Annotated in this window: 53 protein-coding genes and 3 pseudogenes (1 of these 56 running past the window's edge); 28 read left to right on the top strand and 28 right to left on the bottom strand. The window is 61.3% G+C overall.

What is annotated here, in order from left to right; translation table 11 throughout:
- The 12 genes from trbL to AC07X9_RS23635 form a co-directional block, all read right to left on the bottom strand.
- A partial coding sequence (gene trbL, locus AC07X9_RS23580) for a P-type conjugative transfer protein TrbL (RefSeq protein WP_495198005.1) occupies window positions 1-1,644 on the bottom strand: 1,644 nt, incomplete at its 3' end.
- 10 nt (window positions 1,645-1,654) lie between these two features.
- Window positions 1,655-1,897 (bottom strand): EexN family lipoprotein, encoded by a 243-nt coding sequence (locus tag AC07X9_RS23585; protein WP_019053956.1) that lies wholly within the window; start codon window positions 1,895-1,897, stop codon window positions 1,655-1,657.
- A gap of 9 nt (window positions 1,898-1,906) precedes the next feature.
- On the bottom strand, window positions 1,907-2,662 hold the full coding sequence (gene trbJ / locus AC07X9_RS23590) for a P-type conjugative transfer protein TrbJ (RefSeq protein WP_022675885.1): 756 nt from the start codon (window positions 2,660-2,662) through the stop codon (window positions 1,907-1,909).
- 25 nt (window positions 2,663-2,687) lie between these two features.
- Window positions 2,688-4,055: a TrbI/VirB10 family protein gene (locus AC07X9_RS23595; protein ID WP_026149855.1), complete on the bottom strand. Its 1,368-nt coding sequence runs from the start codon at window positions 4,053-4,055 to the stop codon at window positions 2,688-2,690.
- Between the two features lie 12 nt (window positions 4,056-4,067).
- The gene (locus tag AC07X9_RS23600; protein WP_019053953.1) at window positions 4,068-4,841 is read right to left on the bottom strand and encodes a conjugal transfer lipoprotein TrbH; all 774 of its coding nucleotides are present in this window, start codon (window positions 4,839-4,841) and stop codon (window positions 4,068-4,070) included.
- A gap of 2 nt (window positions 4,842-4,843) precedes the next feature.
- Window positions 4,844-5,827 carry a P-type conjugative transfer protein TrbG gene (trbG, locus tag AC07X9_RS23605; RefSeq protein WP_006964392.1) on the bottom strand — a complete coding sequence of 328 codons (984 nt, stop codon included), beginning with the start codon at window positions 5,825-5,827 and terminating at the stop codon, window positions 4,844-4,846.
- Between the two features lie 17 nt (window positions 5,828-5,844).
- Window positions 5,845-6,666 (bottom strand): VirB8/TrbF family protein, encoded by an 822-nt coding sequence (locus AC07X9_RS23610; protein ID WP_369596833.1) that lies wholly within the window; start codon window positions 6,664-6,666, stop codon window positions 5,845-5,847.
- On the bottom strand, window positions 6,551-9,130 hold the full coding sequence (locus tag AC07X9_RS23615; RefSeq protein WP_006964396.1) for a VirB4 family type IV secretion/conjugal transfer ATPase: 2,580 nt from the start codon (window positions 9,128-9,130) through the stop codon (window positions 6,551-6,553). Before AC07X9_RS23615 ends, AC07X9_RS23610 begins: the two co-directional genes overlap by 116 nt.
- A complete protein-coding gene (locus AC07X9_RS23620) occupies window positions 9,127-9,459 on the bottom strand; it encodes a conjugal transfer protein TrbD (RefSeq protein ID WP_026149854.1) in 333 nt (110 codons plus the stop codon). Before AC07X9_RS23620 ends, AC07X9_RS23615 begins: the two co-directional genes overlap by 4 nt.
- Before the next feature lie 18 nt (window positions 9,460-9,477).
- Window positions 9,478-9,858, bottom strand: a complete 381-nt coding sequence (locus AC07X9_RS23625; RefSeq protein WP_006964400.1) for a TrbC/VirB2 family protein — start codon at window positions 9,856-9,858, stop codon at window positions 9,478-9,480.
- Window positions 9,859-9,871: 13 nt separating this feature from the next.
- Complete coding sequence (trbB, locus tag AC07X9_RS23630) at window positions 9,872-10,837, bottom strand: P-type conjugative transfer ATPase TrbB (protein ID WP_026149853.1); 966 nt, start codon at window positions 10,835-10,837, stop codon at window positions 9,872-9,874.
- A gap of 106 nt (window positions 10,838-10,943) precedes the next feature.
- Complete coding sequence (locus tag AC07X9_RS23635) at window positions 10,944-11,345, bottom strand: helix-turn-helix domain-containing protein (protein WP_019053950.1); 402 nt, start codon at window positions 11,343-11,345, stop codon at window positions 10,944-10,946.
- A 513-nt stretch (window positions 11,346-11,858) separates the two neighbouring features.
- Between AC07X9_RS23635 and AC07X9_RS23640 the strand changes: the two genes are divergently transcribed.
- The 9 genes from AC07X9_RS23640 (at window position 11,859) to AC07X9_RS23680 (ending at window position 17,640) form a co-directional block, all read left to right on the top strand.
- Window positions 11,859-12,098: a hypothetical protein gene (locus AC07X9_RS23640; protein WP_019053948.1), complete on the top strand. Its 240-nt coding sequence runs from the start codon at window positions 11,859-11,861 to the stop codon at window positions 12,096-12,098.
- Between the two features lie 178 nt (window positions 12,099-12,276).
- Window positions 12,277-13,044, top strand: a complete 768-nt coding sequence (locus AC07X9_RS23645; RefSeq protein ID WP_006954207.1) for a GntR family transcriptional regulator — start codon at window positions 12,277-12,279, stop codon at window positions 13,042-13,044.
- A 339-nt stretch (window positions 13,045-13,383) separates the two neighbouring features.
- Window positions 13,384-13,797, top strand: a complete 414-nt coding sequence (locus AC07X9_RS23650; RefSeq protein ID WP_006954205.1) for an antirestriction protein — start codon at window positions 13,384-13,386, stop codon at window positions 13,795-13,797.
- Between the two features lie 104 nt (window positions 13,798-13,901).
- Window positions 13,902-14,165, top strand: coding sequence for a hypothetical protein (locus AC07X9_RS23655; protein ID WP_006954203.1), 264 nt, complete (start codon window positions 13,902-13,904; stop codon window positions 14,163-14,165).
- 105 nt (window positions 14,166-14,270) lie between these two features.
- Window positions 14,271-14,600, top strand: a complete 330-nt coding sequence (gene kleE / locus AC07X9_RS23660; RefSeq protein WP_086485393.1) for a KleE stable inheritance protein — start codon at window positions 14,271-14,273, stop codon at window positions 14,598-14,600.
- Window positions 14,593-14,892: a TrfB-related DNA-binding protein gene (locus AC07X9_RS23665; RefSeq protein WP_019053944.1), complete on the top strand. Its 300-nt coding sequence runs from the start codon at window positions 14,593-14,595 to the stop codon at window positions 14,890-14,892. Before kleE ends, AC07X9_RS23665 begins: the two co-directional genes overlap by 8 nt.
- Complete coding sequence (locus tag AC07X9_RS23670; RefSeq protein WP_006954197.1) at window positions 14,889-15,635, top strand: ParA family protein; 747 nt, start codon at window positions 14,889-14,891, stop codon at window positions 15,633-15,635. Before AC07X9_RS23665 ends, AC07X9_RS23670 begins: the two co-directional genes overlap by 4 nt.
- Before the next feature lie 2 nt (window positions 15,636-15,637).
- Complete coding sequence (locus AC07X9_RS23675) at window positions 15,638-16,660, top strand: ParB/RepB/Spo0J family partition protein (RefSeq protein WP_044663212.1); 1,023 nt, start codon at window positions 15,638-15,640, stop codon at window positions 16,658-16,660.
- A gap of 347 nt (window positions 16,661-17,007) precedes the next feature.
- Window positions 17,008-17,640 carry an IncP plasmid survival protein KfrC family protein gene (locus AC07X9_RS23680; protein ID WP_044663213.1) on the top strand — a complete coding sequence of 211 codons (633 nt, stop codon included), beginning with the start codon at window positions 17,008-17,010 and terminating at the stop codon, window positions 17,638-17,640.
- 34 nt (window positions 17,641-17,674) lie between these two features.
- Here AC07X9_RS23680 and traM read toward each other — a convergent pair whose 3' ends face one another.
- From traM to AC07X9_RS23695, 3 genes are read right to left on the bottom strand one after another with little or no spacing between them, the layout of a single operon-like run.
- Window positions 17,675-18,115, bottom strand: coding sequence for a conjugal transfer transcriptional regulator TraM (traM, locus tag AC07X9_RS23685; RefSeq protein WP_019053940.1), 441 nt, complete (start codon window positions 18,113-18,115; stop codon window positions 17,675-17,677).
- The gene (locus AC07X9_RS23690; protein WP_006954191.1) at window positions 18,115-18,840 is read right to left on the bottom strand and encodes a nucleotide-binding protein; all 726 of its coding nucleotides are present in this window, start codon (window positions 18,838-18,840) and stop codon (window positions 18,115-18,117) included. The genes traM and AC07X9_RS23690 overlap by 1 nt, the downstream gene beginning before the upstream one ends.
- A complete protein-coding gene (locus AC07X9_RS23695) occupies window positions 18,837-19,217 on the bottom strand; it encodes a TraK family protein (RefSeq protein WP_158636722.1) in 381 nt (126 codons plus the stop codon). Before AC07X9_RS23695 ends, AC07X9_RS23690 begins: the two co-directional genes overlap by 4 nt.
- A gap of 320 nt (window positions 19,218-19,537) precedes the next feature.
- Between AC07X9_RS23695 and AC07X9_RS23700 the strand changes: the two genes are divergently transcribed.
- Genes AC07X9_RS23700 through AC07X9_RS23730 form a run of 7 tightly spaced genes read left to right on the top strand, consistent with a single transcriptional unit; the run spans window position 19,538 to window position 30,514 of the window.
- Window positions 19,538-19,924, top strand: coding sequence for a plasmid mobilization protein (locus AC07X9_RS23700; protein ID WP_086485394.1), 387 nt, complete (start codon window positions 19,538-19,540; stop codon window positions 19,922-19,924).
- Window positions 19,925-19,939: 15 nt separating this feature from the next.
- On the top strand, window positions 19,940-22,258 hold the full coding sequence (gene traI, locus AC07X9_RS23705) for a TraI/MobA(P) family conjugative relaxase (protein ID WP_086485395.1): 2,319 nt from the start codon (window positions 19,940-19,942) through the stop codon (window positions 22,256-22,258).
- Between the two features lie 21 nt (window positions 22,259-22,279).
- A complete protein-coding gene (locus AC07X9_RS23710) occupies window positions 22,280-24,172 on the top strand; it encodes a type IV secretory system conjugative DNA transfer family protein (protein ID WP_086485396.1) in 1,893 nt (630 codons plus the stop codon).
- Entirely contained in the window at window positions 24,169-24,702 is a 534-nt protein-coding gene (gene traF, locus AC07X9_RS23715) for a conjugative transfer signal peptidase TraF (RefSeq protein ID WP_054944722.1), read from the top strand. Before AC07X9_RS23710 ends, traF begins: the two co-directional genes overlap by 4 nt.
- A 4-nt stretch (window positions 24,703-24,706) precedes the next feature.
- Window positions 24,707-26,887 carry a DNA topoisomerase 3 gene (locus AC07X9_RS23720; protein ID WP_086485397.1) on the top strand — a complete coding sequence of 727 codons (2,181 nt, stop codon included), beginning with the start codon at window positions 24,707-24,709 and terminating at the stop codon, window positions 26,885-26,887.
- Window positions 26,884-27,135 (top strand): conjugal transfer protein, encoded by a 252-nt coding sequence (locus AC07X9_RS23725; protein ID WP_054944723.1) that lies wholly within the window; start codon window positions 26,884-26,886, stop codon window positions 27,133-27,135. The genes AC07X9_RS23720 and AC07X9_RS23725 overlap by 4 nt, the downstream gene beginning before the upstream one ends.
- 19 nt (window positions 27,136-27,154) lie before the next feature.
- On the top strand, window positions 27,155-30,514 hold the full coding sequence (locus AC07X9_RS23730; RefSeq protein ID WP_086485398.1) for a zincin-like metallopeptidase domain-containing protein: 3,360 nt from the start codon (window positions 27,155-27,157) through the stop codon (window positions 30,512-30,514).
- A gap of 1 nt (window position 30,515) precedes the next feature.
- On the opposite strand, the gene AC07X9_RS23735 is transcribed toward AC07X9_RS23730, so the two are convergent.
- Window positions 30,516-30,917 carry a hypothetical protein gene (locus AC07X9_RS23735; RefSeq protein WP_044663218.1) on the bottom strand — a complete coding sequence of 134 codons (402 nt, stop codon included), beginning with the start codon at window positions 30,915-30,917 and terminating at the stop codon, window positions 30,516-30,518.
- A 53-nt stretch (window positions 30,918-30,970) separates the two neighbouring features.
- Between AC07X9_RS23735 and AC07X9_RS23740 the strand changes: the two genes are divergently transcribed.
- Both AC07X9_RS23740 and AC07X9_RS23745 read left to right on the top strand, forming a co-directional pair.
- Entirely contained in the window at window positions 30,971-31,189 is a 219-nt protein-coding gene (locus tag AC07X9_RS23740) for a helix-turn-helix domain-containing protein (protein WP_226998764.1), read from the top strand.
- A 146-nt stretch (window positions 31,190-31,335) separates the two neighbouring features.
- The gene (locus AC07X9_RS23745; RefSeq protein ID WP_172668332.1) at window positions 31,336-31,485 is read left to right on the top strand and encodes a hypothetical protein; all 150 of its coding nucleotides are present in this window, start codon (window positions 31,336-31,338) and stop codon (window positions 31,483-31,485) included.
- A gap of 10 nt (window positions 31,486-31,495) precedes the next feature.
- Here the strand turns inward: AC07X9_RS23745 and AC07X9_RS23750 are convergent, their stop codons facing one another.
- From AC07X9_RS23750 to AC07X9_RS23760, 3 genes are all read right to left on the bottom strand, one after another.
- The gene (locus tag AC07X9_RS23750) at window positions 31,496-31,660 is read right to left on the bottom strand and encodes a hypothetical protein (RefSeq protein WP_021223002.1); all 165 of its coding nucleotides are present in this window, start codon (window positions 31,658-31,660) and stop codon (window positions 31,496-31,498) included.
- Between the two features lie 217 nt (window positions 31,661-31,877).
- A complete protein-coding gene (locus AC07X9_RS23755; RefSeq protein WP_006954176.1) occupies window positions 31,878-32,582 on the bottom strand; it encodes a DNA adenine methylase in 705 nt (234 codons plus the stop codon).
- A 148-nt stretch (window positions 32,583-32,730) separates the two neighbouring features.
- Window positions 32,731-33,807, bottom strand: a complete 1,077-nt coding sequence (locus AC07X9_RS23760) for a hypothetical protein (protein ID WP_044663217.1) — start codon at window positions 33,805-33,807, stop codon at window positions 32,731-32,733.
- A gap of 239 nt (window positions 33,808-34,046) precedes the next feature.
- Between AC07X9_RS23760 and istA the strand changes: the two genes are divergently transcribed.
- The 3 genes from istA to AC07X9_RS23775 all read left to right on the top strand — a co-directional run bounded on the left by istA (window position 34,047) and on the right by AC07X9_RS23775 (window position 38,730).
- Window positions 34,047-35,561, top strand: coding sequence for an IS21 family transposase (gene istA, locus AC07X9_RS23765; protein ID WP_021238707.1), 1,515 nt, complete (start codon window positions 34,047-34,049; stop codon window positions 35,559-35,561).
- Window positions 35,548-36,276, top strand: a complete 729-nt coding sequence (gene istB, locus AC07X9_RS23770; protein WP_031304487.1) for an IS21-like element helper ATPase IstB — start codon at window positions 35,548-35,550, stop codon at window positions 36,274-36,276. Before istA ends, istB (AC07X9_RS23770) begins: the two co-directional genes overlap by 14 nt.
- Before the next feature lie 252 nt (window positions 36,277-36,528).
- Window positions 36,529-38,730, top strand: a complete 2,202-nt coding sequence (locus AC07X9_RS23775; RefSeq protein WP_036527622.1) for a family 1 glycosylhydrolase — start codon at window positions 36,529-36,531, stop codon at window positions 38,728-38,730.
- Between the two features lie 53 nt (window positions 38,731-38,783).
- Here the strand turns inward: AC07X9_RS23775 and AC07X9_RS23780 are convergent, their stop codons facing one another.
- The 5 genes and pseudogenes from AC07X9_RS23780 to AC07X9_RS23800 form a co-directional block, all read right to left on the bottom strand.
- Window positions 38,784-40,205, bottom strand: coding sequence for a PHP domain-containing protein (locus AC07X9_RS23780; protein WP_140159546.1), 1,422 nt, complete (start codon window positions 40,203-40,205; stop codon window positions 38,784-38,786).
- A 28-nt stretch (window positions 40,206-40,233) separates the two neighbouring features.
- Entirely contained in the window at window positions 40,234-40,998 is a 765-nt protein-coding gene (locus tag AC07X9_RS23785) for an IS6 family transposase (RefSeq protein WP_006949122.1), read from the bottom strand.
- A 304-nt stretch (window positions 40,999-41,302) separates the two neighbouring features.
- Window positions 41,303-42,742, bottom strand: coding sequence for a CehA/McbA family metallohydrolase domain-containing protein (locus AC07X9_RS23790; RefSeq protein WP_217884235.1), 1,440 nt, complete (start codon window positions 42,740-42,742; stop codon window positions 41,303-41,305).
- Between the two features lie 162 nt (window positions 42,743-42,904).
- Window positions 42,905-43,165, bottom strand: a pseudogene (locus tag AC07X9_RS23795) (DDE-type integrase/transposase/recombinase); the annotation flags it as partial.
- A 218-nt stretch (window positions 43,166-43,383) separates the two neighbouring features.
- The gene (locus AC07X9_RS23800) at window positions 43,384-45,606 is read right to left on the bottom strand and encodes a TonB-dependent receptor (RefSeq protein WP_086485402.1); all 2,223 of its coding nucleotides are present in this window, start codon (window positions 45,604-45,606) and stop codon (window positions 43,384-43,386) included.
- A gap of 433 nt (window positions 45,607-46,039) precedes the next feature.
- Here AC07X9_RS23800 and AC07X9_RS23805 point away from each other — a divergent pair, with 433 nt between their 5' ends.
- Window positions 46,040-46,534, top strand: coding sequence for a TetR family transcriptional regulator (locus AC07X9_RS23805; protein ID WP_006949668.1), 495 nt, complete (start codon window positions 46,040-46,042; stop codon window positions 46,532-46,534).
- A gap of 54 nt (window positions 46,535-46,588) precedes the next feature.
- Here AC07X9_RS23805 and istB (AC07X9_RS23810) read toward each other — a convergent pair whose 3' ends face one another.
- Window positions 46,589-47,434 (bottom strand): IS21-like element helper ATPase IstB, encoded by an 846-nt coding sequence (gene istB, locus AC07X9_RS23810; protein ID WP_006949666.1) that lies wholly within the window; start codon window positions 47,432-47,434, stop codon window positions 46,589-46,591.
- Window positions 47,431-48,546, bottom strand: a complete 1,116-nt coding sequence (locus AC07X9_RS23815; RefSeq protein WP_010409293.1) for a DDE-type integrase/transposase/recombinase — start codon at window positions 48,544-48,546, stop codon at window positions 47,431-47,433. The genes istB (AC07X9_RS23810) and AC07X9_RS23815 overlap by 4 nt, the downstream gene beginning before the upstream one ends.
- Here AC07X9_RS23815 and AC07X9_RS23820 point away from each other — a divergent pair.
- The 4 genes and pseudogenes from AC07X9_RS23820 to AC07X9_RS23835 all read left to right on the top strand — a co-directional run.
- The gene (locus AC07X9_RS23820; protein WP_086485403.1) at window positions 48,545-49,150 is read left to right on the top strand and encodes a recombinase family protein; all 606 of its coding nucleotides are present in this window, start codon (window positions 48,545-48,547) and stop codon (window positions 49,148-49,150) included. The genes AC07X9_RS23815 and AC07X9_RS23820 overlap by 2 nt on opposite strands.
- Entirely contained in the window at window positions 49,147-49,704 is a 558-nt protein-coding gene (locus AC07X9_RS23825) for a hypothetical protein (protein WP_004213004.1), read from the top strand. The genes AC07X9_RS23820 and AC07X9_RS23825 overlap by 4 nt, the downstream gene beginning before the upstream one ends.
- Window positions 49,705-50,232: 528 nt before the next feature.
- Complete coding sequence (locus AC07X9_RS23830; protein WP_066282962.1) at window positions 50,233-50,814, top strand: UPF0149 family protein; 582 nt, start codon at window positions 50,233-50,235, stop codon at window positions 50,812-50,814.
- 42 nt (window positions 50,815-50,856) lie between these two features.
- Window positions 50,857-51,117: pseudogene (locus tag AC07X9_RS23835) on the top strand (transposase); the annotation flags it as partial.
- Window positions 51,118-51,302: 185 nt separating this feature from the next.
- On the opposite strand, the pseudogene AC07X9_RS23840 reads toward AC07X9_RS23835, so the two are convergent.
- A pseudogene (locus AC07X9_RS23840) lies at window positions 51,303-51,618 on the bottom strand (hypothetical protein); the annotation flags it as partial.
- A gap of 533 nt (window positions 51,619-52,151) precedes the next feature.
- Window positions 52,152-52,892 carry an IS21-like element helper ATPase IstB gene (istB, locus tag AC07X9_RS23845; protein ID WP_062093922.1) on the bottom strand — a complete coding sequence of 247 codons (741 nt, stop codon included), beginning with the start codon at window positions 52,890-52,892 and terminating at the stop codon, window positions 52,152-52,154.
- 137 nt (window positions 52,893-53,029) lie between these two features.
- On the opposite strand from istB (AC07X9_RS23845), the gene AC07X9_RS23850 reads away from it, so the two are divergent.
- Both AC07X9_RS23850 and AC07X9_RS23855 read left to right on the top strand, forming a co-directional pair.
- A complete protein-coding gene (locus AC07X9_RS23850) occupies window positions 53,030-55,939 on the top strand; it encodes a Tn3 family transposase (RefSeq protein WP_062093919.1) in 2,910 nt (969 codons plus the stop codon).
- 142 nt (window positions 55,940-56,081) lie between these two features.
- Window positions 56,082-56,780, top strand: the 5' portion of a protein-coding gene (locus AC07X9_RS23855; protein ID WP_086485392.1) for a recombinase family protein. It continues 168 nt past the right edge of the window; the window shows 699 of its 867 coding nt (coding positions 1-699); the start codon lies at window positions 56,082-56,084; the stop codon falls past the right edge of the window.

Genomic DNA, 56,780 nt, shown 5'->3' on the forward strand with positions numbered 1-56,780 from the left:
GGCGGCCGAAATGGTATCGCCCGCGAATTGCGCCGTGGGGGGTGGCGATGAATCGGACGAGCTGGCGGGACTGCCCGCGCCGGTCGCGGGAGCGAGCGTTTCACTTCCCGACGATGCCGAGGCGGCCGACGCGCGGATATTGGCCGCCAGTCGGCCGCCCACCGTATTTCCCACCCGCTCTTTCAAAGCGCCCACCGCCATACCAGCGGCAGCGCCGCCGAGGATGCTTGCGGTTTTCGCCGCACGGCTAAGGCCGGTGCGTTGCGTGCCGCCAGTGTCGCCACTTTCGGGCGCGCCTTCACCTTGCGAGCTGGCGGAGCTGGCCTCCCCCTCCCCCGCAGGCGAGCCACCGGCAGCGCCGCCGCCGTTGCCGTCTTCACGATCGGCCGCCTCGCTACCCGCAGCGGCGCTTGCAGCCGTGCCACCGCCCGCGCTGGCGGCTTCCGAGCCGCCTTGAAGGCCGCTGTTGTCATTGGCCGGGGGGGAACCGCCATCGCCGCCCATAGCGACGCTAAGGGGCGTGCCGCCGCCCCCACCGCCACCGCCGCCGCCGTTATCGCCGCCTCCCGGCATGTCGCCCGCCGACGAAAGCGGTTGCCCGCCTCCCATGCCGGTTTGGCCGCCTTCACCACCGCTCCCACCAGCGGCAGCGAAGGCGGCCTTGATCGCGCTGGCTCCACCCGCAGCGTTCATCGCGCCAGCAGCGATCATAGCTCCACCCGTGGCCGCCGCCCCAGCGGCCATCCCGGCAGCACCCAGCGCGGCCCCTGCCCCAAAGGCTCCGATACCGCCCGCCGCGTGGATCGAGCCGCCGCTTATAACGCCCCCGACCATCGCGGGAACCTTGTTTACGAGCGCCAGAAGGACGACCGCGAAGACAAGCATGGTCCCTAAATCTTGGAGAGACGAACCCTCGCCCGTTGCGGCATAATATTGGTCAAGGAAGGTTTTGCCGACGCCGACGATAAGAACCATCGTCATCAGGGACGCGCCCACCGCGACCACCGTTTTGAAATAGTTCAGCGCAATATCGCTGGTCCACCGCGCGCCGCCGAAGCCCAAAAAGATAACCCCGGCATAGGCGAGGACATAGCCGGAGGCCAACAGCAGCAGCATATTCACGCCGACGAGAGCCAAAACAATCAGGATGCCCAGCGAAACCAAGATAGAAAGAGCGGAATCGACCGGAGTTAGGACGCTGGACGCTTCGACAGCTTGGCGGAAAATGTCGAAACCAATGTCCACAATACCCGATGGCGCGAGATTGTTAGGCAGGCCGGATGCCTGCGCACCCAACGAGCGCAGCCCTTCAATGATCGCCAAGCCGATCGCCGGGCCGTTGATGAGCAGCCACCAGAAGAAGCCGCAGAAGATGGCGAAGCGAATTGCTTCCGAAGCAAATTCGCCAAGATCGGCGCGGCGCAACGCCATTACCCCGAACGTCCAAATGAGGCTGACCGCCGCTAGTGTGCCGAATAGAATTGTCGCGTGCGTTGTGAAGACGCTCGCCCACGCCGCCGCCATGCTCTTATATTTGTTCAGAACATTATCGAGCATACCTTGCGATTGCGCATAGGCGGGAGTCGCGGCGAGCGTGAGCGCCACCCCCAAGGCGGACAGGTGTAGGCGAGCCAGAGCCTTCATAGTGCTATCCTCAATTCTGATAGGTTCCGATCGGCGTCGGCTTGGTTTCGTGCGCTAGTGCGCTGCCCGCTTCTTGGCACTCCGCGTCGGTTTCGACGCCGGATTTGCATCGGGCGACCTTCTCGCGGGCTTCGTCTAGGTGTTGAGAGTAATAGAGCATCGTTTTCGGTTCGGACTCGGACTTGCCGCAGGCCGCGAGAAGAAGTGTAGCGGTGCAGCAGGACGCGGCGATAAGTTGACGCAATTTCGGCATGGGCTTTCCTTAATTCTGATAGGTTCCGATCGGCGTCGGTTTGGTTTTCCGCATTGCGGCCGATGCCTCTGTTGCCGCAGCATCGCGATCGAGCTGATATTGCGATTGAGCCGTCAGCGCGGCGCTTTGCGCGAGCAGGACGCCGCGAATTTTCTGCAACTCACTGGCTTGTTGGGCCGCAAATTGATTGGCGTAGGACAGGGCTTGCATTTGCCCGCTCGCACCCGTGGCATTGGCCTGCAACTGGTCGAGGCGCTGGCCGTCAGACGCAAGCGTTGTCATGGCGCTGTTGATGCCGTTCATAGCGTCGGCATTTGCGGCCATCTGGCTTGTCGTGCGGGCGCGAGTAGCGGACAGAGCCGCCGCGCGCTGCGCCGCCGTGCAGTTCCCGAACGTGCAAGCATTGGTCTGATAGTAAGACGGATTTTTGAATTGATTCATGTAGGTGTTCACGTCGCCAGCTTGACGAGCGAACGAGCTGATTTGATTGACCTGCCCTTGGAGGCTGTCGATCGTTTGCGTAGCCTGCTGCCAGAGCTGGACCGGCGCGCCGACCGTGTTCTGAATCATATTTTGGTATTGCTGTAGCTGCGTCTGATACTGCTGGATTTGCTTCGCCACCGTGGCGACGTTTTGCAGCGCGGAAACGGTTGTCTGGCGGACGTTCGCAACGTCGATAACCGAGATTTGCGCATTGGCGGACGGGGCCGCCAGCGCGAGAGTGATCGCCAAAGAAATTTTAGCGGCTAAAATTCGAGACTTCATTTTGCTTGCTCCCTTTCATCTGGCGTCAATAATCGAATGAGCGGTAAGGCTTTGAAAATGTGAGGTCTTTCACGACGACCACATTGAAGCGGAAGCCGGGCCGGATAATCAGCGTGGGCGATATGTTCAGATTGCGCTCAATCATCATCGCCGTGGTCTGTCCGAGCTGCTGGCCGAGAGCTTGGCTAAGGGCTTGGCTGGCGGACATGGTGCCATTGGCGTTGAGGCCGGTTTGCGGCTGACTAAGGGTTACGCCAGCGGTCACACCAGACATGAGCAGAGCGGAGCCGAAGATACGGAACCAATGCGCGTTCACTTGGTCATGGAACCCGGCATAGCCCGCGCTGTCTGACCCCGGCATAGCGCCAAGGTCGATCGCCTTGCCGTCAGGAAAGATGATCCGTTGCCACGCGATGAGCGCGCGCGTCTGCCCAAAGACCGGGTTGGAATCATACGCGCCGACAAGGCGGGAGCCTTGCGGGATCAGGAGATAGCGGCCCGTCGCGGTATCGAACACGTTTTGGGAAACTTGCGCGACAATCTGCCCCGGTATTTGCGAGTTGATGCCGGAGATCAGCGTGCCGGGAATTACGAAGCCCGCGCGGAGCTGGTAGCGGGAGGGCGCTTCTACTTGGCTGTTCGAGGCCCAGCGATTGCCACCCGCATTGTTGGCGAACTGGCCATAGTTGGCAGGCGGGCGGGCATTGGCGGCACCCTGCCCGGCTCCGGCTCCTCCCCCGGCCACTTGGTTTGACAGGGCCGTAAGGGTGGCAATGTCGGAGGCCGAGGGCTGGCGGCCCTGCGCCATTGCAGCGGCCATTTGCTGTTGCAGGGCGACGAGCTGGGTTGCCGGATCAGCGCCGCCACTCATGCCGCCAGCGCCAGAGGATGCCCCATTGCGGCCGTCCTGCCATTTCAGGGCGGTAGGAGAGCGCACGGCGCTGCCAAATTGGGCAAGGCGTGCTTCGCGTATCGCTTCCATGCGTGCCCGGCGCAGATCGGCCGCCGTGGGGCCGTTGGGTTGCGCTGGCGAGGCGGTGACGGTTGGCGGCGCATTGGGATCGACCGGCGCGACCGGGATGCCATCGGCAGGCGGCAGCGGGGGCGCGTTCGCCATCACTTCCGCAGCACCGCTTGGAGCGGTCCCCGCAACCTTGTTCGCAACATCGGCCGAGCTTTGACCGACAGCCGGTTGAACCTTGGTCGCCGCATTGTCCGAGGAGCGATCAATCATAATCGACACCACGATGGCGATGAACAGCGCCACAATGCCGAGGACGATCAGCAGCGGCGCATTATTGACCCTGCGAACTCCCGTCACCAAGCGCCCGCTGTTCCCGTCCGCTGCACCGCCCGGCGAGGCTTCCGGCGACATGCTATCAGCATCAGACATAAACCTACCCCCTTACCCGGCCTTGACGACGCCACAGCGCGCGGCACGGATGCCCTTGCACTTGGCGCGCGCCGTCGCGCTGGATTGAAACTGTCCGAATTGGATGCCGTGAGAGCGTCCGTTTTGGACAAAGCGCGGCGTCACGCTCGCCCACGAAGGGCGAAGGCGCGCCGTCGCGCGCCAATAGGCGCGTGCTGCGCTTTCGGAGGAGAAGCCCGTCAGGCTGACAGACCACGTTCCGGCCTCTGTTCCATTGCCGCCGAAGCCGGGTTGCGTGCTGGCGACGGGCGACGGAACGGGAGGAGGTGCGGCAGGCGCTACGGGCCGGTTCGCCCGTTCGATCAGCTCCGGCGTTGCGCCGGTCAGATCGAGCGCCCACCCGGCAGACGGGTAGATACCCTTTTCATCCACGCCATAGATGCGGGAGAAAGTTTGCGCGCCGACCCGCAGCGTCACGCGGTAGGAATCGGCAATTGGCTGATCGACGTAATAGCGCAACGGCGTGGCCGCAGGATCGGGCTTCACGCCCTTGCCCGCCTCAATCACCGCATAGCCTGCTTGGCGCATCGAGGAGCGCAAGCCGTCACCATAGGCCCCGCCCCCGGTAGTCGGGATCAGCACCCGGCTAATCGCAGGCGGGTAGAGTTTCACCAGCTCCGCCACGGAATCGTCAACGAGGGCTTGGGCCTGATCGGGAGGAGCCGGAACGGCGAAGCTGTCCCGGTGCGAAACGCCCGCGCAGCTCGTAAGCAGGAAAGCCACTGATACAAAAATCGCACCGCGCACGATCAGCCCCCCCTTGTGATGGTGACGCGCTCTTGGCGCTTGCCGACACCGGAGATGAGGACCGCTTGGTCAAAAATCTGATCGACAATGTAGCGGCCATCTTGGAGCCGGTAATTGACGATGGAGGTATCAGCCGCCTTGGAGACGCTGCCCCCGGCCCGGACGATCAGCAGCGATGGCGCTTCCGTCTGCTCCATCGCGTGCGGCATTTCGATGATGGTTTTGACGCCATCATTGTAAACCCGGACGGGCTTCCAGCGTGCGCGGCCGTCAACGCTATAGTGGAAATCGAGATTGGAGAGATATTCGCTCCCTCCCCTGCCCGTCCCGCGCGCGCCATCGGGCACCGCCATCGTGTTTTCGGCGCGCGCCGTGTCCGATCGAGCGCGGAAAGCGGCCCATTTGGCTTGCGCTTCATCGGGATAGGTGAACGCCACCCGCGACATGAATTGCGTCCGGTGCGACACCAACCGGATATGGTAGGTGCGGCGATCGGTCGTCACGATCAGCGTTGTATTCAAGTTCGCATCGAGCGGCTTGATGATAAGATGCTGGGTTTCGTTCGGCCCGGAATTGGAAACGGCCGGTTCGATCAGCCAGCGGGCGCTATCGCCCACGTTGACCGAATTGATGTTCTCGCCCGGCTGCAACTGCACATCGCAGATTTGCAGCACAGCACAGACCACGGAGGGTTCGGAGGTGCCGAAGGCGAACAATACCGCGCCTTCGGTGCCCGGCACCGGCTTGATGCCTTCGGCGCTTTCCGCCTGCCAGCGCCGCGCGATCGACAGACCCTCGCGCTGGGTGCGCGTCAGGTTCGGATTGCGCGGGCTGATATAGGCATTGGGATCTACTTGCGCCCCTCCCCCGGCAGGCATGGGCGCGTTCGCGGGCGGCATGTCGTCGGGAAGCGGCGGGCCGTCCTGCGCGGACGCGATCGAAGGCAGCGCCGCGAGGGCGGCGGCGAAATAGGCGATCTTCTTCATGTTGATTGTCCCTCCCATCAGAGTGTGCGCGACCAAGAGAAATCTTGGACGAACACGCCCAAGGGGTTTTGCTTAATTTGTTCCTCCGTGGTGGCCGAGCTGGGCGGCGCAACGCGGATCGTGACGAGCGCGCGCATTTTCGCCGGAGGCTGGATAGGCTGGCCTTGCCGATCGCGCTCCGTCTCGGTCCAATCGACCTGCCAAGAGGTCTTGGTTTGCTGAATTACCGAGGCGATTTCGACCGACACGGTTTCCCGCGCCGCGCGGGCGAAAGGCGTATTGTCGGGATTGCCGTTGAGATAGTCGGTCATCTTTGCCAACGCCGGATCGTTCGGCGCGAGCATCCCATAGACCCGGAAAATGGCTTGCTTTTGGAGTTCAACGTCAGCCGTCACCATGCGGGCCGACTGGATGAAGGAGCCGACTTGCGCTTGCACCACGCGCGCATCGACCGGCGAAGCCACATCGGCCCGCTGGGTCGCTATCGCGTCCCCCAGCGAGTCCACGCGGACCACGTAAGGGATGAATTTCGATTGACTGCCAATCGCTATGATGCCGCCGACAGCGGCGAGGACGATCAGCATCGAAAGGATTGCCATAGTCTGCCACAAGCGCCGCGAGGCAGCGATGCCGCCCACATGCTCATTCCATTGCCGCCGCGCGTTCAGGTAGGGGTTGGGATCAACCGGGGCGCTTTCCGCAGCTCGCCGCCCCCGCAGCTTGTCAAACAGACTCATGCAGCTTCTCCGAGGTATAGGGGGCCGCCGCCGCGCGGCCGATATTGATGGTGGATTCGACGCCACGGATGGCCAGCCACTCGTTGACCCATGCCGGGCCATAGGCCGCTTCAAGGGCCTTAATGGTGGCGATGGATTCCTTGTCGGTCGCGCCGACGAAGGACAGGGCCACGGGGCCTAGCGCCAGCTCAAAGAGCCGCCGCCCCTGTTCCGAGAGATAGTAATATTGGCGCTTGGGGATGGCCGTCGCCAAGATTTCAATCTGGCGTGTATTGAGGCCCATGCGTCTGTAGAGTTGGGCGGTATCGTCATCGCGCGCATAGACGTTCGGCAGGAAAATCTTGGTCGCGGTGGACTCCACGATAACGTCAAGGATGCCCGAATTTGCGGCGTCAGACAGGCTTTGCGTTGCCATGAGAACAAGGCAGTTGGACTTGCGCAGCACCCGGAGCCATTCGCGGATTTTGGCCCGGAAGGCGGGATGCCCCAGCATAATCCATGCTTCATCAAGGATGATCGCGGCAGGCTGGCCCTTCAAAGATCGCTCGATACGCCGGAAAAGATAGAGGAGGACCGGCAGCGCGTATTTTTCACCGAGGTTCATCAGCTCCTCGACTTCAAACACGGTAAATTCCGACAGGCTCAGGCCGTCATGTTCCGCATCGAGAAGATGGCCCATAGAGCCGTCCACCGTGTAGGTGCGGATCGCCTCGCGCACCGTTTCATCCTGAATCGTGACCACAAATTCAGAGAGGGTTTTGCCCCCGCTGGCGTGCATGTTGACGATGGCGTTGCCGATTTCGTTGCGTTGCGCGGGCGTGGTCGCCACGCCGTTGAGGGCTAGGATTGTGTCGATCCAATCCATTGCCCATGCGCGATCGGACTTGGTTTCGAGGAATTGGAGCGGGCAGAAGGCGAGTTTTTCGTCATCCCCGGCGACAGTGAAATGCGCCCCGCCCACCGCCTTCGCCAGCGGGTAGAGCGACAGGCCCTTGTCGAACGCGAAAATGGACATGCCGGGATAGCGGCGGAGCTGGGCGGCGAGCAGGCCGAGCAGCGTTGACTTGCCTGCGCCCGTGGGGCCGAAGATGAAGCTATGCCCCACGTCGCGGACGTGGAGATTGAGCCGGAACGGCGTGGAGCCGTTGGTGACGCCAGACATGAGCGGGGGCGAGCTGGGCGGATACATCGGGCACGGCGCATGATCGAGGCCGGTCCATATCGAGCTGGTCGGCATCAGGTCGGCTAGGTTCATGGTGTTGATGATCGGGCGGCGGACGTTTTCGACGCCATGCCCCGGCAGCGTGCCCAAGAACGCCTCTAGGTTGTTCACCGTCTCGATACGGGCCGCGAAACCGAGTGCGTTGATAGCCTTTTCAAGCTGGCGCGCGGCCTGTTCTACCTTATCGCGGCTTTCGTCCGTCAGGACGACGACGCCGGTATAGTATCCTTGTGCAATAAGGCCGGAGTTGACTTCCTCCAGCGCATTATCGGCATCGGCCACCATCGAAAGGGCGTCCTGATCTATCTTGCCGCTGTTGGTCTGGAAAACCTGATCGAAGAAGCCGCGAACCTTTTGCCGCCACTTTTTGCGGAAATCCTCAAGGTGTTTCACAGCTTCATGGAGGTCCATAAATATGAACCGCGTGGACCAGCGATATTCAATCGGCAGCTCGCCCAGCGCCGAGAGGATGCCCGGCGTCGATTCCATCGGGAAACCTTCGATCGCTACCGTCTGGACGAACTTGTTGCCGATGCGCGGGATTACGCCCGTCCACATTTCGACACCGCCGATGATGGAATCGAGATACATCGGGTTCGAGGGCAGCACGACCGGCTGATTTTTGCCGGTGACGCAGAATTGCAGCCACCGCAAAAAGTCGTCGTGCGTCACGGTCGAGCCGTCCTCATTTTCGACCTTGTGAGCGCGAAGGCGGGTCAGCTTCACGGCCGAGGACAGACGGCTTTCAAATGTGGTGATTTCGCGCTTGAAGCGTTCAACCAGGTCGGCCGTGCGTTGCTTGTTGTTCGGCCGCTCCCGATCGTCGTCAAACATCAGCTCGACAAACTTTTGCTCCGCTATGACCGGAGGGAAATAGGTCGCGGTAATGACGAAATAGCCCTCATACATGGTGCCGAGGGACTGGAATAATTCGCGCCTTTCCTGATCTATGGCGTCCGTCACCGGGTCAGGAAAATGCGACAGACCCGCAGCCGAGTAGGCGGCAGCAGGGCGGCGCGGCGCGTCAACGTGGATCATCCAGCCATTGCCCAGCCCGGCGAGAGCTTGGTTGATCCGAAAGCTGACCATATCGCGCTGGCGGTCGGTGGAGCTGGCGTTATCGTCGCCCTCATAAATCCACGCGGCCATGAACGAGCCGTTCTTGCCGACGATTACGCCATCATCGACCATCGCCCCATAGTTGAGCAGATCGGCAAGCCCTTCATCCTTGGAGCGATACCGGGCCAGCTTGCGTTCGGCCGCGTTGGCGAAGGACGCAAAGGCGAGGACCGCGAGCAGGGCCGCCCCGAAGATCGCTATGACGACAGCGATTGTCTGGATCATTTTTTCTTCCCCGGTTGCCGGTAGCGGCGGAATTGCAGGCGGCCGTTCTTGCGGAAGGGCGTGGAGTGAGCCGGGTAGTAGGGGCGATAGGTGCGGTGCCGCATGTAAACGAACCGCATCAGCGGGTCCGATTTCGCCATGAGACGACAGGCCCACACGCCTGCAAACCAGATCAGCAGGCCAGCGGCCCACGCCTTCAAGGAATTGATGGCCGGAACGATCAGCGCCATCGACGCTAGGCCCGTGAGCATGACCAGCTCGCGGTCCCCACCCAAAAACAGATTGTTGCGGACGCCAGAGCGGCGAATAGGCACTGATCGCAGAGCCATGTTGACCGGCCCTCCCCTTTAGCCTGCCAGCGCGGGCGAAGCGGTGCCGGTAATCACCGCACCGCCGCCCGTGATGGAGGACAGGACCGAGTTAGCGCCGACGAGCATCGAGGCGACGAGGACGATCAGCAACAGCGTTCGCACAAAGCCGTTGAGATCGCCGCCGAAGATCAGGACACCACCGGCAACGACGATGCCGACGAGGGCGAAGGTATAACCGACGGTGCCGGTCATCGACTGGCGCACCTTGGTCAGATAGGATTCGTAAGGCAGGCCGCCCGTGGTATCCGAGGCCCAAGCCGCGTGAGGCCAGAGCAGGAGCATGACGAGCGCCAGCCCCAGCATACCCCATATGAGCGCCTTACGGCGGGCGGCGGCGTCATTCCAAAACAACGTCATATGTCATGCTCCTTCACAGTTTGCGCAAAATGTATTTCCCATCCACGAAGCCCCCGACTTCCAGCAGGCTTTCAATGCGGCGACCCTCTGGCGTGCGCGCGATGTGGACGATCAAATGCACCGCATCACCAATCAGCGGCTCAATCGGCCGTGGTGAATCGGGGTGCATACTGATGAGCATTTGGAGCCTGCTAAGGCCCGCTTCGGCGTTGTTGGCGTGCAGCGTGGCCGCTCCGCCCTCGTGGCCGGTGTTCCACGCCATGAGCAGGTCGAGGGCTTCCGGGCCGCGCACCTCGCCCACTAGGATACGATCGGGCCGCATCCGCAGCGTGGTTTTGAGCAGCGCCGTCATGGTGATTTGCGGGGACGTGTGGAACTGGACGTAGTTTTCAGCGGCGCATTGAATCTCGCCGGTATCTTCAATGATTACGAGCCGTTCGGTCGGGTCCGCGTCCACCATCCCGTTGATAATGGCATTCACTAGCGTTGTTTTGCCGCTGCCGGTGCCGCCAATCACCAGAATGTTGCGGTGCGCGCGGATAGCCTCATGGATGAGGCTGCATTGCTCCGCCGTCATAATCCCGCCCTCCACATATTGTTCGAGGGTAAAGATCGCCACGGCGCGTTTTCGGATGGCGAAGGTCGGCGCGGGCACGACCGGGGGCATCTGTCCGGCGAAGCGCGAGCCATCTATAGGAAACTCGCCTTCCAGAACCGGGGAGGCCCGCGTCACTTCCTTGTTATGATAGCCAGCGACCGCCTTGATGATCGCCTCGGCCCGGCTTGGGGCGACCTTACCGATGCAGATCATGCGTTCGCCAAGGCGTTCCAGCCATAGCTTGCCATCGGCGTTCAGGATCAGCTCAACGGTCTTGGGGTCGGCAAGCGCATCCAACATAAGCGGTTGCATGGAGCGGCGAAGCATCTCCTTCGCACGCTCTTTTACCGTATCTTGAGCGGGTTCCCCCTTGGCCTCCATGAAGCACCGTCCCTGCCAAAACAAAATGGACGCAAGGGATATACCGGAATTTTCATGGAGGCAACCAGAACGATTGCAAAGAATTAGGTTCAGATTGGGGGGATTGTCAGGACCGACGCAACTTAGCGTGGGCAGCCTTGTGCCATTGTGCTATCTGAAACGCTTGATGATCCGTGACGATAGCGGAAACGCGCTTATAACCGGGAGGAAGCCCCAGCTTTTTATCTTCTTTTGATAAGGTATCGGCTAGGCTGGCGTCCCAGCCATCGGTGCCGATAGGCGGCGGTTCCAGTAGCGCGACGAGCGGGACTTCCAGAGCATTTGCGATGGCGGCGATTGTTTCGAGCGACGGGTTTCCCTTACCGGCTGTAACGTCAGATACGAAGGACACAGACAGCCCCGCGTTCTCCGCGAGGTCTTTTTTCTTGAGCCGTCTTAAGGCCAAGAAGCGGTTAATGTTAATCGCGAGAACCTTCCGATACACAGGTTCGGTTTCTTTCTTCCGCAAGGGGGTTGGTTTTAGCCGCTAAAATTCCGGGTAGCTGCGGAGGATATGCCGGAGCGCGCGAGAAAGGAAGCGGTATGACGCCGAATATGATTGTTTATAGCATCATTTTTGGACGAGCCGGGCCGAGCGCGCGAGCGCGCATAACGGGTGGCAGCGAACGGATTGAAAGAAGAAAGTGACGCGCGAGAGACAAGATCAGGCTTCCGCGTAATTCTCTTTGGCGTCCATTCCGTAAATGCTCGCAGGATCGAGCGCAGGCCCCAAGATGCTAATTGCCGATCAGATCGCGGCGACCAATTTTGAAAATTACGGCTGTAGCGCGTAGCTCGATAATGTAAGGCTATAGCTTCGATTCTTTCAGTTGGTAGGCCCAAGAAGCCACTCGTTGATGCTCTTGAACTGCGGACTTCGACGTAAACGCAGACCGCTTTTCTATATATGTCTTTCAGTCGCCAGCATATTTTTTCAGCACTGAATTGCCAGAACCTTTAATGTCCTTTAAGCCGGGGCATTATGGCGAATCATACGCAACTCAAACCCTCCACGCTGTCCCAGCGCAAACGCGCCAAGGCACAGAGCGAGCAGGGCTTTAAGCGCATGAGTTTGGCCTTGTCCCCTAAAGCCGTCGAGATCGTGGAGAGGGTGAAAGCCAGCAAGGGATTCACGTCCCGCGAGGCTGCAATCAACGCGATCCTAGAGCGGATCGGGGACGATATGTTTCTGCAACAGGAGTTTCTGGCCGTGAGTGGATAAGAAAATGCCCGGCTCGAAGCCGGGCACCCTCAAAACCGCTTAGTGGGACAGTGCGCCAACACTGAACCTACAGACAATTTCCCACTTAGCGGTTTTCGGACTTCGGTTCAAGGGCGCTTGATTCGCGCAACGGGATTTTTTTGCCTGTCTCCCGGCCCTTCGCAAAGGAGGGACGACGATGAGTGACACCAGAAGAAAAGGGCCGCTGGCGATCGGGGAGCTGACCCAGCAGCTTTTCGGCCGAGCCTATGGCGACCGTAGCCGGGGCGGGAAGCACATCACCAAGGCCCGCGTGCGCGGCGGCAGCAAGGAAGCCGGGAGCGACGTAGAAAAGGGCTTCCTCGCGGCGCGAGACACCAAGACGCGCAAGGGATGCTGGCGTGCGATCAATCTGGCGTTTGAAAAGGGCCGCGCCCTGCGCGCGGAGCTGCGGCGCGAGCCGCGCGAGATAACGCAGTTCGAGCACTATTGCATGAGCATCACCAATTCCACGATCCGGGTGTATCAAGCCCTGTTGCGGATGGAGGAGCGTTTCAGGGGCAACGTGGTGCCCAGCTATGAAATGATAGCCGAATGGGCGACCGTCTCTAGGGCCACCGTCGCAAGGGCCTTGAACGCCCTTACCAGCATCGGCTTGCTGGCGCGCCTGCGGCGCTACGTCCACACCGTCACAGAGGACGGGGCGCGATCAGAGCAGACCTCCAATGCCTATCGGGTGGAATTGCCGAGGATGCTTCTCGAATTGCTCGACCGGCGCAAGCGCCCTGCCCCGGTGCCCGACGACGAGGCCCAGCGCCTACAGGACCGGCTTGAAGATGAGGCTTGGATGCTCTCCCGGTTGAGCAAGGCCGATTACATACGGGAGACGACGACATGCAAGGCCACAGCGGAGGCCCTAATCAGCCTATGGAACGGCATTTGCGCCCGTGATGGCGTTGTTGCCTAGCCGTGAGTCTCATAATGGTTCTGAACCTCCCCTTGAGTTTATTTATCTAAGGTGATGCGGAGTTGCGCTAGTCGCGCAACACTTAATTGAGACTGTTTGAACACCAAAAAGGGGGTAAGGCTCCGATTTGGGGAGCTGACATGCGTGTCCATTCGGGGCGCGGATAGCGGCACTCTGTAAAACTGCGGGGCAGCGACCAAATATGCCTTGCGATGGAGGCCATTTTAGCGGCTAAAAGATTTTCATGGCGGGCGAGCGTAACTTGACAGCAACCGGGAAACTTCCAATATATCGGATATGGCCGGGCTATGGTGCCAAGGTCGAAACCGGAGAAGTCCGATGAGCAACAGAGAGAGAATTGCCGCCGTGCTGGTTGGCGAAGAAGACCGGATTATGTGCCTGCCCCGGCTGTTCGGGCTGGCGCGCATGATCGAGGTCGAGGCCGTCACCTATGGCTATATGTCCAAGCTATCCGCCGACTACACGGGCGCATATTGGCATTTCTACACCCTATCGAACGGCGGGTTCTACATGGCCCCCGGCGATCAGCCCCAATATCGTCTGGAATGGGACGGCAACGGCTTCTCTGGCGACGTTTCGGCCGACGCGGCGGGCCTTATAGCCACCCTGTTCATGCTGGGGCATATGCACGAAAAATACGGCGAGGATCAATTTGCCCAGCTCTATGCGTGGGCATCTGCCTATGCCGCCCAACATTCGGAAGCGGGGCCGATCGGTGCCGCGCTCGACTAGCGCCACAGGGGGGCAGCGTGCCCCCCTTCCCTTCCCTGCCTATCGGGCATATTCCTCATTCGGCCGCCATGAGGAGCAACGCCAGCGAAGGAACAGACGCGCGCATGATTGATGTTCGGCCAGATTGCCTATTGCCCGCCGATCAGGGGTGGCAGCAGCCGACGCCGGATGAGGTAAGGGCGGTCCTCAAAGCAGCGGACATGACAGGGGGCAGCGCGTCCAAGTTTCTAGGCTTGAGCAATACCCGCGTTATTCGGCGCTGGACGGGCGGCGACGATCAGATTCCCTATTCGGCATGGGCGCTGTTGTGCGCGGCTGCGGGCTTGGGAAATATTTGGGAACACCAGAACGACGATTTTAGCGGCTAAAATTATTGCCGTTCAGACTTTACGGGGGCTTGACACGGTTCGGGATGCTGTCATTATATCGGTTGTGACCGGGCAACCCGCCAAGGTCGAAACCGGAGTATTCCGATGAAGGCGAAAATTCCCCCGCTGCCCGCACGTTTTGCGGTCATGCGGCTTCCCAATCCTCCACCCGCATGGAAGGGCAACCGCGTGGATTACGTCATTGCGGCCGTCTGGACGTTCGGAGTCCTGATCTGGACCGTCGCGCGCTTCATCATCCCGCTTGTCGTATTCTGGCAGTTCTGCCGGATGCTCTGGTATTGGAACACGCCGGATGTTCATGCCGGTTGGCAGTTCCTCGCCTATTATGCGGTCTATATCGCCCTCTACATCTTCCTTGGCGTCTATGAGCCGAAGCTATACCGCGAGAAGAATCGCGGCAGGCGCAATGGATAAACGCTTGAGCGCGTCGGCCTTTGAGCAAGCTGCTGGACGGCTCAATATCGCGGCGCGTCCGCTCGACATGGCGCGCGCCGTTCTGGTGGACGGCGAGGCCCAATCGGCCGTGGCGAAGCGCGAAGGCGTGTCCCGCAATGCCGTTTGTCTGGCGGTCAACCGGATTTGGAACGCGCATAGCGAGGTTCCCGAAGGTTTCGAGCGTGTGACGGCGATTTTACCGAAACATAAAGCCTTCCTTGTGCGGCAATGGCAGCGCGAGGCGGTGGAAAGATTGGACGCCAAACGATGAAAACACTTGTCATAGCGAACCAGAAAGGCGGCGTTGGTAAAACTTCAACGACCGTTCATCTTGCCTATTACTTCAAAGAACAGGGGTTGAAGGTCGCAGTTATTGACTTGGACACCCAAGGAAATGCCAGCTTCACCCTTGGCGAATATGATAGCGGAGCCTTGGCGAGCGGCCTTTTCGATGCCGTGTCACAATTCGACCTGGCTAACGCCGAGGGGATTGCTGTCTTTTCCGCCGACGCGCGGTTGGCCGATCTTGAGAAACTAGATCTCGGTGCGGCTGCTGGCGCGTTCAAGCGCAGTCTGGCCGTGATCGAGGCGGAAGGCTTTGACGTGTGCCTGATAGATACCCCCCCTTCCCTTGGGGTCCGAATGGCAGCGGCGTTGCTATCGGCCGACTTTGCGGCCTCGCCCATCGAGCTTGAAGCCTACAGTTTGCAGGGCATTGAGAAGATGGTGACGACGATCGCCAATATCCGGCGCGCGAACCCGGCGCTGCAATTCCTTGGCATGATACCGAGCAAGGTTGATGGCCGGAATCCCCGGCACGGGCAGCACCTTGACGAGTTGACCCGTGCTTATCCCCAGTTGGTCATTCCGACGCCGATCGGAAACCGGAGCAGCGTTGCGGACGCGCTGGCGTCGGGCTTGCCGGTTTGGTCGATCAAACGGACTTCGGCGCGGAAAGCGGCGCAGGAAATGCGAGCGATGGCCCGCCACATTCAAGAAAAGATGGAGATTTGACGATGGCCGACAACACCGAGGACAAGAAGGCGGGCAAATCGTCCACCAAGGCCACGCAGAAGCCCGCGCAGAACGCCGGGCTAGGGTTGGAGGGGTTGGGCGACCTTTCGAGCCTCCTAGCCTCTCCTGCGGCCCCGGAGGGCGGTTCTGGCGCTCCGCTCGAATTGGAGCTGGCGCTGATTGACGAAGACCCGCACCAGCCCCGCAAGCAGTTTGACGAAAATTCGCTGGCGGAAATGGCCGAGACGATCAGGGCGCGCGGCGTGAAGACGCCTATTTCCGTTCGGCCCAACCCCAAGGTGGAGGGGCGCTATCTCATCAACCACGGCGCGCGCCGCTATCGCGCGTCCCTGTTGGCCGAGAAAGTGACAATTCCGGGCTTCATCGACCCTGATTATACCGAGGCCGATCAGGTCATTGAGAATTTGCAGCGTGACGCTCTCACGGCCCGCGAGATTGCCGACTACATCGGCCGCGAGCTGGCCAACGGGAAAAAGAAGGGCGAGATTGCCAAGGCCATCGGGAAATCCCCGGCCTTTGTCACCCAGCACGCGGCATTGCTCGATTTGCCGGAGCCGATCGCCAAGGCGTTCCAGAGCGGGCGTTGCAAGGACGTGACGTTGATCTATGACCTTGTGGGCCTCCACAAGAAGCATAGCGAGGGCGTGGCGCGCTGGCTGGCCGATGCCGATCAGGAGATTACGCGCGGATCGGTGCGGCTCTTGAAGGAGTTCCTTGAGTCCGGCTTGAGCGGCGAGGCCGAGGAGGAGGCGGGCGACGATGAGGGCAACGGCGGAGCTGGTGACGACGCCGGGGCCGAGGAGGAGAAGGAACCGAAAGAGGAAGACCCGCTAAAGCTGAAAAAGGCCATTGTGCAGGTTTCCCATAGCAAGCGCCCTGCCCGTCTGATCCTGAATAAGCGGCCCTCGCGCGATGGCGTGGCGTGGATCAAGTATGAAGACAGCGGCGAGGAAACCGAGGTCGATCTTGGGAAAGTGCAGCTTCTCGCGCTTCTTGAGGGGTAATATTTGGAGGTATCTATGGCTACCGACGATTGGCAACCTATCGAGACAGCCCCATCTGGTGTTGAAATCCTTCTCGCATGGACGACCGGCGACACATGGCGGCCATATAGCGAGGGCTGCGATTGGATATGGACTCGCGGCGAATTGACAAATGGGGAATGGTTAGACGGGCCGTGGGGGCAACCGAACTGGTGGATGGCAAATCCGCACCCTCCCCCCGACATGCGTTGAGTGACGCATAGCATCGAGTTGATGGCCCCGCGCAAGCGGGGCCTTTTTTGTGGCGCGGGAGGCTGGAAAATCGGATATAGTGCAAGCTCGAAATTTTAGCCGCTAAAGGAACGGCCATGCAGGACACGCCGATTGCAGACCCGGACAAGTTCTCACTGGACGAGGGAACGGGCGACCCACAGGCCGATGCCGACCGGCTGCTAGACGAGGCGCGCACGCTGGATAGTCAGGAAACGGCAGCTATCGCCACCGCGCCAACCGAGGAAACCTATAACGCCCAGCTACAGACGGTCATTGAGGAGAAGGTTGAGCAGGCGAACCAGATCGAGGACCGCCTAGAAAGCATGATGGAGCAGCAAACCGCCCGCTTGCAGCAAATCCAGCAGCAGCCCCCCGGCTTCCTGTCCCTGCCCGGCAAGCGCCAAGCATGGCAGGCCCGGATTGCCAATGCGCAAGCGGCCGTGCAGCGGATCGCGGTAAGGCTAGAAGCCGTGCGCGAAATCCGCGACGGTATGGCCGTTCACGGCCCGCGCGTGGAGACGATCGCGGCGGCCAAACTCGAATATCGAGAGCCGAAACTTGTCGATGATTTCGAGGAGCTGATGCAGGCGCGCCGGTTGCATGAGCTGCACATGCGCGCGGAGCGGGAGAAAGAGCAGATCAGGGAAAAGACGGTCGAGCGCGGGGCGGACGATCGGAAACCGTCAGGCCGCACGCTCGCGCGCGGATTGGCGAGAGACGGGGGATAGCGCGACCCACGGGGGGGAGGGGCCTTCGCTGGCGTCAATGATGGAACAGGGCAGCGGCCAACACTACCAGCGCCGCGATCAGCGTCAGGCCCGACGCTAGGAGATTGCGGTTAGCGACGGCCCGGCCATCGTTCAGGGGCTTTTGTAGCCCCGTCCCGATATGTTCTCCGACTTCCTTGATGATAGCCTTCGCTGCGGCCTCCATACGTTCATTCATGGCGGCTTCCGAGGCATCCAGCGCGGCGTTCAGCACCGATTCCGCCTTGTCGGTGATAGCAATCGACCAACGATTGCTCATGTCTTCCAGCTCGCTTTTGAACGCCTTTAGTTGCTCCTCCTGCGCATCGGCGCTTTCGCCCAGCAACATCGCGTTGATGGTTTGCAGGATCATCAAGGGATCATCGGCGGACAGCGTGACCCCGTGCTGGCGCGAGATTTCCGCGATCAGCGCCGCGATTTTTTCGTGATCGGCCATTACACGACCTTAGCCTTGTCGAGTTCAGCAAAGACCGCATCACGAACGCGGCCGAGGCGGTGACGCTGCATCAGGGCTATGTCGCCATCGGCAAGCGTTTCCTCAAAAGTCTTGCGCGCGGCCAGCATGTCCCGAACGTCCGCCCCGAAGGTTTCCTTTCTCAGATCGGGGAGGGTGACGATCGCGGCGACCCGATCCTTTAGCTCCCGGTAGGCTTTGAGCTGTTCAAAACTCTTACCCTCTGCCTCGACAGGCCCATGATAGGGGTTGAGCCACACGACGATTGCAGCCGGATCGGGGAAGGCTTCGGCTACCGAGGCGAAGCCTTGAAGCGTGTCGATCAGCGATTGCCCGCCTACGATAATGGTATGCAGGACGAGCTTATGGCCCAGATCGGCAATCACGTCAGGCGCACCGTTGTCGAACATATAGGAGGATAGGGCGCTGTAGCTGCTCGCGCCGCTGTCAATGACCACCGATTCCTTGGAACCGGCGATCATTTCCATCATGGCGTCGAATTTGCGCGGGTTTATGTCGCCGTTTTCCAGCAGCTCGACCTTGGACACGTTGAGGGACTGAAACCCGGCAAGGGTGGCGTTGATCGGATCGGTATCAATGCAGAGCGGGCTTTCGCCTCGCTTGGTCAGATATTGGGCCAGCATCGAGGCGGCGAGCGACTTGCCCACACCTCCCTTGCCCTGCAAAACTATGTGGACGTTGCTCATACCAAATCCTCTTTGTTCGGAGTGGCCGGGTGATTGAAGCGCGCCGGTTTGGGCCGGGGCGGCGGATCAGCTTCGGCCGAGGCCGTTGCTGATCGGGAAGGGGAGGGGGGCGCTGGCGATGCCTTGGGCGGTTCCCCGGTAGCTGGCGCGCGATACCGGCGAACGTATTTGGCGAACCACGCATAGCCGAAGCTAATGCGGCCTTCCTCCGTCAGCAGCTCCCATATGCCGCGCACCGGCCATCCTTCCGCAAGGGCTGCATCTATGTCCGATCGAGCGGCGAGGAATTGCGCGAGGTTCCGGTTTTTGCCCCCCGGCTCCCGTGAGGCCGCCCGTTCGCGCAATCGCTCCGTGAAGGATTTCCCGCTGTCTGTCATTTCCACCTACGATATTTTTCGGCGCATAATCGGCTATAATGCGTTCATAAACCGGCCACGAACCGATGAACTCCCGCTATATCGTATTTTTCTGCCAGATTAGGCCGTGTGGCGCTAGATATTTTCGGGGGTGAACGATATATGATCGTTCCAGCAACAGTTTCTATTTGGCGTCTAAACGTCGAAGACGGGGCAAGATAGGTGATGGAGGCATCCACGCAAGCGCGGACACCCCCATCACTCCCCTTATTCGCGCCGGGGGCGCTCAACGGGATTCTTGCTCTGCGAGGCCGCCGCTACCGCAGCGAAGGGAAGGTGATTTGAACGACAGACCCAAGGCGAAGCGCGAGCGGCACCACATCAAGATATGGTGCAGCGCCGAGGACAAGGCGACGATTGAAGCCGCCGCACAGGCCAGCGGGTTGAGCGCGTCGGCCTATTTGCGTGTGCTTGGGTTGGGGCATCAGCCGCGCCCCATAATCGACATAGAACAGGGGCGTGAGTTGGTGCGCGTCAATGGCGACCTTGGCCGTCTTGGCGGCCTGTTGAAGCTATGGCTTACCGACGACGCCAAGTTGGAGGAAATGGCCCCCGAACGGATGCCGGTCGTCATTCGGGGCGTGCTGTCCAAGATTGAGGCCAATCAGGAGGAGCTGGCCGGGATCATCCGAAAGGTCTTGCGGTCCCGGCAAGATTTTAGCGGCTAAAAAAGGGCCGCGCGGATGATTGCAAAACACGTCCCCATGAAGGCGACCGCAAAGAGCGATTTCGGCGGGTTGGTGCGATACATCACCAGCGCGCAGGGGCGTGATGAGCGCGTGGGCGTGGTGACTGTCACCAACTGCCGAGGCGAGACGCCAGAAGATGCCGCACAGGACGTTATGCTTGTCCAATCGGCCAATCAGCGGGCGGCTTCGGACAAGACATATCACCTCATAATTTCGTTTCCTCCCGGCGAGAGTCCGAGCGCGGAAGCCTTGCGCGATATTGAGGAGACGATTTGCGCGGGGCTGGGCTTTGCCGAGCATCAGCGGATCAGCGCCGTTCATCACGACACCGACCACACGCATATTCATCTGGCGATCAACAAGATTCATCCGACCCGCCACACGATCCATACGCCCTTGCGGGATTATCGGACGCTTGCCGAGCTATGCGAGCTGCTAGAGGTCCGTCACGGTTTGGAGCGCGTCAACCACAACGCCCACCAGCGCGGCGGGGAAAACCGCGCGAAGGACATGGAGCAGATCGCGGGCACGGAGAGCCTGATAGGCTGGGCGCAGCGGAATTGCGCCGAACCCTTGAAGGCCGCCGCGAGCTGGACCGAGTTGCACCAGATCGCGGCCGACTTCGGCCTGTCCGTGCAGGCGCGCGGCAACGGCCTGATATTCGCTGCGATGGACGGAACGACCGTAAAGGCCAGTTCCATCGCGCGCGAGCTGTCAAAAGGGGCGTTAGAGAAACGCTTGGGAGCCTTCCAGAGCGCGCGGGGAGGGGAGGGGGCACCGAAAGCCCGACAGACCTATGAAAAGCGCCCCGTGCCCTCCCGTATCGACACCAGCGGCCTATTTGCTGCCTACCGCGCCCAGCAGGGCACGCGCGCCACGCGCCGAAAGGTCGAGCTGGCCGAGGCCGCAGCCAAGCGCCGCGCGGCCATTGAACAGGTGAAGCGCATCGGGAGGACGAAGCGGGCGGCGATAAAGCTGCTAGGTGGCGGCCCGGCTGTTAAGCGCCTCAATTACGCACTGGCGGCCCGGTCCACCAAGGCCGCGATTGCGAAGATTGTTGCCGCCCACGGGCGGGAACGGGAGCGCATCGCGTCTCGTAATTCCCGGCGCGGGTGGAATGACTGGCTACAGGAGCAGGCCAAGGCGGGCGACCGCACCGCCCTTGAGGCCCTGCGCGCGCGGGAGGGACGGCGCACCGCTCCCAAGGATGCGCTGCACATTGCGGCGATGCCGAGCGCAGCACACCCCGCAGCGATCCGGCAAGACCACATCACGAAACGCGGGACGATCATCTATCGCACCGCCAATGCAGCGGTGCGCGATGATGGCCAGCGCCTGCATGTATCGCGCGGGGCGCAGATCGAGGGCGTTGTTGCCGCCTTGCGGCTTGCGCACGAACGCTATGGCGACAGGCTGGCGATCAGCGGCAGCGATCAATTCAAGGCCCTTGTGGTGGAAGCCGCCGCCCGATCGGCCATGCCCATCACATTTGCGGACCCCGATCTAGAGGCCCGGCGTCAAAATATCAGGCAAGAGGAGCGCGCGCGTGACAGACAAATCGTTGGACGAGGAGATAGAGGCGGCGCTGGCGTTGCTGGGCGAAACGCCGTCAATGACGCTGGACGAGACGCCAGCACCACAGCACCAGGTCGAAACGGGACATTCCGACCCGGAGCCGTCAGCGCCGGAGGAACCGACGCCGGAACCGGCCTTGCAAGCGGAGGAGCCAGCAGCGCCGCCATTCGAGCTGGCCCCGCACAGCCCGCCAGAAATGGACATTCTAGCGCCGGAGGAGCCGAGGCCCCCAGCGAGCGCGCCGTTAAGCCCAACATTGGCCGCGTTGGACGAGAGCCGCCGCCCGAAAGCCGAGGTAGTTTGCGCGACCTGTCCCAACTCGGTGTGGTTCAGCACGCCGAGCGAGGTCGCTTGCTATTGCCGCGTGATGTTCATTCAGACGTGGACGACCAAAAAGCCCGGCCAGATCGTCTTGTGCGACGGGACGACGATCGGCCGCGAGTGAGCGACGATCAGGCCAGCGCAGCGGATAAATACATTGCGGAACGCAATGCGAAGCGTCACATTGGAATGGATATACCGGCGCATCGGCTGTTCACTGGCGATCATGGGCCGCTGATTTACGCCGGGACGCGACAAATCGAAGGGCAGAAATTGATACTCCTAAGAGATGGCGCTGACATGCTTGTGCTGCCCGTGGACGCGCGCAGCGCCGCCCGCGCGGGCAAGCTGGCGATTGGCGAGCCGATCGAGATTGCCAGCAACGGCACCGTCAAAAGCAAGGGGCGCGGCCGGTAACGGCCGCGAGAAGGGCAAAGCATGGCAAAGAAGCGCAATACAGCCATCGGGCCGCAAGTGCGGGAGCGCGGAAGCAAGGGCGATAATCGCCCGTTGCTGGCGGCCCTTGTGGCCGGTTCCGCCCTTGGAGGCTTATGGAGCGCAACGCAGATGTTCGCGCACCAGATGGCCTATCAGGCTACCTTGGGGCCGAACGCGGGCCATATCTATGCCCCGTGGCGTTTCCTGCAATGGTTCAGCAAATGGAGCGAGGTTCCGGCGCTGAAACCCGCCTTCGGGCAAGCCGTGGGCGTGGGCACCGTGGTTTTCGGCGTGGGCGTCCTGATAACCGCTGCTGTCAAACTGGCGAAATCGAACGCCGGGAAGGGCAATGCCTATCTGCATGGATCGGCCCGCTGGGCCGACATGGAGGACATTCGCGCGGCCAGCCTCGTTGAAAATGATGGGGTCTATATTGGCGCATATCAGGAGAAGAACGGGAAGACGGTCTATCTACGCCATTCCGGCCCGGAGCATTGCCTAACCTATGCCCCGACCCGATCGGGGAAGGGCGTGGGCCTTGTCATCCCGACGCTGCTTTCGTGGCCGCATAGCGCCGTCATCACCGATTTGAAGGGCGAGCTATGGGCGTTGACCGCCGGTTGGAGGAAGCAGCACGCCAACCAGATCGTCATGCGATTTGAACCGGCCAGCTCCCGCGGCTCCGCCCACTGGAACCCGCTGGACGAAATCAGGGTAGGGACTGACAACGAAGTCGCAGACGTTCAGAATCTCGCTACGCTGATAGTGGACCCGGACGGGAAGGGGGTCGAAAGCCATTGGCAAAAGACCTCGCGGGCGCTTCTGGTAGGCGTGATCCTGCATGTCATCTACAAAGCCAAGCATGGCGGCAACGCGGCGACCTTGGCCGAAGTGGATGCCGTATTGGCCGATCCGGTTCGGCCCGCGCAGGAGGTTTGGGAGGAAATGCTTACGTTCGGCCATTTGCCGGGCGGCAAAAATCATCCCGTTGTCGGCAAAGCCGCGCGCGCCCAGCTCAATCGCCCCGATGATGAGGGCGGATCGGTTCTATCGACCGCGCAGAGCTATCTAGAATTATATCAAGACCCGGTTGTGGCCTCCAATACCGCGACTTCCGATTTCCTCATTCGTGACCTGATGAACAGCGAGAGGCCGGTTAGCCTCTACATCATCACCCAGCCCACCGATAAGGACCGGCTCCGCCCGCTTGTCCGCGTCATGCTCAACATGATGGTGCGTATCCTTGCGCCCAAGCAGGAGTTCGAGGAGGGCCGGGTAGTTCAGAGCTACAAGCACCGCGCCCTGTTTATGATTGATGAGTTTCCCAGCCTTGGGAAACTTGGAATCATTCAGGAGTCCTTGGCGTTCGCCGCAGGCTACGGCCTGAAATTCTATCTCATTTGTCAGGACACCAACCAGCTTAGGAGCCGGGAAACCGGCTATGGGCCGGATGAGCTGATAACCTCCAACGCTCATATCCAGAACGCCTATCCGCCCAACCGTGTTGAGACGGCCGAGCATCTTTCCAAACTCACCGGGCAGACCACCGTTCTTAAAGAGCAAATCACCAAAAGCACCGGACGCGGGGGCGGGGGTTTCTTTGGTGGCACCGTGTCCAAGACCGTGCAGGAAACCCAGCGCCCGCTTTTGACGCCTGATGAGTGTATGAGGATGCCGGGGCCGAAGAAGACCCCGGACGGAGATATTTCCGAAGCGGGCGACATGCTGATTTATGTCGCAGGCTATCCCATGATCTATGGCCGTCAGCCCCTCTATTTCCAAGACCCGACCTTTAGTGCCCGCGCCAAGATTCCCGCGCCGGATCGGAGCGACACGATCAGGGGCAATCACGCGCCGAAGCCGCCCGAAGGGGGCCGGAGGATCAAACTATGAAGCGGCCGAGCTTCGCCAAGGTCAGCCGCTATGCGGTTTGTGGCGTGGCGGGGGCCATGATCGCCATGCTTGGCGCGAAGGCGGCGGGCCTTCGCTTCAACGCTACGCCGAGCATCCCGGTAGGCGTCTATCGGGCGACGGGCGGGACCGCGCAAAAGGGCGATCTTGTGGCGTTCTGTCCGCCCGCAGCGCCGCCCTTTTTGGAGGCGTTGCGTAGGCGCTACATCGAACCCGGCGACTGCCCCAGCGGAAGCTATGAAATGATGAAGCGGATTTTAGCCGCTAAAGGCGACCGCGTTGAGATTGGCGGGCAGGGCGTGCGGATCAACGGCCGCCTTGTCCCCGACAGCGCCCCGCAGCTTGCCGATGGGGCAGGGCGGGCCTTGCCCCGGCTCAATGCCGCTTGGACGCTAGGCGATGGGGAAATCCTTGTCCTTGGCGACAGCGCGGCCTCTTTCGACGGCCGCTATTTCGGGCCGATCAGCGCGCGGCAAGTGACCGCCTCCATCAAACCCGTAGTGACGTGGTGATGGCATGAGCGGAGAGATCATCGTCATTGCCGAAAAGCCCGAACTCGCGCGGGCCATTGCCGAGGGCCTTGGAGGAGGGGCGCGACAAGACGGCTTCATAGATTGCGGCCGTCATTATGTGACGTGGGCGATTGGCCACATGCTTGAGCTAGTGGACCCGCAAGACCCGTGGAACATGGCGGCGCTGCCGATCAGCTTCATCCCGTGGGAAAAGCGGCCCGTTGCCAAGACGAGCGCCCAGCTCTGCACGATCGGCAAACTCCTCAAATCGGCGCGGAGCGTCATTCACGCGGGCGACCCCGACGATGAGGGCCAGCTTATCGTTGACGAGATTCTGCAATGGGCCGGAAGCCGGTTGCCGGTCCAACGCCTGCTAATCAATGACAACAATCTAAAGGTTGTGCAGCGGGCCTTGGCCTCCATGCGGGATAACCGCGAATATGCCGGGTTATCCGCGTCGGCCGAGGCGCGCAGCGTGGGCGATTTGCTCTATGGCGTGAACATGACCCGCGCCTATACCCTCGCGGCGCAGGCGCGGGGGTTTCAGGGCGTTCTTAGTGTCGGTCGCGTGCAGACCCCAATCTTGGGCCTTGTCGTCCGCCGCGACCGCGATTTTGAGGCCCACACCAAGAGCCATTACTACACGGTATCGGGGCAGTTCAGTTTCGCCGGGCAGACCTTCCCCGCGCGTTACCAGATCGGGGAGGGCGACCCTGTTGATGAGCAGCGCCGCTTGATCGACCGCAATTTCGCGACGGCCGTAGCCGGGGCGGTGCAGGGGCAACCGGCTCGCATCGCCAGCGCCAAAACCACCGCGAAAGAGGCAGCGCCGCCGCTGCCCTACAATCTCTTGAAGCTGCAAACCGATGCCGCGCGGAAATTCGGCTACAAGCCCAATCAGGTGAAGGACATTACGCAGGCGTTGCGGGAGAAGCATCGCCTTATCACCTACAACCGCAGCGACAGCGAATATTTGAGCGATGAGCAGCACGCCGACGCCCCCGGCGTGCTGGCGGCCGTCGCCGCGACGGTCCCGATGCTGGCAGCGATCGCGCAGCGCGCGGACCCGTCGATAAAAAGCCGGGCCTTCAACTCGCAGAAGGTTTCCGCGCATCACGCCATCATTCCGACCGAAGCCACGGCCGACTTTGCCGCGCTGACAGAGCCGGAGCAGCGTATCTATATGCTGATCGCGCGCGCCTATGTCGCGCAGTTCTGGCCCGCGAACCAATATGACCAGACCGAAATCGAGATAGAGGTTGCGGGCCACGCCTTTTCCGCGCGGGGCAAGGTTGTGACCAAGCCGGGTTGGACGGTCCTCTATAAGAACGATGTAGGCAATGAGGATATTGCCGAGGACGAGGACACCCTTTCGGCCGACTTGCGTTCGATCGCGTCGGGCATGGCCGGGCAATGCCTTTCGGCCAGCGCCGACCAGCAGGAAACCAAGCCCAAGCCGCTCTATACGATGGCCACGCTTTTGACCGACCTAACGCGGGTGGCGAAATATGTTCGGGACGAGCGGCTTAGGAAACTCCTGATCGAGAAGGACAAGGGGAAGGCGGGTGAGCATGGCGGAATTGGAACCCCGGCGACCCGCGACAGCATCATAGCCACGCTTTTCGATCGCGGGTTTTTGGTCGAGAAGGGCAAGAATATCGTCAGTTCCCCGCAGGCGCGTGCCTTCTATGACGCCTTGCCCGATCAGGCGAAGTTCCCTGACATGACCGCCATTTGGCACGAACAGCAGCGCGCGATTGCCGAGGGCAAGAGCGATACCATGACATTCGTTCGCGGACTGGCCGATTATGTCGGCCGCGAGGTCGCACGGGTGAAAGAGCAGGGCCTTGCCATAGCGATCGACGCGCCGCCTTGCCCGTCATGTTCCAAGCCGCTGCGCCGGATCAAAGGGAGCAAGGGCTATTTTTGGTCCTGCACCGGCTATGCCGACGGCTGCAAATTCACCGCCAACGACAAGGCGGGCAAGCCGGAGCTGGCGAAGGCTCCCGCGCCCGTGCCGTCGCAGCAGCACAAATGCCAAGCGTGCGGCGCTGGCCTAGTGCGGCGTCCTTCCGCGAAAAAGAAGGGGGCCTTCTGGTGGAGTTGCAGCGCCTATCCCGGCTGCAAGCAGACCTATTTCGACAACAAGGGACAGCCCGATTTCAGCAAAGGAGAACGAGCATGACGGATCAGCCCAAGGCGCAGGACGCGCCCACCCTTGACGAGCTGGTGGCGCGCAAACTTGCCGACGCCGAGATTCCCGGCGCGGTTGTCGAGTTCGACCCGGAGGAAGCAGAGCGGGCAGGGGCCTTTGTCGAGGACGCCATGAGCGAGGCCGACGCGCGCGAGGCCGAGGAAGGGCTTGATGGTGACGCGGCACCGATCGCCACGGAACGCGGCGAATTGATCGCGGCAGCGCGCAACGCGAATTGATCTAGGGGAGGGCGAGGACATGGCCGAGGAGAAGAAGCCCTTTCACCAGCGGGTTGCCGACAAGCTGATAGAGCAGTTGAAGCAGGGCACCGCCCCTTGGCAGAAGCCTTGGGAGACAACCGGCAGCAGCGGATTGCCGTTCAATCCAACGACCGGGAAACGCTATCGCGGCGTCAATGTCCTCAATCTCATGTCCGAGGGCCGGGTTGATAATCGCTGGCTGACCTACAAGCAGGCCGCCGCCCAAGGCGCACAGGTGCGGAAGGGCGAGAAAGGCTCCCTTGTCCAATACTGGCAGTTCGAGGAGGAACGGGTAGTTCGGGACGAGAGCGGTAAGCCCGTGCTGGACGCCGAGGGCCGCCAGAGGAAAGAGAAGGTCGAGCTTGAGCGGCCCCGCGCATTTTATGCCGTGGTGTTCAACGCCGAGCAGATCGACGGGCTTCCACCTATCGCCACCACTACGCATGAGTGGAATCCGGTGGACCGGGCCGAGGCCATCTTGCAGGCGTCGGGCGCGAAAATCACCGAAGAAGCGGGCGACCGCGCCTTTTACCGGCCTTCGACCGACAGCATCACCTTGCCGTTGCGCAGCCAGTTTCCGAGCGCGGATCGCTTCTACGCCACGGCGCTGCACGAGCTGGGGCACTGGACCGGCCACCCCAACCGCCTTGACCGGGATTTGGCGCACCCGTTCGGTTCGGAAGGCTATGCCCGCGAAGAATTGCGAGCCGAGATTGCGAGCCTCATAACCGGGCAGGAATTGCAGATCGGCCACGACCCGGAGCAGCACGCGGCCTATGTCGGATCATGGATCAAAGTCCTTGAGGAAGACCCGCTTGAGATTGTCCGCGCCGCATCGGACGCCGAGAAGATTCACACCTATGTTCTGGCGCTGGAACAAAAGCTGATTCAGCAGGTCGAGCAGGCGCAGGACCATACGCGATATTTCGTCAGCAATGAGAATACGCTTTGCTATCAGCAGCCGGGCATGACGATGCTTGGCGTCCTCGCCAGCAATATAGACGGGCGCAACCCGATTAACGGGCCATTCTATGCCAGTCCGCTAGATCAAATCCGGCCTGCTACGCGCGAGGATTTTGATAGGTTCCGCGTGACTTTGCCGCCAGACTTCCAGCAGGCACCGGAGCAGCGCCAGAATGATCTTGATGAGGGCGATCGGCTTGCGGTCGCGGCCGTGGCCGAGACGGTTCAAGCCTATGAGGAGTGGCAGAACGGCCCCCATTTCGATGGGAACGAGGAAGCGGACCTAGTAATATCCGATGACCTCAACATGGAGCTGGACGATCGTATCAAGGCCGCCTTCGCCAGACCGGCGCTTGCAGCGGCGCTTAATGATTCCGGGTTTACGGTCGAGCGGCTGACAGACCATAGCGGCGACAGATGGGCCGCCGCAGCCGGGGCCGTTGCCGCCATAGGCGATTCTATACCGGACCCGCAGCAGCACTATTCCGACCGCACTTTGCACGCGCTGATCGACAAGCACGGTTGGGAGCCGGTTGATAGTGGCGGGCCGATGCACACCGTTCGACGGCAATTTGAGGGCGTCGGGCCGATCGGCACGATGATAACCCCGAACGGCGAGCGAAACCTTATGGCGGGCTATTCCGCCGATAGCGAGCGCCGCCGCTATATCGCCTTGTCCCTTGGGCCGAACCAGATCAGCGATTTTGATGGCCGCGACCAGAACCCGGAGGAGATTGCCCGCCTTATCAATTTGAAGGCGGAGCAATATGCCGATGAGCGCCGCGAGCGGCAGGGCTTGGCCCCGCTTTATGCGGTCAATTCGCCATCCTTGGACATTGACGCGACTGACCACCGGGACGCCGCGCCAGCGCCTTCCACCCGCACATATCTTGCGGTCCCCTATCGGGAGAAGGACGAGGCGAAAGCCTTGGGCGCAAAGTGGGATAAGGCCGAAAAATCATGGTATGTCCCGGCAGGCGCTAATGTCGAGCCGTTCCAGAAATGGCTTTCAAGCGCCGTAGAGGCACCCGCAGAAGATATAGGCCAATCGCTCCCCGGCGAGCGCGCGCAGCGCCCCACGGCCCCGGAGCAGCCGCAGGAAGGGCATACGATGAAGGAAACCCCGCGACAGACGCGCGAATATCTGGCGGTGCCTTATGGCGAACGAACCCTTGCCAAAGCCAACGGCGCGAAATGGGATGCCGCGCGCAAGAGCTGGTATGCGCCGGAGGGCGCAGACCCGGAGAAGCTGGCGCGCTGGAAAATAGACAATCAGCCGCGCCAGCAGGAGGCGAAAAGCCCGGAGGTCGAGTTTGCCGACGCCATGAAATCCCTTGGCCTTGAGGTTCCCGCAGGGCACCCGATGATGGACGGGAAGACCCACCGCGTTCCCGCAGCGGGGGACGGCAAAGGCGAGGCGGCGGGCTTCTACGTCGCGTTCACCGATGGCCACCCCGCAGGCTATATCAAGAACAACCGTTCAGGGCTGGATATGCGCTGGAAAAGCACCGGCTACACCTTGAGCGAGGAGGAGAAGGCCCGCTTGAACGCCGAGGCGGCCACCAAGCGCGAGGAGCGCGATCGGGAACGGACGGCGACATATGACGCGACGGCCGAGCGCGTGCAGCAGCGCGCCGCGCAATGCCGTCAGATCGAGCAGGCAACGCCCTACATGGAGAGGAAGGGCATTGCGCCGACGATCGGCGCGCTCGCCAGCGCCAGCGATAATACAATCCACCTTCCGGCGATCGACACCAGCGGCAAGCACTGGACGACGCAATATATTCAGGAAGACGGCACGAAGCGTTTTGCGAAGGAGAGCCACAAGGAAAGCTGTTTCCATGTGGTCAACGGGGGCGTGACGCCGCAGGCCGCACTAGCCGCGCTCGACAAGGCCCCGCGCATTATGATTGGCGAAGGCTACGCGACGATGGCGACCGTCTCTAGCGTGGTGGACCATGCGACCGTCGCGGCGTTCGATTCCGGCAACCTTCCCGCCGTCGCAGCCGCGTTGCGCGAGCGTTACCCCGACAAGCCGATTTTCATCATGGGCGAGGACGATCAGCGCGTCTTGGAGAAATTCGGCTACAATCCCGGCAAGGAGAAGGCGACCCAAGCGGCGCAGGCCGTGAACGGCGTTCCGGTCTTCCCGACCTTCGCTCCCGGCGAGCAGCAGGCCGACCCGGCACGCTTCACCGACTTCAACGACTTGCAGCAGAACAGCCGCTTGGGCCGTGAAGGCGTGGTGCGCCAGATCAGGGCGGCGATCGAGAACCCGCGTCAGCAGGAGCGGGAGGCTCCCCGGATCGAGCTGGACGACGAACGCGAAAGGAAGCGTTCCGGGCCGGTTATCGGAGACGATCGACCGGCCCAGCGCCGCAGCGTTCGACGCTAGATCAAGCGGAAACCAGCTTCCTAGAATAGTCGAGGGAACGGAGCGCGGTTTTGAGATGGAAGGCGGTTATGTCGTCGTCCATCTCCACCGCGATAACGAGGCTTTCCCGCGCGAGGTCTATAGCGTGGAGGAGGCCGCGATATTGTTCATCGCTCAGGTCCGTGTCTCGCATTGTTCTCGCAGTTCGCGGGGCCTCCGCTTCATCCACGGTCAGGGTGACAGGCTCCCGATCGTCATGGCCTTCGGCCTCTAGCTCGCTAATGTAATGCAGCGAATGGAGCGCGTGTTTCAGTTGAAAGGCTGATAGATCGTCGCCCAGCTCCGCCGCGATAGCGAGGCTTTCGCGCGTGAGGGCTATAGCATGTTGGAGGCGGTGATATTGTTCGTCGTTCAAGTCCATCATCACCCGACTCCGAAGCAGGTTCCAGAATGGCAATATACCTACGTTTGGACGATATGGCGCACCCGTTGAGCAAATTATTCGGGAAGCGGTTGAGGGCGCGGAGGCAGGCCCTCAAAATGTCGCAAGCGATGCTGCATGAGCAAACCGGCGTCACGGCCTCCTACATTTCGTTTATCGAGAACGGGAAGGCCAATCCGACCTTGGATGTTATGGCGCAGCTCGCGGACGCGATCGGTTGCCCTGTCTCGGAAATGTTGGCCGCTGAAGCATAGTCGCCGCTGTCTATGCGCTGCAGCATAGCCGCCCGCGTCTATGTCGCCGGTGGCATAGACGTTCCCGTCTATGATGCTGGCCGGTGAAGCCCCTTGCTGGCTTAGGAGGTTGCAGCATCGAGCCGGAGCCGTAATCATCCGGTGCCATGAAGGACTGGCCCGATCCGAACGACGATTCCGGCAGCGACTTGCTTATCCACATCGAGTTTTGGGGATTGCTGGCGCTTACCGGGCTTGCCTTCCTCGCGGGCGTTGGGCCGCCGATCGTCCGCTTTGTCCGTTCAGTCATCGGATAGGCGCGCACGCCTATGATGCTGTCCCGTGGCGGGGAACAATGTAGGCCCATATGCCGCCTTGGCTCGCCCACTCTGGATGCCGATAGTTATAGGCCATCATGGCGAGCGTGAACAGCAGCAGCAGAAGCGCCGACAAATCGCCGCGCGAAAAGGGCCTGTTGTTATCGCCGTTCATCGCCTCTTTTGACACAGGAGCGGTAATCGGACCCTTGCCCGCCTTGGTTAAATGTTGGTGGACGAGCTGGCGGCGCAGAAAGATGGACCCGACAGCTAATGCAGCCGGGTCCAGTGAAAGAACCTAAATGATCGAGAAAGGTTCTTCGGGTCGCAGGGCTGATCTAGGATGCTTTGGTTAATCATTTCACAACGGCAACGAGTGCGGCGCTGGCCTGCTATGAGTCCACTTCCAGCAGCGCGGCGAGGATCGCAATTCGCTCGCCCGCAGGCAGCTCGCTAAACATGCGTTTCCAACGTGCCGCCTTGCGCTTGATCCTCTGGCGATCGGTGAAATCCACCCCGGCATGGGTGGCCCAATGCGCCGCGTCGGGCGCATAGTTCATCCATAGACATTCGGTGCGCGGCCCGCCTCGCGTCATGGCCTGATAGGACAGGACGCGCCAGCGCGGCGCGGGCAGCAGTTCGCTATACAGGGACGAGGGATAGCCTGAAATCATCACCGAGGCGGGCAGCGCATCGAGGACGGCCAGCAGTTCCCTATGGTCCGCTTCCGTATAGTCATAGCGGTAGCGCGTGCCCGGATGGGAGCGCGTGGCGAGGACATAGGGCGGATCAGCATAGATCAGCACGCGCCCAGCGGCCGAAAAGTCGAAATCGCGCAGGAAGGCGAGGCAATCGACGTTGTAGGTTTCGACGGCCGCGCCATCGAACGCGCTCGATTCCTCTGCCGCGATCGAGCCGAAGCACTCAAAGGTAGCCGGATCAATTTCGAGGCCGATCGAGCGGGCAGCGGGAGGCTTGCGCCGGAGGACGATGCCGGAGCCTAGATGCGTCTCAATGTAGGTATCGTGCGGCGGCATATTGGCAATCACAGCCTGATATGCGCCCGAAACCTGTTTCGAGCCGAGATAGCCGGTCATGGCACCTACTGGAAAAGAAGGGGCAGGCGGGGGAAGCGTCCCCCTGCGATCGGGCCGCCCAGCGTCCCGATCGACCCCCACAGCAAGGGGCCAGCCCCTCGCAACGCTCCCCGGCTAACACCAAGCGGAAGGTTAGGGCTGGGGGCGTTCATCTGGAACGCCGAGGCGACGGCGGCTTAGGCAGGCCGTGGCCGATTTCGTTGGATTTGGTTTTGCCGTCGCTTTCGCTCTGGCCTGTCTTGAGGGCGTCGGAGAGTCCGGCGAGCGAGCTTCCCCGTGCCGCGTTCAGGAGAGACGTTCGGCCACTTTCCGGCGTAGCTTTTCGTCCGTCGCCATGTGCGAGGCTCCCACCAACATCAGGGCCTCCAATCGCGTAAAGTTGCCCGTGGGGAGACTGTCCTTTGAATTGGAGGGCGCAATCTGCGCTGACGCGGCCGAGTTGGTTGAGCCGGTCGAACTCTCTTTCAAGCCTTTCTTGGACAGGTCCATTTTCCAATTCCTTCCGCCAGATATTTACACCGTCCATGCCTTCTAGGCGATGAACATTCGCACGATCGCGCACGTCATGGACCGCAACCGAAATCTGATCGCCAAAGCGACCTAGAAGGGCCTCTAGGCCGTCAGGCGTGCCCTCCTGAATACGCACCATCACGGCCGCGCTCGCACCCCGGCCCAGCTCCTCAAAGCGTTGGAACGTGTGCGCAAGCGCCTCCTCTGGCCGAGGCAGCACCGCTATTACCCCGACCCTGCATCCGGCGCTCAATGCCTGTTCGACCTTGGCGATGCTCGCTTGCGGATCGACAAGCTGGCCCTCAAAGATCGCGCGCACGTCACGGCCGAGCCGGTTTCCTTCATGCAGCGCCGCATACTGGATTTCAGAGGTTTTCCCGGCCCCCGGCATCCCGGTTACGAACAGCACCAGGTTGCGGGCCGGATCGGAGCTATCGGCCACTACGCGCCGGTATTGTTCGGCCGCCAGAACGGCCGCGGCATTGTGGACGGGCGCGTTGTATCGGCCGCGGGCCTCTCTTGAGGCGGTATATTCGGGAAGCAGCTCTTTCATGGCGTCCGCACAGACGTAGCGCCCCCCGAAAGTGCCGGGTCGGGCCGCATAGTCCGTCAGGAACCGTTCGGGCGCAGCTTGCACGGCATCGACCACGCGCCGTTGCACGTCCGCGCGATCGGCGTCCGCGAACTCCAATACCCTGATAGGTTCCAATGCCATCCCGCTTCCTCTGTCAGATCCGGCATAGACGTAGGCGTCTATGAGAACCAGAACTATTTGTTGGAGCGTGGTCTAGCACGAATATAAGAAAGCCCGACACAGGGCCGGGCTTTCGCACTTTCGGTGAGGATCAGCGTGCAATAGGCACCCCCTTCGTGGGGTGATCGGCGTGCAAAAAGGACCCCTTCATCCCGGGGATTTAGTCGGCCGACTGGTTTTGATCAGTTGGCGAGAACGGGATGTTGATCGTGGAGACAGTGGTTCGGATTCGGCGTGAGCATGCAGCGGGTAAGGCGATCAAGGCGATCGCTCGTGACCTTCGTTTGTCGCGGAAGGTCGTCCGCAAAGCGATCCGGTCGCCGGAGGCGGCGTTCAACTATCAGCGCAAAGTCCAGCCGCTGCCGCGGATCGGTCCTTATCAGGATCGTCTCGATGCGCTGCTTGAGGAGAACGAAGGTCGCGGCCGCCGCGATCGGCTACGGATGACGCGTATCCATGACCTGCTGGTGCGCGAGGGGTTCGATGGATCCTATGATGCGGTGCGCCGCTATGCGGCGCGCTGGCGTGCTGCGCGGCGGAAGGATGCTGGCGAAGGCGCACCGGCGTTCATCCCGATGACCTTCCAGCCGGGTGAGGCCTACCAGTTCGACTGGAGCCACGAGGATGTGGAGATCGCCGGCAAGCCGATGCGGGTGAAGGTGGCGCATATGCGTCTCTGCGACTCGCGCGCACCCTATGTCCGGGCCTATCCGCGCGAGGGCCAGGAGATGCTGTTCGATGCCCATGCCCGGGCGTTCGCGTTCTTCGGCGGTGTGCCGCGACGCGGTATCTACGATAATATGAAGACGGCGGTGACGGCCGTGTTCACCGGCAAGGAGCGTGTGTTCAACCGCCGCTTCCTGATCATGACCGATCATTACATGGTCGAGCCGACCGCCTGCTCGCCGGCGGCGGGATGGGAGAAGGGCCAGGTCGAGCAGCAGGTCCAGACAATCCGAGGCCGCTTCTTCCAGCCGCGGCTCCGGTTCGCCAGCCTGGCCGAGCTCAACGGGTGGCTGGAGGCCGAGTGCCGGCGCTGGGCCGAGCATCATGCCCATCCCGAACGCGGGGATATTACCGTCGCCGAGGCGCTGGATATGGAGCGACCGGCCCTGCAGCCGATCCTGGCACCGTTCGACGGCTTCCATGAGAGCGAGCATGCCGTCACCGGCACCTGCCTCATCAGCTTCGATCGCAACCGCTACTCGGTCATGTCGACGGCCGCACGCCGGACCGTTCAGGTGCGCTCCTATGCCGATCGCATCGTCATACGCTGCGGCGATGCGATCGTCGGGGAGCATGAGCGCCACTTCGGTCGGAACCGCACGATATACGATCCCTGGCATTATCTGCCGGTCCTCGCGCACAAGCCCGGCGCGCTGCGTAACGGCGCACCGTTCCAGGACTGGGATCTGCCGCCCGCCCTGCACCGATTACGGCGAAGGCTCGGCACCGGGGACGAGGCCGATCGCAGGTTCGTGCGGGTCCTCTCGGCGGTGCTCACCGATGGCCTGGAGCCGGTAGAGGCTGCCGTGCGCGAAGCGTTGGCGAACGGAACGGCCAGCGACGAGCTGATCCTCAACATCCTCTCCCGGCGCCGCGAGCCGGCGACACCCCACAGCATCGTCACTTCGGAAGACCGGATGCTGCAGCATCCTCCGCTCGCCGACTGTGCCCGCTATGATCTGCTGCGAGGCTATGATGCAGCGGCATGATATGATCGACACGATGCGCGGCCTCGGACTCAAGGGCATGGCGGCGGCGTTCGACGAGGCGGTCACCACCGGCCTCCAGCGCAAGCGCACCACCATGGAGATACTGACCGACCTGCTCCGTGCTGAGGCGACCCACCGGGATGCAGCCTCCATCCGCTATCGGATGACGGCTGCGAGGCTGCCCGTGGTGAAGGACCTGGAGCGGTTCAGCTTCGAGGGCACACCGATCAATGAGGAGATGATCCGCTCCCTTCACGATGGCTCCTTCCTCCCGCCTCGCCGCAATATCGTGCTGGTCGGCGGCACGGGGACAGGCAAGACCCACCTCGCCATCGCGATCACCGCCAATGTCGTGCGAAGGGGCGCTCGCGCCCGCTACTTCAACACCGTCGATCTGGTGACACGCCTCGAAGAGGAGACCCGGATCGGCAAAGGCGGGACCCTGGCGGCGCAGCTGTCGCGGCTCGACCTGATCGTTCTCGACGAGCTCGGTTATCTGCCGTTCGCCCGCTCGGGAGGGCAGTTGCTGTTCCACCTCATCAGCAAGCTTTATGAGCGGACCAGCGTCATCATCACCACGAACCTCGCCTTCGGCGAATGGCCGACCGTGTTCGGCGATCCCAAGATGACCACGGCGCTGCTCGACCGCGTCACCCACCACTGCGATATCGTCGAGACGGGCAACGACAGCTGGCGCTTCAAAAACCGCAGCTGACAGCCACCTTCGGCGCCTTCAAAAATCTATCTTGCGCTGCGCGCGCCTCCGGTCGGGCTACGCCCGCCCTCCGCCGCACGCAGCGCAAGGCCATCTTCAACAAACCAGCATCATATTATCTGAAAAGGGGGTCCCTCTTCGACGCCGATCGGGGGTCCCTTTTGAACGCCGTTTGACACACAAGATATCAAGTCGAGAGCGGAAACCTGATCCATGTCAGTCGTTCTGGCGAAGGTCTGGGAGATATGTACGATGAAGAGGCATCTGGAATTATGGGGTGGGCCGGAGTGCACCATCAACAGGGTTCGGGATACATATCAGGATCAGTTCGAGCGATGCGGCCACTATGATCGGATCGACGATCTGAATCTATTTGCCGACATCGGCATAACGACGATCCGTTATCCTATATTATGGGAATGCATTGCGCCTGATCGGCCCGGACAGCATCTCTGGCAGGGCGTGGATGCGCGGATCGACCGGCTGCGCGCACATGGCATCGACGTCATTGCCGGGCTTGTCCATCACGGCAGCGGTCCCTCCTACACGCATCTCCTCGACGATGACGGTTTCGCGCGGGGTCTCGCTGATTTCGCGGCCCGCGTTGCGGAGCGCTATTCCTGGATCAACCAGTGGACGCCGGTCAATGAGCCGCTCACCACGGCGCGCTTTTCGGCGCTTTATGGCCATTGGTATCCGCATGTCCGCGACGAGGGCGCGTTCTGGCGCGCGCTCCTCAACCAGATCGACGGAACCCGGCTCGCGATGCAGGCCATTCGCAGGGTCAATCCCGCCGCGCGGCTCGTTCAGACGGAGGATCTCGGCCGCACCTTCGCCACTGCCGAGTTGCGCGAGCAGGCTGCGTTCGAGAATATCCGGCGCTGGGCGACATGGGACCTGCTGTTCGGGCGCGTACGGCGCGGTCATCCGCTGTGGCGGCGCATGGCCGCGCACGGGCTGGAGCACAGGCTGGAGGCCATTGCGGCCGATCCCTGTCCGCCAGACATCATCGGCATCAACCATTATCTGACCAGCGAGCGGTTCCTCGACCATCGCATGCAGCGCTATCCCGCCCATGCGCATGGCGGCAATGACGGGCAGCGCTATGCCGATGTCGAGGCGATCCGGGTGCTGGAGCCGCCCCCGCCCGGTCTGAGGGGCGTGATAGAGGAGGCGTGGGACCGCTATGCGACCCCGATCGCGGTCACCGAAGTCCATAATGGCTGCACGCGCGAGGAGCAGCTGCGCTGGCTGGCGGAGGCGTGGGATTGCGCCGAGGATCTGCGCAATGAGGGCGTGGACGTGCGAGCGATCACGCTCTGGTCGCTGCTCGGCAGTAGCGGATGGAACACGCTGCTGACCGCCCCCGGCATCTATGAGCCGGGCATATTCGACGTCAGTAGCGGAACGCCGCGCGCGACCGCTCTCGCAGCGCTCGGCACGGCTCTGGCCACTGGCGCTGCACGGCATCCGCTTGCAGCGCAGCCGGGCTGGTGGCGTCGGCCGATCCGGCTTGAATATCCCGCCGTCCGCCGTCCTGCCCCGGCCGTGCAGCACCGGGCGGACAGTTGCAGGGAGCGTGCGCCCATGGGTCGGCCCCTCCTGATCATGGGCGCGACAGGAACCCTGGGGCAAGCGTTCGCGCGGGCCTGTACGCTCCGCAACATACCGCATGTGCTGACGGCGCGGCACGCGCTCGACATCACCAGCGAGGCCAGCATCGGGGCTGCGCTGGACCGGCACGATCCCTGGGCAGTGGTGAACGCCGCCGGCTGGGTACGGGTCGACGAGGCGGAAAGCCATGCCGCCCGTTGTTTTGCGGCGAACAGCGACGGCCCGGTCCGCCTTGCGCGGATGGCGGAGGAGCGGGGGCTTGCCACCCTCAATGTCTCAAGCGACCTCGTCTTCGGGGGCAAGGCGGAAGGGGCCTATGTCGAAACCGACGCGCCCGACCCGCGCAACGTCTATGGCGAGAGCAAGGCGCGCATGGAGGAGGGACTTCTCGCCCTGGCGGGGACGCATCTCATCGTTCGCACCGCAGCCTTCTTCTCTCCCCATGACGAGTTCAACTTTGCCGTCGCGGTCGCTCGCGCCCTGACGGCGGGGCAGCCGTTCGAGGCCGCGGCGGACCAGCGGATCACGCCGACCTATGTGCCGCATCTCGTCAGGGTCGCGCTCGACCTCCTGATCGACGGTGAGCAGGGCCTCTGGCACCTCACCAATGAGACGGAGCTATCATGGGCAGAGTTCGCGGAAGCCGTCGCGGACAGCCTGAACCTGCCCCGGCATCTGATCCGCGCCGTGCCGGGCGCCCGCCTGAACCAAATGGCGCCACGCCCCTCCCGCGTACCGCTCGCGACGGGGCGCGGGGCGCACCTGCCGTCTCTTGCGGATGCCCTCGGCGAGTTTGCGCGGCATGAGAAGAGGCAGCAAGCGGTGCGCGAGCTTGCATGACATGCAAACGGCCATGGATCCGAAGACCCATGGCCGCCGAACATTCAGCCGTCTTACATCCAGCCGTCGAGATCGTCGGGGATGTTGCTCAGCGTACCCTTGCCGGTGATGGCGTTCAGATCGAACGGCTGCGCCTCCAGGAAAAATTCCAGCTGGTCACGCGATGTCACAAGCGAATTGATCACGCGGACTTTCAGGCCTTTGAAGTTCGGGCCGTCGATGCGCAGCGCCTTCAGCGTGACTTTCGATCCATGCGGTATCTTCACGAAGCGCGGATAGTTCAGCAGGCGAAAGTCCGGCTGAACGATCTCAAGCTCGACGTCGATCGGGCCAGCATTCGCGATCTCCATCTCGCCTGAGTTTCCGATCAGAAACTCTGACGGCGAATATTTGGTGAACGACATCTTCAGGACCGCGTTCATCACCGTTTGAACATTCTCGCGCGTGCCGAAGAAAGTGTCGCGGAAGAGGCCGACCGTACGACGCTTTTCCAGCGCATCCTTGAAGGCCGCTTCATCCTCTCCCTGCGTCAGGAACAGGGTGGCGACGCGGTGATCCATCCCCGCCGCCTCCTGCTCCAACGCGGTCCCGAGATGAGCGTCCGTAGTCGCCGCGATATAGAGGTTATATTTCAGGGCCACGTCCATCGCGCTGGGGTGGATGAAATCGCTTTGCGCAACCTCAATCCCCGACAGCAGACCCTCTGAAAACATCCGTTCGAGGAACGGCGTCACCACTGCCTCACCAGGGGAGGAGGAGGGGATGGTCGGATGATTCCACTGGCAGATGGCGCCCTGCCGCTTCGCTTCGCGGAACCGTGCTTCCAGATCTTTCTCGTCCGCGCTGGTCCGGTTCCAGTCGACCCGGAGCTGCCCGCCCGTCTGCTTGAAGGTGCTGTAATGGACTTTCCCCGGGTTCAGCGCATTTGCATCCTTGAGGAAGTGACAATTGAAATGCCCGATCGCGCGCGTGATCTCCGACCCGAGCGAGAGTTTCATGCCGCCGAGGCCAAGCATGCCCGAAGAGATGAACGCGCGGCCGATTTCATAGCTGCGGTTCTTGTTGGTGCCGGTGTCGCGGATCTTTGGCGTGATGATGTCATGTTCCGTGAAGGACACGAACTTAAGCCCGTCATGCGCCGCTTCTGCGAGGCGAAGCGTCGGCCAGGCCGAGCCGTCCGAGAATACGGTGTGCAGGTGCAGGTCGCCGGCGAAAATATGATGTCCGTCCTTCGTATCGGGGAAGATCAGACGCGCGGGCGACGGCGGCCGCTGATCGGATTGCGTCACGAACTCGGCGGAAGCTTCTCCGGCGGTGAACAGCCCTGCGAGCATAGCGAGAGCGGAAACCATTGCGCGGAAGTTTCTATGCTTAACCATAAGATCTCCTGATGAAGGTGGTGTTTGATGAATGGGCTTTGATATCGGTCGTGAAATCAGATTCACCGCACCGGCTCTGTTGCAAACATGGGGCACGGCCGCGCGGCGTCACCCAGTTGGGGGATTAGGCAGCATTGGCGAAATGCTTATTGAGCATAATCATGGTTTCGGTCAGGGCCGAGGGTCCAATTCCGAATGCTCTTTCAACCAGGCGCACCTCCCCCATGATACCTGGCTGCAGGCACCATGCCTGGGCCTGTCCTTTGCGTAGGGCGCGCATGACCTCGAAGCCCTTGATCGTGGCGTAGGCCGTTGGCATCGACTTGAAGCCACGTACCGGCTTGATCAGCATCTTCAGCTTGCCGTGGTCGGCCTCGAGCACGTTGTTCAGATATTTCACCTGCCGGTGCTCGGTTTCCGCCGCCAGTTTGCCTTCGCGTTTCAGCTCAGCGATTGCTGCGCCGTAGCTGGGTGCCTTGTCGGTATTGAGTTTGGCCGGCTTTTCCCAGTCCTTCAGGCCACGAAGAGCTTTGCCCAGAAAGCGCTTCGCCGCTTTGGCGCTGCGTGTCGATGACAGATAGAAATCAATCGTGTCGCCCCGTTTGTCGACCGCCCGGTACAGGTAGGTCCATTTGCCCCGCACCTTTACGTAGGTCTCATCCAGACGCCAGCTCGGATCAAAGCCGCGCCGCCAGAACCAGCGGAGACGCTTCTCCATCTCCGGCGCGTAGCGCTGCACCCAGCGATAGATCGTCGTATGATCGACATCGATCCCACGCTCGGACAGCATTTCCTCGAGATCACGGTAGCTGATGCCGTATCGACAATACCAGCGCACCGCCCATAGGATGACCTCGCCGGTAAAATGCCGTCCTTTGAAATCGTTCATCGCAACTGACCTTGACAGTACATGAGCCCAATCTTGGAAACCGTGTCAGAGTTTGCAACAGAGCCCGCGTGTGCATGACCTGCGCCACTCGATGGTCGTGAACAGAAACCTCGAATGGTACCGAACGGGCATCAATCCGCAGAATTGCGTGCCGTTCCTCACGACCTATGTCAGCCATCGGGATATCAATTCTATCCTGGCCATACAAACCCGGGGGCATCCACCGCAATAAGTTCAGAATGAGCATCGGCTGTCGGGGCCAATTGCCGTATTAGGATCTTTGCCAATGGCAGTGGAAATGCTCCTAGGGGTTGCGGCGCATCGACGAGCCAAGGAAAACCGGGTTGGAATAAAACCAGAGATCAGTCCATGCGTCTTCGCCCTCGGCATCGGGCGCCGGCTCGGCATCCTCAGTATTCGTCCCGCGCAGACGGAGATATTCATCGCCTGCGACCGGTTCGAGAGCCGTTTCGATCACGCGCCATTCGCCCTCTCGCTTCCATTCCGCCTCGGTAAAGCGCGCCACGACGCGCGTGCTCGGATTCCGATCAAGATTCGGATCGGCGGATTTCGTGCCCACCGATCCGCGGATCAGGTCAATATGGTGAACGGCAGGATTGTCGCCATTGGCATTCAATCCGTCGGGATCCCGAAAGCGGATCGTAAGGTGAAGCGGCTCACCATTGCCTGCATTTATGGTGGAACCGAATTCGATCGGACGCGCATCGGCGCCTGTTCCCAACAGAATCTCAAGTTCCGACACGAGATCGCCTGTAGTCACGAAAATGCGTCCGGCGCGCATGGCGGCGATGATCGATGCGGGGTTCTTTGGCGCGTGGACATAAGTCTTCGAATATTCGCCAGGCCAGAAGTCGAAACCGCCTTCGGTCCAGTTGATGTGTGAGTCTGAGTTGGCGGTAATCCACCAGCGTCGTCCTTCACCCAGCATGGAATCCCAGAAGCCGCCAAGCCGCGCGGTCATCTGGTCGAAACCACCCATGGTCGGGAAATCGCCATAGGCCCCGCGCGGGATCGCATCGCCGAAATAGGCCGCATAGCGCGAAGGGCCGACACTTTCGCCGACCTGACCGGCGGCCTGATGGCCCGGCGCACCTTCCATCCCGATGGCGACTTCCGGCGCGGTATCGTTCCAGCCACGCAATTTGGAAGGGGTGGTCAGGCCGTATTTGCCCATGCCGGTTGCGGACCTCGAGGGATGGTGTGCGAAAAGAACAGGCTTTGGCTGTTGTGCATCCATTGTCCGCAATGCGTCCAGCATTCGCCCTTCACTGTTGCGCGACGGATCGCGGGGCCACGCCTCACGGGCGCCGTAGCCCTTCTCCAGCTCGCGCAACCGGTCGGCCTCGTCGTCACCTGCCGGAACGATGATGCTGCTGTGATCCGCTCCGGGCGTATCGAATTCCATGCCGAAGAATTGCACCAATTCCGGCACCAGCTGTCGTGATCGCAGCAGTTCGGGATAGGCGTGGTCGTGGTTGACCTTGCTATGATTGGGGCCGCCATGATCGGTCGCCACCATCCAGTCCAAACCGAATTTGCGCGCCATCAGGGCGTTCATGGGAATCGGGTATATCGCATCACCGCCCACGGTCGGCGTCGGCGGGTCGGCCTTTTCGTCATAGCCGGTCGAAAAGCGACTGTGAGTGTGATGATCGCCCGCCAGCCAGCGCGCTTCTCCGGCATCGGCGCCCGGCTGCGGCGCCGGCACATCGATGCTGTGCATATGACGTTCGTGCGCGGTAACGGCAAATACCGGCAAGCAAACGAGGACCAGAGCGGCTGATGATCTCGTGGCGTTTCGAAGCATGTTTCTGTTCCTGGGATGAATTGATTGGCTCTGTTGCAAACATGGGGCACGGCCGCGCGGCGTCACCCAGTTGGGGGATTAGGCAGCATTGGCGAAATGCTTATTGAGCATAATCATGGTTTCGGTCAGGGCCGAGGGTCCAATTCCGAATGCTCTTTCAACCAGGCGCACCTCCCCCATGATACCTGGCTGCAGGCACCATGCCTGGGCCTGTCCTTTGCGTAGGGCGCGCATGACCTCGAAGCCCTTGATCGTGGCGTAGGCCGTTGGCATCGACTTGAAGCCACGTACCGGCTTGATCAGCATCTTCAGCTTGCCGTGGTCGGCCTCGAGCACGTTGTACGGAAATCCTTCGACCTTCTGGTGTGTGTAGTCGATATAGTTTTGCGTGTCGGGCAACACCGCGATCGTGAAACTATCGTCATGGCTGTTCGCCTGGGCGGCTGTCCCGGCAGCGAGCGCCATAGCCGCCACCGATGAGAACGCAATTTGCCGCGTCCAATGGCCAAGGAGGGTCATGTTAAACTCCAATAGTTGCTTGTATGTTGGTTGGCTGATCAGAAAGTGTAGCCGAGCGAAACGCCATAAGTGCGCGGCGCGCCGCGGAATGCCGCGTAGACGGGCAGAGCCACGTAAAGGGTCGTCGCGTATCTTTTATTGGTGAAGTTGCGCACCCAGCCGGTCACGGTGAGGTGGTCGGAAAACTTTCCTTCCAGCTGCGCATTGCCCAGAAAATACCCTTTGACATCCTGGTAGTTGTCGAGTTCGGTAAAGTAGTTATCAATAAATCGACCATTGATGGATGGCGTAATCGTAAAGTTTTCTCCGGCCTGGAACGTGTAACGGACCGCACCCGTCAGTGTCAGCTTGGGCGCGAACGGGAGCGCATTGCCAATTCTGCGCTCGCGCTCGGCAGGATCATCGGAATCCATTTCGAGAATCCTGCTTTCAAGCAGCGACACGCCACTTTGTATTTCCAGGCCGTCGAACGGACGAACCGTGATGTTGGCCTCGGCACCGAAGGTACGGGCACTTCCAACGTTGGTCCTGATGTTCGAGGGGAGGCCGCCCACCAGCTTGTTGAGACTGCCCTGCAGATTGCTGAAGTCGTTATAAAATACGGAAGTCTCGATCTGCACCGGACCGCCGCGCGGGAGGAACTTCACGCCGGCTTCATAAGTCCACACACGCTCCGACTGGAATGGGTCGGTCTCTGCCAGGGTTAATGAAGTCGATCCGTCAAAACCACCCGACTTGAAACCCTTGCTGATCGAGGCGTAGGCAGTCGTGGACGGGGACACCTCGTAACTTAGGTTCAGGCGACCTGACACGCTGCTGTCGGAGAACTTGCGGTCGAAGATCAGCGGCAAGGGCGGCCAGGCGACAGGCGCGAGACTCACCCCGTAGGGATCGAGATCAATTGTCGATCCGCGGAACTGGGTCCTGTCCCGGGTGTACCGAGCGCCGGCACCGATTTTCCATCCATGTCCCAGCTTAATGCTACCATCGGCGAATCCCGCGAGGCTACGACGGCGCTGCGTGTAGTCGGTCCCTATGATCGTTCGCAGTGCGTCGGCGAGATCCAGCTCGCTTTCCATCCGAACGTTATCACGATAGATGTTAGCGCCGAGCACCCAGTCGATCGGTCCGGGCGATGCATTTTGAAGGCGCAACTCGGCGGTACCTTGCGCGACACGATCGTCCCAGGTCGCGTCGTTGCGGCGCAATGGCGACATGTCGGCATTGCTTGTGTAATGCTGCTTGAGATGTTCGTAGCCCAAAATTGCCACTAGCAGCACATCGTCGGCGATCGTCTGGTTCAGCGTGAAGGATCCGCCGTAGCTGGATTTCCTCAGTTCCGGGGGAAGTGCTGAATCAACGGTATATGGCGCATTCGGCTCGATGCCGCCAAGCGTGGCGGTCCGCTCGAGATACTGTACTGCTCCGACTTCGCGGAACGCATGCGCGTTCAGGGTGATGCGCGTTCCAGAATTCGGTTCCAGAACCAGGATCGCGCGACCGCCATAGTATTTCGAGCGACCGGCCTTGTGGTCGATGCCGGGGTCGGTGAGAGGTGGCAGGGCGGGCACTGCGGAACCGCTGCGACCGGCGGTGCCAGTATTGGTGATGAAGCCGTCGGTCTTGTCGTACACGCCGGCAAGACGCAGTTTCACTCCGTCGAGCAGCGGGCCGCCTATCGCGGCTTCCGCGCGCCAGGAATTGAAGCGACCATACTCGACACGAGCGTTCCCCTGAAGTGTATTGCCGGGCTGATTGGAGATGATGTTGACCGCACCGGCAGTGGTGTTCTGGCCATAGAGCGTGCCTTGCGGTCCCTTGAGTATCTCGATGCGACTGACATCGAACATTTGCCCTCCGACGAGGGCGGCCGAACCTTGATAGACCCCGTCGACGCTCACCGCTGCGGAGGGATTCCCGTTAGGGCGAAAATCGTCATATCCGATCCCGCGGATGGTGAATGTCTGGATGGTGCGACCTCCGGCGATTTGCGGTGAAACGACCACGCCCGGCGTCAGGCGGGACGCGTCCACCAAGTCCTTGACGCCCGCTTCGCGCAGTGCCTCTGGAGACAGGACGCTGACTGCCGATGGAACATCGATCAGCCGCTGGTCGCGTTTCTGGGCCGTGACGATGATGTCGCCACCTGCCTCGACAGGATCGTCGGCGGCGTAAGCCGGGGGAGCCGCGATCGTCAGGGAAGCGAAGGCGGAGGATAGCAGATGAACGCGGCGGAACTTGTGCTGCGATGAGCTGGCCATGAAATCAGTCCTTGGAACATGTATGTCAGAAGAGGGCGAGCGACATCGGCCACCGCCCGGATCGGGGGTGGATCTCGCGTCGCTCAGGACAATGAGGGGCCTAGTCGGAGACGACAGGCCGTTGCGGCATACGCCGGGACCCCGCCCATCGATGGATGTGTGAATACTTCATAGGACCCCCTGCCCGAATCGAACGGCTGTACAGGTAGGTGTATCGTGTGAATCTTCTATGACAGCCGGAGAAACGCTCGTGGGTATCCTGTGCGGATGCGCCGTCGGCGAAGCGATATGCGCGATGCCGTCCTGCTCAGGGAGCAAACTTGGCAACGGTGTGGTGAGGCTCTATCTAGATTGGGAAAGCCAGCCGAATTCGGGCGGAGCTTAATTCGAACGGCTGTACAGAAGGGTGTCAGGTTTGAGTCGCTTGCGATATATGTCCGATGAAGCCTCGCCCCAGGCAGAGCGGATGAGTGAGGCCGCGTATGACCTTGCCGAAGAGAGCGGTCTGGCAGCGCTCAGCGCACGAAGTCTGGCGCGAAAGACAGGAATGAGCCCGTCGGCAATCAATTACCACATCGGCAATCGCGAGCGGCTCATCGCGCAGATCGCGTTCAAGGCTATCGCGGTATCTAGCCGCTGGCGGCAGTCGCAGGCCGCTTTACAGGAAGAGGGTGCCCCGAGGTGGGCCGAGCTTGATCACGTGTTCACGTCGCTGTTGCAGGATCGGTTGAGCACCGGCCGTATGGTGATGGCACTTTTGCAGGAACTGGAGAACGAGGCCGTCGCCAGCGGTCAGACCGCTATCGAAGAGGCGCTGCGCGAGGAAATGTTCGCTGAAACGGCGTTCTGGCGCGATCTGGCAATCCGCCATGGCGAAAGCGTGGATGCGTGTAGCGCGACATCGTCGGTGACTGGTCAGCGACATTGATGGTGATGTGTCAGCGGTGACGTTGGGGATAGTGTCACACGAGGTTGGCCTGGATCAAGAGGCGTTGTCGCGCAGCGATGTCGCTGGCATGGTTTCGATGTCGCTGGGCGATGTCGCTGGATCAGGAGCACTGTCGCGGAGCGATGTCGCTGAGGCCAGGGCGGATCGCCTGCGATAGCTCTCGACGTTCATTTCCAGGATAGTGGCGTGGTGAACGAGCCTGTCGATGGCAGCGACAGTCATTGCCTTATCCAAAAAAATGGAATCCCAACCGCTGAATGGTTGGTTGGCGGTGATCATGATGGAGCGCCTTTCGTATCTGGCAGAGATGAGTTCGAACAGGACGCTGGTCTCTGCCTGGTCCTTGCGGACGTAGGACAGGTCATCGAGGATGAGCAGGTCGAAGCGGTCGAGCCTGGCGATCTCCTGGGTCAAGGTCAGGGACTGACGTGCGGCCTGCAAACGCTGGACGAGATCGGTGGTTCGGGTGAAGAAGACCCGGTATCCGCGCGCGACGAGCTCGTTGCCGATGGCGGCTGCGGCGTGGCTCTTGCCGGCACCGGGCGGACCAAATGCCAGAAGATTGTGGCCCGCCTTGAGCCAGGCATCTCCTTGGGTCAGAGCCATGACCTGGGCCTTGCTCAAGGTGGGAACGAGGCTGAAGTCGAAGGCATCCAGGGTCTTGCCGGGAGGCAGCCGTGCTTCTGTAAGATGGCGCTGGATCCGGCGTTGTTCGCGTTCGGCGAGTTCCAGTTCGGCCAAGGCTGCCAGCAGGCGCGAAGCCGGCCACCCCTCCTTGTCCGCTCGTGAACAGAAGTCCGGCCAGAGACGGGCAATGGTGGGCAGACGCAGCGTGCCAAGCAACATGGGCAGCTGGGCGGTGTCGACAGTGATGCTCATGCGGCCATCTCCCTGGCGGTGAGCAGATCGTCGTATGTGTCAGGCTGGGGAATATCGACGACCACATCGGCCGGCTCTTTGCCGGGGCGTTGGAAGCGCTCCTGCAGATCCCTCAGATCGGGTAAACCCTGGCCATCGAGTATGCCGGTCAGGGTCGCGGCGAGCTCAGCCTCGCAGGCCTGGTCATGCGCAAGCCACAGCAGCCCCACCATGCTGCGGCATGCGGCGGCTTTGGGAAGCGCACCCTCCAGAGCATCCCAGCAGCGGCGATATTCGCTGCGAGGGAAGAGCTTGTCGCGATAGACAAGGTTTGCCAGCGCGTGGGGCTTGGTACGCAGGCTGTGGATCACGTGCCGATAATTGACTACGTGGTCATGACCGCCCCGTCCGCGATCGGGCGCCCTCCCGCGTGGCAGGGTCTCGATGGGCTGCCCGGCCAGATAAAGGTCGATCCGGTCATCGAAGATCCTGGCTCGCAGGCTATGGCCGATGAGCCGGGAAGGCACGGTGTAGAAGACCTTGCGCAGCACGAAGCCGCCCGATGAGGTGACGAGCACCGTAGCTTCATCATAATCGCAGCTGCGGCGTGAAGGTAACGGGCGCAGGTGCTCAGCTTCGATGCGCAAGGCATCGCGCCGCCGGGCATTGTGGCGGCCCACGATCTGGGCGAGGAACGTGCGCCAGTCCTCGATGGAGGCGAAGTCACGTGTCCCGCGCAACTGGAGTGCCTGATCGAGCCGATCCTTAAGGTGACCATGACGGCTTTCTATGGACCCATTCTCATGGGCGACCCCGCGATTGTTGCGGGTGGGCTCCATCTGGTAATCGGCGCACAGGGCGGCATAGCGGGTCCGCAGATCTTCCTGGGCATCTTGCTCCAGGTTGGCGAACGCCGCGGAGAGGCTATCGGTGCGATGCTCGTGCGGCACGCCGCCAAGCTGCCACAGCGCATTCTGAAGGCCGCAGGCCAGCGCCGTGAAGCTTTCTCCTCCCAGCACGACCTCGGCATGCTCCCACCCGGAATAGACCAGCGCGAAGTGATAGATCAGGTGCGGGCTCGGATTGCCGGAGATGGTGACCTTCAGATCGCGGGCGTCAAAGAAATCCGACATGCCCGTTTCGACAGCCGACCAGTCGTGCGAACGGCAGCTCCGCGACCTGGCCGGCTTTGCCGAGCGTGGCGGCTATGAAGTGGTCGAGGTCTTCCGCGAAACCGCGTCGGGCATGAAGGCAAACCGTTCGGCGCGGGCTGAGGTGATGAAGCTGGCGCAGGCACGCCATATCGATGCGATCCTCGTTACCGAACTCAGTCGCTGGGGGCGTTCGACCCAGGACCTGCTCGATACACTCAACCGGCTGTCGGGCTGGCGCGTGTCGGTGGTCGCGATGAGCGGCATGACGTTCGAGGTCGATACGCCGCATGGGCGGATGATGGCGACGATGCTCGCAGGTATAGCCCAGTTCGAGCGCGACATGCTGAGCGAGCGGGTCCGCTCTGGCCTTGCTGCAGCGCGGGCACGTGGCCGCAAACTCGGCCGGCAACTGGGGGAGCGACCCAAGTCGGACCGCCTCGCGCCCAAAGTGTTGGCGCATATCGCCGAGGGGCGGAGCTATCGCTGGATCGCTCGCGACCTGGGACTCAGCAAGAACACGGTCGCCGGGATCGTGGCTCGCGCACGGGGTAACGTGAGCCCTGATGTCACGGTGACGACATGACCGGGGCGTCTGGACGGCTGCGTCCCGATCCCCGGCGCAAGGCGCGGTTTCGCGAAATCGCCCGAGGCATTGTCGCCAAGGATCGCTACAATCGGAAGTACGGGATCGCCGTCGACACTGCTGGCGCCATCGCGCAGGCGCTAGAGCGCGCGTACCGCGATGGAGTCCGGGACGACCCGGCCGCAGCCGTTCAAGCGCCCGAACAGGATGATGCCGGCCCGCTGGAATGGGCGTTGATCCCACCACGACCGCGAGATGCCTTCTGGAGTATCTGCCTATACACCCTGGGCCGCGATACCGATCTCCCACGTGACGGCCATCTCGCTCCGGCTATTACCGAACGCGGAACGCCCGGATGGACACTCGTGGCAGGAGGGTACACCCCTGACAGGGTGATCAGCGATAGGAGCATTGGCCCGCTTGTCCGCCTCGGCCTTATCGCGCTCGCAGTCGATTTACCGGTTCGCATGATCGTAACCGCACAGGGGAAGGAAACATGGGCTCTCTTCTGCCAGCGCGGTGGGATGTACCCTGAGGATCTCACTGACATTTGATCCATTTGATCGACATCCATCCGGCGGAATGGTGAAGGGCAGCATCCGCCCCGTTGCAGACGTTCCCAATGGTCGTCATCCCGGCGCATGCCGGGACCGTGGGCTGTCTTTAGAAGCAGCCTCACGTCCGGGCGCCCTGGCGATAGCTATCGCCTCAAGACTTGCCCACGGTCCCGGCATGCGCCGGGATGACGGATGACCGCGCCCCACCCCAAATCAGCCGTCACCCTGAACTTGTTTCAGGGTCCATCAATCCGAAAGCCCAGTTTATGATCGGCCAACCGAGATGGCGGCACGAGCCACCACGCTCCGGCACCAATCGCCCGATGGATCCTGAAACAAGTTCAGGATGACGCAAGGCGGGGGCGCGATGTCCGCTCCCCACCCCTTCTTGCCGTTTCGCTTAGGGTGTCATTTCGCCCTCAGCCGGAACCGACCCCTGAATGAAGAGGTAATGATCAACGATCTGCACAGCCTGTTGGCATGGAACTGGCGCCCTGCGACTGATCGGCTAGAAGCGCTGGCAGCATGAGCTTCAAACGTCAAACCGCATCCGGCAGAACCTTCTCATTAGAGCAGCTCGAAATTTGGCTTGATACGCTTGATCCGCCGGTCGCCGGTGTCTCCTCGATCGATGGCTTCCTCGCGGCGTTGGCTGCCGGCCCGTCCATCATCAATCCGGACATATGGCTCAAGAGCATCCTGCGCGAACACGTCCAAAGCGCCCGATCGGCGCTCGCACGCCGAACGATCCTCAAGCGCTACAACCAGATCTGCATCGAGCTTGCCGAGTGCCCTGAGGTCTATGCGCCGATCTATATGCGGACCGAGGACGGCGAGGTCCTGCTGGAAGACTTCGCCAATGGCTTCTTCACTGCAATGCATCTGGACATGGACGCATGGAAGCCCTTCGTGTCTGATCGAGAGTTCGGCCTCCCGCTTGTAGCGATCCTTGGCCAAAGCACGATCATCGACGGCACATCATGGATCGACCAACTCCAGGATCCCCTCGCAAATCAGGCTCTTGCAGATACCTGGCGGATGATCCCCCAGATCATCTCCTTCATCCATGATCAGTGTGCCTTTGCAAGAACCCTGACCGTACACTGAAGCCTCTCCACATCCCACGTGGGGTCGAAGCAGCGGTTACCACTGAACGTCCGACCGCACGTCGCCCAGAACGTCAGCCGCAGACGTTCGGCGATCGATCGCCGCACCACTCGCCACGCCGGCTACGCAGCCAGCCTGCGCGTCCGCAAGCGGATCGAGGAGGCGTTCGGCTGGATCAAGACCGTCGCAGGCCTGCGACGAACCAAGCTCCGCGGCCTCCAGAAGGTCGACTGGTCGTTCACCTTCGCGGCGGCCGCCTATAATCTGATCCGGTTGCCCAAGCTGCTCGGAGCGACCGCATGAGCGGCTCGCCCGCACCCGATGCTGGCCGTCTCCCTCGCCCCGCCCGGGGTCACCGCCCAGACAGGCCGTGGAAGGAAGATCGCTGGCCCGAATAGGACCGCCGAAAGCCGTAGCCCGCAGCCCCCGCGCCCTCTCGGCTACTTCTTCAACAGCCTGCTAGTGAAGTTATGCTCACCTCAGCATAACTTTACGAAAGGCTTCACATACCCCGGCGGGATCAGGCGAACCTCATGGCCCAGCAGGGCTATCTCCCGGCCCCAATAATGTGACCCTCCGCAGGCCTCCATGGCGACCGTGCAGGGTGGAAGCGCGCTGAAGAAGGAAAGCACCTGATCCCGGCTCAGCTTCTTGCGCACGATAGCATGTGTTGATGGCAGAGTAAAATGCCCCGTTCCGGGGAAAATTACTGTGCCGTTGACAAGCATGACCAGTTCCGTCAGCCCCGTGGACTTGGAATACCCTCTTCGCCAGATCCAGCCCGATCGTAACAATCTCCGACATCACCGCTCTCCTCCATCGATTGAAGACCCACGTTGGCACATCAAGGCCGTCGGGGGGCGGCTACATCATCAATGCCTACCGGGGTTCATCTGCGTCTCTTCGCTGATGGAGACACGGATGAATATCTCGGATGAAGCGGCAGCCTTCCTATTTCCCTGATCAATATTGATTATACAGTTCATAAACTGGAATCGTGTGCGTTTGGGACGTAGCCGCGCACTGAGGTGTCGGGGATATCGGGGAAGGCGCGATGTCACACTGACGCACTTAGTATTGGTGTGCCCGGCCACGGGTGCACGCAAAATGCGGAAGCGCGACATCGATACGCGCCCGCATCGGAGGGGGAGACTGAAGGTGCATTATCTCACGAAATCTGTTTATTGTTCCGTATCCGCAATGGGGTTGCTTGCCGATTCCGATGAAGTCGCCCCCCGTTTCCGGGATGATTACGCCCCCTGATTCCGAGATGAAGTCGCCCCCTCGGAAGCGGGGCCTTTCGGCAATGCTCGTTGTTGTGTCGTTCGCGGCTGCCGTCAAGCGTCCGGCGTATTTTTCGATCGCCGCATACTGTCGCCGTCGAGATCGAGGCGATGAGCGTTGTGCACCAGGCGATCCAGGATCGCGTCGGCGTAAGTCGGGTCCGCTATCACATGATGCCAACTGGCTATGGGAAGCTGGCTGGTGACGATGGTCGAACGACGGCCGTAGCGTTCCTCGAGGATCTCGAGCAGATCGTGGCGCGCGAGCGCATCGAGCGGTTCCAGGCCCCAGTCGTCGAGAATCAGCAGCTGGACGCTGCCGAGCTTCCTGAGGAAGCGCTCGTGTCGGCCGTCACCGCGCGCCAGCGCGAGATTGGAGAACAGCTTGGGGACGCGCTGGTAGAGGACCGAACGGTCGTCGCGACAGGCCTTGTGACCGAGCGCGCAGGCGAGCCAGCTCTTGCCGACGCCGGTCGGTCCGGTGATGACCAGATTGTCGCGAGCGGCGATCCATTCGCCGGCGACGAGCTTCATGAACAAGGCGCGATCGAGCCCGCGTGGGCTGCGATAGTCGACGTCCTCGGGAGATGCCTGGTGGCGCAGCTTAGCGAACCGCAACCGCGCGGCGAGCTTGCGGTCATGGCGGAAGCTCCATTCACGATCGAGCAGCAGCGCCAGCCATTCGGGATGCGTAAGCCTGTCGGCCTCGGCGTTGGCGGCGAGCTCACCATATGCCTTGGCCATACCGGCCAGTCCCATCGTGTTCAGCCGGTCGAGAGTGGGATGTTGAAGCATCGTCGTTCCTTTCAGGCCCAGTCGGCCCCAAGCTGCGATTTTGGCCAAGTCGGAGAACGTTTTGGGAACGTGGCATTCGGTATTGACGATGGAAATCATAGAAGAGGACAGTTCGCTCCATCATAGGGAGTGGGTTGATGGATCGGAGTATTCCGGGCGGGGATTTGATCGGACGATGGAGCCTGAGCTTTGCCGATATTGATTTTGTAAATTCGAAGCCGGCCCTGACGCGCCTTGGCCTCGCCGCGCAGCTGAAATTCTTCGCTTCCCTGGGGTTTTTCGCGATCGATCCCGGCTCAATCCCTACCGATGGCCTCTCGTATCTGGCCGAGCAACTCGGTGTCGAGGCTGGCGAGATAGCCGGTTATGACTTTTCCAGTCGGACAGCACGACGGCATTGTGCGGAGATCCTGATCCATCTTGGATATCACCGCATGAAGCGGGTGGATCGCGCGCAATTGACGGAATGGATTGCTGGCGAGCTGTGCCCGGGCGGCCAGTCGATCAATGCCATGCTTGAGCATGTTTTCCTGTGGTGCCGGGACCGGCGTATTTATGGGCCGTCGCGCAAGGAGCTTGAACGTGTCGTTCGCTCACAACGGCAAGATTATCTGGACACCTGGCTGATCGGAACCAGTGATCGGCTTTCGTCAGATGCGGTGGCGTTATTGGAAGCCTCGCTTGCCGATCCGGACAGCTCGACCGGATTCAACAGGATGAAGGGTGACGCCGGACAGGCAACGCTCGACAACATTCTCGACGTGACCGAGAAACTCGCCTTTATCCAGAGACTTGATCTTCCCCATGATCTCCTGACGGCTACGGGCAAGCCATGGGTCGATCAGATTGTTCGCCGCGTTGCCGGTGAAAAGGCCTCGGAGATGCGCCGGCATGCGCCGGCGCGACAGCTCGGCCTTTATGCGATTTATCTAATGTCGCGGGAGGCGCAACTCACTGACGCGATGATCGACCTGCTGATCGAAACCGTTCACAAGATCGGAACGCGCTCGAAACGCAAGGTGGTGGGCGATATCGCGAAAGACATCGAGCGGGTCTATGGAAAGGAGCGCCTGCTGGTCGAGATCGCCAGCGCCTCGATCAATGAACCATCGGGGCGCATCTGCGATGTCATTTTCCCGATCGCCGGTAAGGCCAAGCTGGCGGCGATCGTCAAGGAGAGCCATGCGAAGGGCGCTCTGGACCGGCGCATCTACAAGGTGATGCGTGGTTCCTGGGCCAATCATTACCGGCGCATGCTGCCAAGCCTGCTTTCCGTACTTGAGTTCCGGTCGAACAACGCGGTGTGGCGGCCGGTCCTGGCGGCCCTCGACTGGATCAGGAGCAAGGTGGATGGCGGATGCCGCTTCGTGCCATTGCAGGATGTTCCGATCGATGAGGTGATTCCAGCGCGATGGCGCAGTTCCGTCATTGATGACGATGGGCGGGTAAACCGGATCAGCTATGAGCTTTGCGTCCTGACGCAACTGCGCGACCGCATCCGCTCCAAAGAAATCTGGGTGGTCGGGGCGGATCGCTATCGCAATCCCGATGACGATCTTCCCAAGGACTTCGAGATCAGGCGAGATGCGTACTATTCCGGCCTCAGCCTGACGCCAGATGCGCAGGCGTTTTGCGCCTCGATCCGGGAGGAGCTTGAACGGGAACTGTTGCTCCTCAATGCCAATATTCCACAAAACGACAAGGTCCGGCTCCTGTGGCGCGGCGACAACCGGATATCGATTACACCGTTCAAGCCCTTGCCCGAACCGAAGGGTCTCGCTTCGATCAAAAGCGAGATCGGTCAGCGCTGGCCGATGACCGGACTGCTGGACGTGTTGAAAGAGGCTGCTCTGGACACGGGATTGATGGATGCTTTCGAAACGTCGGCCTCGCGGGTTACCCTGTCGAAAGCAGCCTTGGCTCAGCGTCTTTTGCTGTGTCTCTATGGCTTGGGCACGAACGCCGGGCTCAAGCGGGTCGCTGGCGCAACACCCGATGTCAGTTACGAGGAATTGCTGCATGTCCATCGCCGTTTCATCCACGCGCCAGCGCTGAGGGAGGCGTGCGCGCGGGTAGCAAACGCGACACTGGCAATCCGCAATGCCGCAGTATGGGGAGATGCGGGCACGGCATGCGCGTCCGATTCAACGAAGTTCGGCGCGTGGGACCGCAACCTGATGACGGAATGGCACGCCCGCTATGGCGGCCGTGGCGTCATGATCTACTGGCATGTGGAGAAGCGCGCGACCTGCGTTTATTCCCAGCTCAAGCGGTGCTCTTCCTCGGAGGTCGCCTCCATGATCGAAGGCGTGCTACGCCATTGCACCGACATGGAAATCCAGCGCCAGTACGTCGATAGCCACGGCCAGAGCGCAGTCGGCTTTGCGTTCTGCCGACTCCTTGGATTTGAGCTTGCCCCGCGGCTGAAAGCAGTGGCACGCCAGAAACTGGCCCTTCCCCAAGCCGGCATGCGCACGCGGCTTTCCAATTTACTGCCGATCCTCTCCAGCCCGATCGACTGGGACGAGATCGAGCAACAATATGACGAAATGGTCAAATATGCCGCTGCCATGCAATCGCGCACCGCCGATCCGGAAGCGATCCTGCTCCGGTTTGCCAGAGCCGAAGTGATGCACCCGACCTACAAGGCGCTGAGTGAACTCGGCCGCGCGGTCAAAACAATCTTCCTATGCCGGTATTTGCGTCAGGAGGCATTCCGCCGCGAGATCCACGAAGGGCTGAATGTGGTTGAGAACTGGAACGGCGCTAATGGTTTCGTGTTCTTCGGCAAGGGCGGCGAGATCGCCACCAACCGCATCCATGAGCAGGAAATCTCCGTTCTGGCGCTACACCTCCTGCAAGCGTCGCTGGTGTATGTGAACACCCGCATGCTTCAGATCGTACTGGTTGAGCCGAAGTGGGCGGGGCGGATGACGCCGGAAGATTATCGTGGTCTCACGCCGTTGATCTACAGTCATGTGAACCCTTATGGCCGCTTCGACCTCGACCTGAACGACCGGATTGATTTTGGACGGCTTGCAGCGTGAGGCGGCTGATCGGCCTATAACATTTGGGTACACCCCAGAGTGATAGGGCCGAGTGACACCATTCGTCTGTCACAAAAGGGTGGGTTTGCGCTCAATGTGACGATACACTGCAAGAGCCACCCTAATGTGACGGATTTTGCACTTGGCTCGTATCGGATATGCCCGCGTCAGCACCACGGACCAGGATCTGGATATCCAGATTGGCCGCCTCAAGAATGCAGGTTGCGAAATTATCCGTTCCGAGACCGGATCGGGGGCCTCGCGGAGCGGGCGCACGGAACTGGAAACGATCATGCAGTTTATGCACACCGGCGACGAGCTGGTCGTGCTGCGGCTCGACCGGCTCGGCCGCTCCACGCGCGATGTCCTGAACCTGGTGCATGAGCTTGATGAAAAGGGAGCTTCGCTGCGCATCCTTGAGCCAGAGGTGACGACGGCGGGCGACACGGGGCGAATGGTCATCACCATACTCGGCATGGTCGCCGATATGGAGCTGAAGTTCATCAAGGATCGTCAGCGCGCCGGGATCGAAGCGGCGCGCGCCGAAGGCGTTTACAAAGGCCGGAAGAAGAACGTCGATGACGATGAAATCCGCCGTCGCCTTGCCGCCGGCGCCAGCAAGGCCCGCGTTGCCCGCGACCTGAAGGTCTCACGAATGACCGTCTATCGGGCGCTCGACATTATTCCGTCACAGACCAAACTGCCGGAAAAGCCGCCCACTGCCAGCATCGCCCTGCATCTGATTATCGAGAACTTCAACAAGCGTGGAAGAGGTAGAAAACCCGCTCGGGAGCGGATTGAGGCGATGCTGGAACGCGACTACGCCATGGTAAAAAACGGC

It is taken from the genome of Sphingobium sp. GW456-12-10-14-TSB1, from assembly GCF_059424385.1.

Coding starts and splice junctions, on each gene's coding strand:
- AC07X9_RS23585 (WP_019053956.1), bottom strand. CDS start 1,897: ATGCCGAAATTGCGTCAACTTATCGCCGCGTCCTGCTGCACCGCTACA.
- trbJ (WP_022675885.1), bottom strand. CDS start 2,662: ATGAAGTCTCGAATTTTAGCCGCTAAAATTTCTTTGGCGATCACTCTC.
- AC07X9_RS23595 (WP_026149855.1), bottom strand. CDS start 4,055: ATGTCTGATGCTGATAGCATGTCGCCGGAAGCCTCGCCGGGCGGTGCA.
- trbG (WP_006964392.1), bottom strand. CDS start 5,827: ATGAAGAAGATCGCCTATTTCGCCGCCGCCCTCGCGGCGCTGCCTTCG.
- AC07X9_RS23610 (WP_369596833.1), bottom strand. CDS start 6,666: ATGGCCCGGCATGGGTCAACGAGTGGCTGGCCATCCGTGGCGTCGAAT.
- AC07X9_RS23615 (WP_006964396.1), bottom strand. CDS start 9,130: ATGATCCAGACAATCGCTGTCGTCATAGCGATCTTCGGGGCGGCCCTG.
- AC07X9_RS23620 (WP_026149854.1), bottom strand. CDS start 9,459: ATGGCTCTGCGATCAGTGCCTATTCGCCGCTCTGGCGTCCGCAACAAT.
- AC07X9_RS23625 (WP_006964400.1), bottom strand. CDS start 9,858: ATGACGTTGTTTTGGAATGACGCCGCCGCCCGCCGTAAGGCGCTCATA.
- trbB (WP_026149853.1), bottom strand. CDS start 10,837: ATGGAGGCCAAGGGGGAACCCGCTCAAGATACGGTAAAAGAGCGTGCG.
- AC07X9_RS23640 (WP_019053948.1), top strand. CDS start 11,859: ATGGCGAATCATACGCAACTCAAACCCTCCACGCTGTCCCAGCGCAAA.
- AC07X9_RS23645 (WP_006954207.1), top strand. CDS start 12,277: ATGAGTGACACCAGAAGAAAAGGGCCGCTGGCGATCGGGGAGCTGACC.
- AC07X9_RS23650 (WP_006954205.1), top strand. CDS start 13,384: ATGAGCAACAGAGAGAGAATTGCCGCCGTGCTGGTTGGCGAAGAAGAC.
- AC07X9_RS23655 (WP_006954203.1), top strand. CDS start 13,902: ATGATTGATGTTCGGCCAGATTGCCTATTGCCCGCCGATCAGGGGTGG.
- kleE (WP_086485393.1), top strand. CDS start 14,271: ATGAAGGCGAAAATTCCCCCGCTGCCCGCACGTTTTGCGGTCATGCGG.
- AC07X9_RS23665 (WP_019053944.1), top strand. CDS start 14,593: ATGGATAAACGCTTGAGCGCGTCGGCCTTTGAGCAAGCTGCTGGACGG.
- AC07X9_RS23670 (WP_006954197.1), top strand. CDS start 14,889: ATGAAAACACTTGTCATAGCGAACCAGAAAGGCGGCGTTGGTAAAACT.
- AC07X9_RS23675 (WP_044663212.1), top strand. CDS start 15,638: ATGGCCGACAACACCGAGGACAAGAAGGCGGGCAAATCGTCCACCAAG.
- AC07X9_RS23680 (WP_044663213.1), top strand. CDS start 17,008: ATGCAGGACACGCCGATTGCAGACCCGGACAAGTTCTCACTGGACGAG.
- traM (WP_019053940.1), bottom strand. CDS start 18,115: ATGGCCGATCACGAAAAAATCGCGGCGCTGATCGCGGAAATCTCGCGC.
- AC07X9_RS23690 (WP_006954191.1), bottom strand. CDS start 18,840: ATGAGCAACGTCCACATAGTTTTGCAGGGCAAGGGAGGTGTGGGCAAG.
- AC07X9_RS23695 (WP_158636722.1), bottom strand. CDS start 19,217: ATGACAGACAGCGGGAAATCCTTCACGGAGCGATTGCGCGAACGGGCG.
- traI (WP_086485395.1), top strand. CDS start 19,940: ATGATTGCAAAACACGTCCCCATGAAGGCGACCGCAAAGAGCGATTTC.
- AC07X9_RS23710 (WP_086485396.1), top strand. CDS start 22,280: ATGGCAAAGAAGCGCAATACAGCCATCGGGCCGCAAGTGCGGGAGCGC.
- traF (WP_054944722.1), top strand. CDS start 24,169: ATGAAGCGGCCGAGCTTCGCCAAGGTCAGCCGCTATGCGGTTTGTGGC.
- AC07X9_RS23720 (WP_086485397.1), top strand. CDS start 24,707: ATGAGCGGAGAGATCATCGTCATTGCCGAAAAGCCCGAACTCGCGCGG.
- AC07X9_RS23725 (WP_054944723.1), top strand. CDS start 26,884: ATGACGGATCAGCCCAAGGCGCAGGACGCGCCCACCCTTGACGAGCTG.
- AC07X9_RS23730 (WP_086485398.1), top strand. CDS start 27,155: ATGGCCGAGGAGAAGAAGCCCTTTCACCAGCGGGTTGCCGACAAGCTG.
- AC07X9_RS23735 (WP_044663218.1), bottom strand. CDS start 30,917: ATGATGGACTTGAACGACGAACAATATCACCGCCTCCAACATGCTATA.
- AC07X9_RS23740 (WP_226998764.1), top strand. CDS start 30,971: ATGGCGCACCCGTTGAGCAAATTATTCGGGAAGCGGTTGAGGGCGCGG.
- AC07X9_RS23745 (WP_172668332.1), top strand. CDS start 31,336: ATGAAGGACTGGCCCGATCCGAACGACGATTCCGGCAGCGACTTGCTT.
- AC07X9_RS23750 (WP_021223002.1), bottom strand. CDS start 31,660: ATGAACGGCGATAACAACAGGCCCTTTTCGCGCGGCGATTTGTCGGCG.
- AC07X9_RS23755 (WP_006954176.1), bottom strand. CDS start 32,582: ATGACCGGCTATCTCGGCTCGAAACAGGTTTCGGGCGCATATCAGGCT.
- AC07X9_RS23760 (WP_044663217.1), bottom strand. CDS start 33,807: ATGGCATTGGAACCTATCAGGGTATTGGAGTTCGCGGACGCCGATCGC.
- istA (WP_021238707.1), top strand. CDS start 34,047: ATGTTGATCGTGGAGACAGTGGTTCGGATTCGGCGTGAGCATGCAGCG.
- istB (WP_031304487.1), top strand. CDS start 35,548: ATGCAGCGGCATGATATGATCGACACGATGCGCGGCCTCGGACTCAAG.
- AC07X9_RS23775 (WP_036527622.1), top strand. CDS start 36,529: ATGAAGAGGCATCTGGAATTATGGGGTGGGCCGGAGTGCACCATCAAC.
- AC07X9_RS23785 (WP_006949122.1), bottom strand. CDS start 40,998: ATGAACGATTTCAAAGGACGGCATTTTACCGGCGAGGTCATCCTATGG.
- AC07X9_RS23790 (WP_217884235.1), bottom strand. CDS start 42,742: ATGCACAGCATCGATGTGCCGGCGCCGCAGCCGGGCGCCGATGCCGGA.
- AC07X9_RS23800 (WP_086485402.1), bottom strand. CDS start 45,606: ATGGCCAGCTCATCGCAGCACAAGTTCCGCCGCGTTCATCTGCTATCC.
- AC07X9_RS23805 (WP_006949668.1), top strand. CDS start 46,040: ATGTCCGATGAAGCCTCGCCCCAGGCAGAGCGGATGAGTGAGGCCGCG.
- istB (WP_006949666.1), bottom strand. CDS start 47,434: ATGAGCATCACTGTCGACACCGCCCAGCTGCCCATGTTGCTTGGCACG.
- AC07X9_RS23820 (WP_086485403.1), top strand. CDS start 48,545: ATGCCCGTTTCGACAGCCGACCAGTCGTGCGAACGGCAGCTCCGCGAC.
- AC07X9_RS23815 (WP_010409293.1), bottom strand. CDS start 48,546: ATGTCGGATTTCTTTGACGCCCGCGATCTGAAGGTCACCATCTCCGGC.
- AC07X9_RS23825 (WP_004213004.1), top strand. CDS start 49,147: ATGACCGGGGCGTCTGGACGGCTGCGTCCCGATCCCCGGCGCAAGGCG.
- AC07X9_RS23830 (WP_066282962.1), top strand. CDS start 50,233: ATGAGCTTCAAACGTCAAACCGCATCCGGCAGAACCTTCTCATTAGAG.
- istB (WP_062093922.1), bottom strand. CDS start 52,892: ATGCTTCAACATCCCACTCTCGACCGGCTGAACACGATGGGACTGGCC.
- AC07X9_RS23850 (WP_062093919.1), top strand. CDS start 53,030: ATGGATCGGAGTATTCCGGGCGGGGATTTGATCGGACGATGGAGCCTG.